We start from the raw sequence: 54231 nt of genomic DNA, 5'->3' as shown, positions 1-54231 counted from the left end.
CACCGCCTGCTGCACATCCACGAGAACGTGCCCGGCGTCATGTCCGAGATCAACCAGGTGTTTTCCGAGAACGGGATCAACGTTTGTGGTCAGTACCTGCAGACCAAGGAAGAGATCGGCTACGTGGTCATCGACGTGGACAAGGACTACGGCGAGCTGGCGCTGGAGAAGCTGCGCAAGGTGAAGGGTACCATTCGCTGTCGCGTACTCTTCTGAGCGACTGCTCTGTCATCAGAAAGGGGTGCCCCGTGGCACCCCTTTTTTGTGGCGAGCGGGCAAGCCCGCCAGATTGCACTTTACGCTGACGCTTACTGCTCCATCGGCACTAGTGTCAGCTCTACGCGACGGTTCTGCTCGCGGCCAGCCGGCGTGTCGTTGCTGGCGACCGGGTAACGCTCGCCGTAGCCGGTGGCACGGGTACGGGCCGGGGCGATGCCCTGGTTCAGCAGGAAGTCACGAACCGAGCTGGCACGGCGCTCTGACAGCAGCTGGTTGTAGCTGTCAGAGCCGGTGCTGTCAGTGTGGCCATCGATCTGGATGACCGTCTTGTCGAATTCCTTCAGTACCAGGCCAACGGATTCCAGAACGCCCGTGAAAGAGGAACGAATGGTGGCCTGGTCGGTATCGAAGGTGATATTACCCGGCATGACCAGCTCGATCTGGTCGCCGTTACGAACCACCCGCACACCGGTACCTTCCAGTTTTTGTCGCAGCTGGGCTTCCTGGCGGTCCATGTAGTAACCGATACCACCACCGACGGCGGCACCACCGGCTGCGCCAATCAGGGCACCCTTGCCGCGGTCACTGCTGCTGGAGGTGGCTGCCCCCACAGCGGCACCACCGATGGCACCAATGATGCTGCCCTTGGTAGCGCTGGAGGTCTTCTCCTCGCCGGTATAAGGGTCATAGGTCATACAGCCGGACAGGCCGAATGCAGCCACGGAAAATGCGATCAGAGTTCTTTTCACGGTCAGCTCTCCTGTTTTGTTAACCGTTTTTTCTGCCGGGCCGCGCTGTGCACCTCCCAGGCGCGGTCAAAGGCATCGATGATGCTGTTGAACACGGCGGCCTGCAAATCCTGGGCTTCGTTTACCAGGTGATGACGACCGTCGCGAAGTTTCAGTTCCTCCACCGAGGCGAATTTGTTTCTGATAATCCGCAGATTGTGCGGCCAGTCGACAGTACGGTCCTTTTCACCCTGAATCACGGTCACCGGGAAGTCCACCGGCCGCGAAGATTCAATATGGGGCACCCATTGCCGCAGCGCGCTCACCCAGTCCACATGGACAGCCCGGGCCTGCAGGGGGTCATGCTCCCGCAGGAACGTCAGAAAGCGCGCATTGGCACTGTTCTCGGAAAATGCCCGCTTCCAGCGTCTCAGAAAGGGCCGTGCCACGGTATGCAGGGCGCGGGCCCCCAACCAGCCAAACGGGCGAACCAGTGGCGCCAGCAACACAACCGCACTGAACGCTGATGTGTGCCGGTCATGGTGATTGGACAGCAGGTAATCGATCAGTATGCCCCCTCCCGTGCTCTGCCCGACGGCATACCATGGCTTGACCGCATAGGGGCGAACCCTTGCCAGCAGATCACTCAGCACCGCCTGATACTCCATAAAACTGCCGATCGCCGCCGGTGTGCCGCTGGACAGGCCATGACCAGGCTGATCCCAGGTGAGCACATCGTAGCCAGCCCCCAGGCAACGCTCGATCAGCTGACTGTACAAACCTACATGGTCGAAATAGCCATGGAGGACAAAGACAGTCCCCCTGGTGCCGGTAGCTTCCGGCTGACGATAGAAGTGCACCGCCACGGAGTGGCCCCCGGCTTCCACCAGCCCCAGCGTATAACGTACCTCCGGGTATTCCACCCAGAGATCCAGCCCGTAGAAGCGACAGTAGGCCCTGGTGTCTTCACTCAGGGTGTGAGCGTCATCGGGTGCGAAGGCCGGCAGTGCATCCCGGACGGCATCACTTTCCCATTCCGGAAGGCCGATCTTGTCGCTTTTCCAGTACACGTGGATCTATGCGCCTGTTGTCAGAGGTCGTCTGGGGCCGGCCAGGCCGACTTTCGATCGTCCCAGAATAACATACTCCTCCCGGGGGACCGCCTTTGTCGCGGAATTTACGGGTTTTTTACCTGCCCGACTGTCTGCCTTACAGTTCAAGTAACCGCTCTCCGGCAATCAATTCATCCTTGTGCCGCCGGGGCCAGCGCTTGACGTGCCATTCAAGTTTCAGCGCCCGGGAACGGTTGCCAACGGACTGGCTGAACACCAACTCCAGCGGCCCCCTGCCCCTCAGACTGCGGGCGCAGCGGGGGCCTCCGCTGCAGTGCTCTGTAAAGCGGCGGTTTACGTCCGTGGTTACGCCCGTGTAGAGCGTATTACCCGCCGTGCGGACCATGTACAGATGCCAGTCAGCCATGGGCCGGCTCCACAGCCTTGCGTGCGCCCAGCTGCTGCAGCCAGAGTCCGGCCACAATCAGTACCAGCCCGGCCCAGGTGGAGACCAGGATCACCTCCCCGACAATGAAGTAGATAAACACCAGCGACAGGAAGGGAGAGATAAAGATCAGGTTACTGACACGGGCGGTATTGGTGGCGAGCTTCATGGCCCGGGACCAGAGCGCAAAGGCAATACCCATCTCGAACACGCCAACGTAGAGGCTGCCCGCAAATCCGCCACTGACAATCGGTGGCAACCCGTCTTGCCACCAGGTCAGCGCTGCGATAAACGGCAGTCCGAACAGGAAGTTCAGGAACAGGCCGGTCACCGGATCCCGCCGGTCGCGGGTCGCCAGAATCCAGTAGCCAGCCCACACCAGGGTGCTGGCGATGGCCAGGGATACGCCAAGGGGATCGGAGAACGACAGTGCCGAGAAATTACCACGGGTGGCAATAACCACCACGCCCCCGTAACAGACCAGCCCGGCCAGGATATCGGTCACCTTCAGCCGGTGCCCCAGAAAGGGTACCGACAGATAGGCCAGCACCAGCGCCCAGGTGTAGTTGATGGGCTGGGCCTCCTGGGCCGGCAGGCGGTCAAACGCTCCGAACAGCAACAGGTAGTACAGGCACGGGTTGATCAGCCCAAGCCCCACCGACTGCAGATAGCGGGCGGGCGGCAGCCGGAACGCATCGGCCAGCTTCCCTCTGGCGGCCAGCAGAACCGCCAGCACCACAATGGAGGCCATGCAGGCCACCAGTAACATTTGCAGGGGCGTGTAAAAGCCCAGGGTCAGCTTGAAGGCCGTAGCCACAGTCGACCATAGCAGTACCGCCCCCAGGCCGGACACCATGGCCTGACGCTGGTCTTTCATGGGGCGTCATCCCGCTGTTCCAGCCACCGGTAGAGGGTACGCCGGTTGATCCCGAGTATCTGCGCCGCACGCCGCTTGTTTCCCTCCACCCTTTCCATCACCTGACGGACGTATTGTTGTTGCAGCGTTTCCAGAGTAGGCCAGCTGGCCGTCGGCTCTCCCTCCACTCCGGCGGGCAACCGGCTCTGCCGGTCCAGCCCGGGAAGGCTGGCCTGACGCTTGCGGATGCGGGCAGGCAGATGTTCCGGCTGCACCACCTCTCCATCACAGAAGGTAACGGCGCGTTCCATGGCACTGGCCAGCTCCCTGACATTGCCCGGAAAGGGGTAGTCGGCGAGCGTGGTAAGGGTTGCTTCCCCGAGGCGGAGAAAGCCCCGTTTGTGCCGGTCCGCGGACTGCCTGAGAAAATGCATGGCCAGAAGCTCCACGTCATCGCCACGCTGACGCAACGGCGGCACCGTCAGCATCAGCGTTTCCAGCCGGTAATAGAGATCCTCCCGGAAGTCCCCCTGGCGCACCGCCTCCATCAGGTCCACGTGGGTAGCGGCGACGATGCGCACATCCACTGGCTCTTCCCGCTCCGCGCCCACCGGTTTGACCCGGCCCTCCTGCAGCACCCTCAGCAGCTTGGCCTGCAGTGCCAGGGGCATCTCCCCGATCTCATCCAGCAGCAGGGTGCCACCGCTGGCTTCCGCGAACAGACCCTTGCGGGTTTGGCGTGCACCGGTAAACGCGCCCGCTGCGTGGCCGAAGAACTCGCTTTCCATCAATTCTGGAGGAATACCGGCGCAATTGACCGGAATAAAGGGACCGTCCCGGCGGTCGCTTTCCCGGTGGATGGCCCGGGCAACCAGTTCCTTGCCGGTGCCACTCTCACCGTTGACCAGCACCGCAGCCTCGCTGCGGGCCACCTGTCGGATTTCCTGGCGCAGCCGGTCCATGGCGGGGCTTTCACCCACCAGTCCCAGGTTTGCGGGCTCACCAGAGGCCGAGCGGTATCGGGCCAGCTCCAGGCTCAGGGCCGCATGGGCCAGCAATCGCCGGACTTTGAGCCGAAGGTGTTCGGTGGACAGCGGCTTGGTGAGAAAGTCATCCGCGCCCGCCTGCAGTGCGTCCACGGCCTGGTCGACAGTACCGAAGGCTGTGATGATGATAAACGGCACCACACGCCCTTCGGCCTGTAACTTGCGCAGTACATCAAGGCCATCGCCGTCGGGCAGGCGCAGGTCTGATATGATCAGGTCGGGCGACTCCGCCAGTGCCATGGCAGCACCCTCGGCACAGTTGGCCGCCGCAAGCATGCGGTAACCGTCCAGTGCCAGCTCCTCCTGTAGCAAGGTACGCAGGCTGGCGTCGTCTTCAATCAGCAGCAGGGTTTCCGATGCATCGTTCATGGGGCTACCTCAGATGTTGTCGCGGAAGGCTCTGCAACTGGCCATGACAGGGTCATGCGGCATCCGCCCAGTTCGCTGTCAGCAACCACCAGGCGCCCCTGGTGTTCCTTGATGACACTCTTCACCATGGCCAGGCCAAGGCCGGTGCCCTCGCCGGCGGGACGCGTACTGTAAAACGGCTCGAATATACGCTCCCGAAGCGCCTCGGAAATGCCCGGGCCATCATCATCAACCTGGACATCCCAGTACCCGCCGGACCTGTTAACGGTCACCACCACCTGGCTGCTGGCCGCTTCACAGGCGTTGCGGATCACATTTAGGCAGGCCAGTTCCAGCCGGGTGGGCTCGGCATTCACCAGAGCGTCACCCTCCGGCAGGTTCAGGGTTACCGGAACGTCTCCGGCCCGGGGGTCGTCCCGTAGGCCGGCCGCCAGTTCCCGGAGCATGGGCACCAGATCCACCGGCCGGCGGGCATCAGGCACATGCCGGAAACAGTCCAGTAACTGTTCGATAATGCGCGTCATCCGCTGCACCTGGTGATTGATGTCATCCAGGTGCCGCTGGCTGTCCGGCCCCAGATCGTGCCGGGCGAGAATGGACGCCCGCCCCTGAATAACGTTTAGGGGTGCCCCCAGCTCATGGGCAACCCCACCGGCCACCCGGCCGATCATGGCGACTTTTTCCTGGTACTCCAGCTGCTCCCCCAGCTCCCGTTCCCGGGCGACCCGCTCGCGGATTTCCTCCTCCGCCCGGGCCATACGGTTACCAAGGTCCCGAAGGCCCTCGTGCAGCTGCCGAATTTCACTGGGGCCTGAGGCCCGGGAGTGGATGGGCCAGTTGGCGGGCCCCATACCCTGCATCGTGGCCACCAGTCGGCTGACGTAACGCCCCACCGCGCCATAGTGCCCAAGCACCACTACCAGGCTGACCACCACCAGTACCGCGCACCAGAGCGCCACCGCCCAGATCCTCGCCGAGGACACCAGCCGGTGGAAATCACTGCGCTTGCGGGTGACCTGTAACAGGCCGTTGATGCGCCCGTCCTCGGAAATCAGCGGAGTAAACTGGGAAAACACCGACACGCCATCGACCCTGCGAAAGGTGCCTCCCCGTTCACCACTCTGGATAACCTGGTTGGCACTGCGACTGGTGCGGATGCTGGTATCGGCCACGCCGAGACTGGCAACCTGGAGCCCGTTTGCATCAAACACCGACGCTCCGTACACACGCCCGATCCGGAAAATGGACTGCAGGGTTTCATCCAGGACGATATCGTTGCCGTCCTCCATGGCCCGCGCCAGCGGTCCGCTGGCGGCCCGGGCTACCAGTTCGAGATCTTCCCGCAAGCGCTCGTCAAGGTTATCTTCAATGGCACTGACCGCAAAAAAAATACCAGCGCCGACCACCAGCATCAGGGGTACCACAATACTCAACAGGAGGGTCAGCCGTACCGAGTGAAACACCTCACCTGCACTGCCCAGAAGGCGCCCCATATGCGAACTCCGTCATGCACAAATGTCACAGCAGGTTGTCACATGTGGCATTTTGCCTCAACAGAGATTAACGCACCGTCACGAACAAAATACCATAAATTACTGATATAAAAGACCTTTAAAGAGCCCCGCAATAATGGCACGATGTTTGATTATTCTGGACTGACCATCCAAATACTGGAATCTCATGGGGCCGCGCCCCGATCGTCGAACAAGGAGATTGAACATGAACAAGTTGTTTACATCCGCAGCTGTATCCATTGCGCTGCTGGTCGCTGCGCCCGCCGCTTTTGCCCAGTCCCAGAGCGAGCCTGCCGAAACTGACCAGAGCACCTACACCAACCCGGCGGCTTCGGGTGAAGCAGAAACCAACTTCGATGATGCGGAACTGCGCAAGTTCGTGGAAGCGCAAAGCGGCATCAACGACATCCGTGATGAATACATGGCGAAGATTGAAGACGCAGACTCACAGGAAGAAGCCCAGGAGCTGCAGATGGAAGCCAACGACGAGATGGTTTCCGTTATCGAGGATGCCGGCCTCGACATCCCGACCTACAACGCCATCGCCACTGCCTATAACAGTGAGCCCAGCGTTCGTAACCGCGTCGATGCACTGATGTAACCAGCAAGCTGGCAATGCAGAAGTTCCTGCCAGATCTTGCCCCGCCCTGAGCGGGGCTTTTTTGGGTCCGGACGCCCGTGAAACCGGAGCTTGCCGCTTCTGCAATTTCCTCCACACAGCCTCCTGGGATAACCTGTACAACACTACCCCGACGATGCTCTGGCGGAGACGTTTACCCGATGAAAGCCGTATCCAACCGGTCACTGACGCTGATTCTGGCCAGCAGCCTGCTTCTGGGTGCCTGCAGTGACAACGACGATGCGCTGACAGGACTGTTCCCGGAAGAAGAGGAACCGGAAACCTGGCGGTTCGCACTGGAGGAAGTCGGCGGCAGTGTCCAGGATGCCTGGGCACAGGAATTCCGCCGCCGGATGCAGGCACTCTCCGATGGCGAGGTTCAGGTGGAAATCTACCCCTACGGCTCGATCGGAAATTCCCCCCATCTGACCCGCCTGGCCCAGGATGGTCGTGTACACCTGGCCTTTGCGTCCCCCGGACATGTTGCCGATGACATCCCCGAAGCCGGCGTTTTCCTGCTGCCCTACCTGTTCCCGGAGAGTGACCAGGCCACCCGCAACATGCTCGCCGACCCCGAATTGGCGACATTACTGGAGGAAGCCTGGGCCGATGCCGGGTTGCACTTGCTGTCACTGGTGCCGGAGGGATGGATGACGTGGACCGCCAACCGGCCATTACTTCATCCGGAAGACTTTTCCGGGCTGCGCATGCGAACCATGACGGCTCCCATACACCAGGCCGTGGTCGAGGCCTGGGGGGCCGAGGCTATCGCCCTGCCCTATGGCGACGTGCATGAAGCACTGCAACTTGGTCAGGTAGACGGCCAGAGCAACCCGGCCTTTGCCGTCACCGAAATGCAGTTCCAGGAGTTCCAGTCCCACATAACGCTGCCCGGGGCAACCCGGTTTGTCGCCAGCCTGGTCAGCAACCGCGAGTGGTATCAGAACCTCGACAGCAAGCACCGGCAGTGGCTTGATGAAGCGCACAAGGGCATGCCGGAATTTATCGACGACGTTCAGCAGGAATACAACCAGCGCAGCCTTCAGCAACTGCGGGAGAACGGGCAGATCGTCGTTCACGAACTGAGCCAGGACCAGAAGGCGGCTTTTCATGCGGCGGCCGGACCGGCAAACGACGCCTACCGGGCGCAGGCCGGAGAGCGGGGGGAGCGGATTCTCGAGCGGATAGAGCTGCTGAGCGACGCTGCGCGAGAGGCTGACCGGTAACCGCTCTACACACCTGCCGCGGCGACGGGACTGTGACACCGCGATTCGTTATCGGAATTATTCGGGAATCAGCCACGCCTGCCGGTGAGCGGCATTCAGTCCCTGCGCATCGGACACCTCGGCCATCATGGCATCGAGGCGCTCACTGAAACCCCAGGGCGGATTAACCACCACCATACCGGAACCGGTCATACCCCGCCCTGGTGGTTGCCTGAGTATCAACTCGCTGTGCCAGACCTTGCGCAGGCCCGAGCCGGCAAGCTGCTCGGGCAGCACCCGGTGCAGCCCGCTGGTCAGCATGGGATACCAGACCAGGAAGACGCCGTGGCGGCATCGAGTCCAGGCTTGCACCAATGTCTTGACCACCCGCTGATAGTCATCCTTGATTTCATAGGACGGGTCAATCAGCACCAGCAGCCGGGGCGCCTTCGGTGGCAGCGCAAGCAGCAACCCGTCAAAGCCATCCCCGGCCACCACGTTAGTGCGCTGCTTCCGTGCCCAGTCCTGCAGCCGCGATGACTCGCCGGAATGCAGCTCGAAGGCTGTGAGCGTATCCTGTTCCCGCTGCAGGCAGCTGAACCACGCCGGCGACCCCGGATAACGGGACAGTCGCCCTTCCCCCGGATTCAGCCTTGCCAGCTCTGCCAACATGGGCGACCAGTCCGGTGCCTGCAGCCGGTCACGCAACTGCCAGACGCGCTGAATGCCGCTGTCCGCCTCACCGGTCTTGCCCGCCCGGTCGCCGGCCAGGTCGTATACCGCACTGCCAGCGTGGGTATCGAAACCGGCAATGGCTGAAGACTTCGCCTGCATCATGGCGAGCGCCAGCATCAATGACGCATGCTTGTGCACATCGGCAAAATTACCGGCGTGGAATTCGTGGAGATAACTGAGCATCGGACACGCTCCGGGATTCGTACCATAGGGCTGGTCATTAGGCCCCAGGCCACCACCGCCAGGCAAGCCCGGGGACCGATACGAAAGTCCCACAGGGGCTGGTACCCTATGTCTCCGTTACTCAACACCCACCAATACGAGAGGTTGCCCTTGAGCAGACAAGCGGACGCCAGCCGCCCCACCGAACAGTTGTACGCGCTGATTGCCAACGAGGAAGACGCCCGTACCTGCACCGACCTGCCCGAGGATGCCTGCCGCGAGGTCCCCCGGAACTTTTTCCTGATCCTGGCCAGCAATGTCCTCACCAAGCTTGGCGACCTGCTTATCAGCCCCAAAACGGTGCTGGCCTGGCTCCTCAATGCTGTGGGGGCTCCGGCGCTGGTGGCCTGGCTGGTTCCGATCCGGGAATCCGGTTCCATGCTGCCCCAGATGCTCATCGGCGCCTGGGTGCGCCGAAAGCCGGTGCGCAAGTGGTTCTGGACCCTGGGTGCCTTTGGACAGGCCGTCAGCGTGATGGCAATGGCCGCCAGCGTCTGGTTCCTGGAAGGTTATGGGGCCGGCGGCGCGGTCGTCGCCGCCCTGGTTGTGTTCTCTCTGGCCCGGGGCTTCTGCTCGGTCTCCATGAAGGACGTGCAGGGCAAATGCATTCCCAAGGGCCGTCGGGGCCGCCTGTCCGGCCTGGCCACGACCCTGGGCGGGACCACCACGGTGATCCTGACGGTGTTGCTGTTCTGGGACCGCGGAGACCCGTCCATGCTGTTCTACAGCCTACTGCTGCTTCTGGCCGGCGTACTCTGGGTGATAGCCGGGCTGCTGTTTGCCAGTGTCGATGAATACGAGGGAGAAACCAGCGGCGGAGGTAACGCCCTCAAGGATGCTGTCAGTAACCTGGGGCTGTTGCGGGATGACCCGCCGTTCCGCCATTTCGTAATTACCCGGGCGCTCCTGCTGTGCTCTGCCCTGGCCTCACCCTACTTTGTATTGCTGGCCCAGAACCAGGCAGACTCTGCCTGGCTGCTCGGGGTTTTCCTGCTGGCCAGCAGCCTGGCCAGTTCCATCAGTGCCAGTGTCTGGGGGTGGATGGCCGATGCCAGCAGCCGGCAGGTGATGATTCGCGGTGCCAGCATTGCCAGCGGAATCTGTCTGCTGGTGGGCGTTACCGCCCTGGTGGCCGGGGATGATGTTGGCGGAATGTGGTTCTACCCGATCGCCTTCTTCGTGCTCAGCATCGCCCATGCCGGCGTGCGCCTGGGCAGGAAAACCTATCTTGTGGACATGGCGGGGGGTAACAAACGGACCGACTATACCTCGGTCAGTAACTCGGTGATCGGGCTGTTGCTGCTCGTCACCGGTGGCCTGACCGCGCTGATCTCCCTGATCTCCGATGTGGCCGTGATTCTGGCCCTGGGCCTGATGGGACTGGCCGGCACCCTAAGTGCCCTGCGCCTGAAAGAGGTCTCAGCGGATTAACCGCGCGGGGCACCGGAACCAGCCATCAGGGCGCCCTGCCATCGTTCAGGGCCAGCGCGCCCCGGACTACCCGATAGATGTACCAGATGGCCAGTCCCACCAGGATAAACCAGCCAATGATCAGGAAAGTGGTGACGGTGCCGATCACCGCCCATAACAGGGCAATCCAGAAAGTACGGATCTGCCAGCGGAAATGAGGCTCCAGAGGGCTGGTGCGTGCCTCGTCCTGCTTCAGGTAGTTGATGATGACACCGGCGACCGCCATCAGGCCGCTGGTGGGTATGGCCAGTGCCTGCAGCAGGTAGACAACCACGACAATCTTCCAGAGCGGGTCGTCAGGGTAAGGCTGCTCGCTACGGCGGGCGGGAATGTACTGGTGACTGCTCTCCTGATCACTCAAGGGCCGATCCTGTCATTGTCCGTGTGCAGCCAGTATAGGGGCTGATGCCGCCGGAGGCCATGGCCCGGACGGGACATCCCTGCAGCCCGGACCAAAAGCCGCTCAATGACCGGCAGGACGATACCCCAGGCGGAAGCCACCCCAGTGGCGGCCGTTAACGAAGATCGGTACCGACAGGTCATGCATGATTTCACCGGTGTCGCGACGGTAGGTCTGCAGCAGCATGGTATCGGTGTGGCTGCCGCATCGGGCGCCGGTGCGATCATTGAACAACCGTTTGCTGCGGCTGCGAACCAGGTCCTGCTGAGGATCGCCGGTTGGCTCATGGGCAAACGCCCGGTTGTGGGTGGGTACATAACCATCCGGTGCGGTGGCGATGGCAAAGACCAGGGCCTCATTGGACGCCGCCACAGGCTCCTGAAAGGCCGGCAGCACCTTGTCCGTAAACGCATCAAAGCCGCTGTGATACTTGGTGGGCGCAGTATTCGGAACCGGTTGACGGTTGCGGTCGAACAACTGGGCTTCAGTCAGCTCGCCCAGCCTCAGTGCTTCCTCGAACCGCTTGCCGATAGCGGCGGCGGCGCTGGAGGCCTGGTCATAGAAGAACCGGTGATAGCTGGCGCTGCTGTTGGCGGCAAAGGCTGCGTTGGCCTGCTCCGCCAGGTCCATCAGGCGGGTGGCCTGGGTAGCCAGGTCCCCCACCCCACGGTCGCTTTCCGCCATTTCATCCCGCAGGGTTTCGACGCCCCTGAGAATCTGCTCCAGGTTGCGCTCGTTTTCCCGGTCTCCCTCGGCGATGCCGTCCACTTCACTTTCCAGCAGGTCAGCCTGCTGCCCGATCTGCTCAAGGTTACCAGACACGGACTGGACCGACTCCAGCCCCCGGTCAACGGTATAGGCCAGCTCTTCCACGCCCGCCAGTATGCGGGCCGTAGACTCCCGGATATCCGCCAGCACACTGGCCACCTCCGTAGTGGCTTCCGTCGTTCGGGCGGCCAGGTGGCGTACCTCATCCGCAACAACCGCAAAGCCCCGGCCCTGTTCACCGGCACGGGCGGCTTCAATGGCTGCGTTCAGGGCAAGCAGATTGGTCTGCTCGGCAATGGCCTCAATCACCGACGTTACTCCCTGAATCCTGTCTGACTTGCCATCCAGGTCACGGATCAGGTTCAAATTCTGCTCGGATTGCTGATAAACCTCGCGAATATCCCCCAGGGCTGAACCCAGGGCCGTACGTCCCTCGCCACTCAGGCGGCTGGCGCCCCGGGCCACCTCCGACGCTTCGCCCGCCTTGCGGGCACTTTCACGGACGGTTTCGGTCACCTGGCTGGCATAGTCGGCCATCTGCCGGATTTCACTGACCTGCCGGTCCAGGCGCTGTTTGAGCTGATCGGCCGCCCAGGAGACCTCGGCCGCGGAAACGGCATTCTGGTCTGCCGAACCTGACAGCGTCTCAGTGAGGGCGCGGCCGGCGGCGGCATTTTCCAGGAGCGTGCGAAAACAGGGATGAAAAGGATGATTGTCAGCCAGCTCCCCCCGGGAGAGTTGCTGTAGTGCCCGCTGACCCGGGGCGGCAAACCAGTGCCACCAGCCCAGCCCCGAGAACAGACCTGCGACCATCGTGACCAGAAACACCAGCCAGGGACTCCCGTCTGCCATCCATACCGTCAGACCTGCTGCGGCGCAGGTGACCAGTAAAAACGCAAGTCCGGCCGGCACTGCAAACCGGTTCGAAACACCCATGGTGACCCCACTATTCTTGTTATGATCATATTATGGTCAGTTCAGCATACGACAAAGTAACCGGGAGGGAATCCGACTTTAGTGAAACGACGCATAAAATTTACATCAATTGACACATATCCCGACGCCCCTGACTCATTACAAGCGGACTGAAGCCCCGGGAACTTTTATGTTCCTGTCATTGGCTGGTCAACGAAATGTCACCAAGTCCCGCCAAGCTTTCTCTGACATAAGACACGTGATGTCTACCAGCCCTGCCCCTTCCGGGTAGCGCTGTCATTAGCGAGAGACCAAGGAGCGCACTATGGGACACCACCCCGTTGAAGACAGTAACAAAAGCCAGAACCCCGGCTTCGACGCCATTGTATCCGCGCGGCTTTCCCGCCGCACCCTGCTGAAGGGCTCTGCTTCAGCCGCCACGCTTGGTGTTGTGAGCGCACTGGGGCTGTCAGCCTGTGGTAGTGACAGCTCTTCATCAGGCACCACGCCCTCCGGAGACACAGGCACAGTCACCCCCGAGAGCCTGGGTTTCGATGCGGTCCCGACGTCCTTGGAAGACCGGGTTATCGTACCGCAGGGCTATCGTGCTGACGTGCTGTTCGCCAAGGGCGACCCGATAGAAGCCGATGTGTCCGAATACCTCAACAACGGCACAGATGTCGATTTTGACCGCCGTTCGGGAGACGAGCATGACGGCATGTGGTTCTTTGGCATTTCCGATGACGGCCGTTACGACCCGGATCGCTCGGACCGGGGGATTCTGTGCATCAACCACGAAAACCTGGAAGACGCCACGCTGCACGAGAACGGGGTCACCAGCGCGGCCGATAATGGCGGCAGCCGTCCTCTGATTGAAGTGGACCGTGAGATGAATGGCCATGGCGTCTCCTGCATTGAAGTCCGCAAGGTCGATGGCCACTGGGAAGTGGTTCGCAACTCCCAATACAACCGTCGGGTAACCATCTTCACCGAGATGGACGTCAAAGGGCCTGCTGCCGGCTCGGACCTCTTGCGCACAAAGAGCTCTCCCGAGGGTTTAAAACGCTGGGGCACCATGAATAACTGCGCCCACGGCTACACGCCGTGGGGCACCTACATCGCTGCAGAAGAGAACTGGTACGCCTACTTTACCCGCACTGATGACACAGCAAACCGCACTGACGCGGAGAATGCCCTGGCAAGCCGCTACGCCATCGGCCTGAACCGCGGCGTAATCGGTCCGGGCTGGAATTATCGCGAGTGGAATACGGCAAGCAGCAATGATGTCTATGCCCGTTTCGATGTGACCGCTACCTCCGGCTCCCCGCTGGATGATTACCGCAACGAGGCCAACCTGCACGGCTTCGCCACTGAAATAGACCCGTTCCGTCCTGCCCAGAAACCCCGTGTGCGTACCGCTTTCGGCCGGTTTTCCCATGAAGGTGTCTGGGCGGCACCGGCCGAGGAAGGCAAGCCCCTCGTTTTCTACTCGGGTGACGACTCCCGGGGCGAATACGTTTACAAGTATGTTTCCAACGCCAGCTGGGATCCTGCAGACGCTGAGCTCGGGTTGGCTGCCGGGGACAAGTACCTGGACGACGGCAAACTCTACGTCGCCGTATTCAGTGAAGACGGCACTGGCGAATGGAAAGAACTGAGCTATGGCGTCAACGGCCTTGACGAGAACAACCCTCTCTACCCGTTCCGCAACCAGGGCGACGTCATGGTGGCCACCCGCCTCGCCGCAGACCACGTGGGCGCCACGAAGATGGACCGCCCCGAATGGGCTGCCGTACACCCCATCAACCGCGAGGTGTACCTGACCCTGACCAACGGCAACCAGAGTAATCGACCAGCCGAAGAAACCGATCCGGCCAACCCGCGCGCCGTGAACTCGAACGGCCATATCATTCGCTGGAAAGAGGGCAGCAAAGACAACACCGCTACCACCTTCGAGTGGGATATTTTCCTGTTCGGTTCTGGAGCGGACAGTGACACCGATTACAACCTGTCCGGTCTGACAGTGGACAATCAGTTCTCGAGCCCGGACGGCCTCTACATCGACCACCGGGGCGTTATCTGGATCCAGACGGATGACGGTGCGCTGACGGACGTGACCAACAACCAGATGCTGGTGGCCATTCCCGGTTCGGTGCGTGATGGCGAACGCAAGACTGTCATGACAACGGACGACGATGGTGTGACTGCCACCGTCGAATCCTGGATTGGGCAAAGCGCAACCGATGTCGAGCTCAAGCGGTTTTTCGTAGGGCCTCGCGGCTGTGAGATTACCGGAATTTTTTTGACACCAGATGCGAAAACCCTGTTCGTCAATGTGCAGCACCCCGGCGAGGGAGGCGATGCGGACCAGTTCAATACGGATGTCAGTACCTGGCCGGCAGCGTCGAGGGATGCGACCGAAGTGGGAGCAGCGGGAAGCCGGCCCAGATCAGCCACTGTCGTGATTACCCGTGAAGATGGTGGCGAAATCGCCGTTTAAAGGGATGAGTTCGGATCGGGGTATGTCAGCCGGGCTATCCCCGGCGTGAATAACTGAAAAGGCAGGCGCCTATCGGTGCCTGCCTTTTCAGTAGCTGGAGATGCAAGAGCGCTTTACTGAACCATTTCGTCCGAACCTTCTTCCATCTCCTCGCCGGCCTCGTCCATGGACTCATCGACCTCTTCACCGGCTTCCTCCATTTCCTCACCCATTTCGTCGGCGGTGTCAGACGCAGACTCGGCGGCGCCCTCTACCGGGCCTTCCTGGGTGCCGGTGGCATCCTCAAAGGTTTCCTCGGTGGAATCGGCGGCGTCTTCTGCCATTTCTCCAGCATTATCGGCTGCCTGGTCAAAGTCGGCACCTTCGTCATTGTCATCGCTGCAGCCCGCCAGCCCCAGTAGTAACATCAGTGTGAAGAAACTCAGCGTCAGCTTTTTCATTGGTCATCCCTTTTGGTTGGTGAGAACACGGCGTCACGACTCCATTTCGAGACGTGGTTCACGAGACCGTGTGTTCACCGACGATACTAGGGCAGGATATGTATATTTTGCATTGCCTCGGAATTAACGCTTATCAATAACCGTTCAGGTTATGACCATCGATGATCAGAATATGGTCGACAGCCAGCAGCACACCCTTGTCCAGCGCCACAAAGTCGCCACCCGGGCGGGTGAAAAGATCCCTTATACGTGAATGTACCACCTGCACCTGCCCGGAGGAGTCCCGGTACACCAGTTCAACAATGTGCTGCTGAAGCATGAAGTGGGTAAGTTTTGCGCGGAGAGAGGTTTCCAGTACCGGTCTCGGATTGGCCATACCCTTGCCTGTTTCCTTAGGTTCACTGTTCGTTGTTAACGCTTTTTGTTTAGAATAGCCGGCTTTCGACAGACTACCACCCGATCGTTCCAACAACAGGATTCACCATGGACTGGCTTCAGGTTGTCATACTCGCCCTGGTACAGGGCGTTTCCGAGTTTCTGCCGGTATCCTCTTCGGCCCACCTGATCCTGGTGCCGGTGCTGACCGACTGGCAGGACCAGGGCCTGGCCTTCGATGTCGCCCTGCACCTCGGCAGTCTGTTGGCGGTGGTGCTTTACTTTCGCCGCGATCTGGCAGTCATGACCGGCAGCTGGTTCCGTTCGCTGAAAACCCGTCAGCCGGATGAAGACGCCAGGCTTGCGTGGGCTGTGCTGTTCGGCACCATTCCGGTGGGACTTGCGGGGCTCGCCTTCAAGGACACCATTGAAACCGTATTGAGGTCACCCCTGTACCTGGCGGCCGGCCTGATTCTGTTCGGCATTGTGCTGGCGTGGGCCGACCTGCGCCACCGGGGCAACCGCACTGAAGCCCAGATCAACTGGAAAGACGTACTGGTCATCGGCTGCGCCCAGGCGCTCGCCCTGTTCCCCGGCACATCCCGGTCCGGCATCACCATTACCGCCGCGCTGTTCATGGGCATGAACCGGGAAGCCGCTTCCCGTTTTTCATTCCTGCTGTCGATACCGGTAATCGTGCTGGCCAGCGGCCTGCAGATCAAATCACTGGTGGAAACGCCGGAGCCCATCCAGTGGGGCGCCATGGCCGCCGGCATCGCCCTGTCTGGCATATCAGCCTATCTGTGCATCCATTACTTCCTGGCGTTCATCAAACGCATCGGCATGATGCCGTTCGTGGCCTACCGCATCATTCTGGGTGTGGTTCTGATCGGCGTCTTTGCCTGATTGAGCCGCCGGCCTCACTGGCAGGGTTCAGTACCAGGCCGCCCGCATATCCAGACAGGTGGTATCCTGATTCTGCAGCAATACCAGGTCCTGGGCCACTTCCGGCAGAGTCCAGTGGAAGAAGTAACGGGCTGCCTGCAGCTTGCCGCGCAGGAAGGCTTCATCTCCCGGTTCTGCCTCCGGTAGCCTGAGGGTGGCGGCATTGGCCTGCCGTAGCCACATCCAGCCCGCGAGCATTTCTCCAAACAGGTGAAGATACCGCCCCGCGTTGGCCAGTACCCGCTGCCGGGAGCCGGCTTGCAGGTCCTTGCCCAGTGACTGCGTCACCTTTACCGCCCTCTGCAGGGTCTCGCTCAGTGACAGCGCCCATTGCCGGGTATCTCCGGTGACGGCGGCTTCAAGGTCTTTCTGCAAGGCTTGCAGGAACAGCTGCAGACCGTGGCTCTGATGGGCCCACACCCGCTGACCCAGAAACTCCCGGGCATTGTGACTCGCGGTGGCCGGGTCCGGCACCATCGCCGGGGCCTCTCCGAGCGATACGGAAGCCTGCCAGGCGGCCTGCAGGGGCCACCAGGCCAGTACCGGTTCCAGAAACGTCAGCAGGCGCTCACTGGTTTCCCTGCGATCGGGGTCCGGATGGCTGAGGGTGTCCTCGGCCAGCGAGGCGCCATAGAGCACCATGCCCAGGCCCGCTTCGCAACGGGTCTTGGCATTGAGCAGTCGACCGCGGAAGTCGGCGGATTCCGGCGCATCCAGTTGCAACGAATCGGTAACAGACAGGCTATGGCGGAAACGCTGCCAGGCGGCGAGAGTCACCGCCATGGGCCCTGCCGCCAGGTCTTCCGAGCGGGTTCTGAACAGCCGGTTCTGCTGACCATCAGCCTGGTACAGCCCATTGCCCAGGGTGAGAATGACTTCAGGGACGACGCCGACGGAGCCGTCGGCCAGAGCTTCCGCCTGGCCGTCGCCGGCACCACTGCGACCCTCGGCCAGACGGGTGAAGGTTGCCACCACCGCCCGCAGGGAGTTGCCGGAATGCTCCTGGTACCGGGGTCTGGCCACCAGGGTGCCGGTATCCAGCACGTCAAACAACTGAAACAGGAATTCCCGTGACTCCGCCGGACCAGCCACCATTAAACGATACTCCTTGAACACTCACGTCTGGGGAAGGGGCAGCCTGAAGGTCGATGCCTGGTTGGCTGTACCGCACAGGCAAAGGTTACCCCGAATCGCGCCACAGACTCGCACAGGGCGGATCACAGTTCCATAGAACAGCGCAAATTCGCAGAATGTGGATGGATTTCCGGTCAGGTTACTCGCGGATAAACCCCCTCGGGTCCCCCCCTGGACAGAACCCACTGCCACAGTTGAAGGTCCCGGGCACGGAAGGCGCCGGCACAGGACAGCAGGTAGAACCGCCACATGCGGAAAAAGCGATCCCCCAGCTCCTCCGCAAAACGGGGCCAGGCCGACTCGAAGTTGCGGTACCAGGCCATCAGGGTGCGGTCATAGTCGGCACCGAAATTGTGCAGGTCTTCCACCACAAACAGATTGTCCACGGCGTCACCGATTTGCCCGATGGAGGGCAGCTCGCCATTGGGGAAGATGTACTTGTCCATCCAGGGATCGGACTGGGGTGCCCGTTCGTTCTTGCCAATGGTATGCAGCAGGAACAGACCGCCCTCTTTCAGGCACTGGTGAGCCACTTCCATATAGGTCCGGTAGTTCTTGTTTCCCACGTGCTCGAACATGCCGATACTGACGATCCGGTCGAAGGTCTCATTGACGTCACGATAGTCCTGCAGCCGGAACTCCAGCGGCAGGTCCGGATACTTCTGGCGGGCCAGGTCTGCCTGTTCCCGGGAGATGGTCACCCCCACGCACTCCACACCATAATGTTCGGCCGCGTAAGACATAAAGCTGCCCCAGCCACACCCGATGTCCAGAACGCGCATGCCGGGCTCCAGCCGAAGTTTGCGACAGATCAGATCGAGCTTGGCTTCCTGCGCCTGCTCCAGCGTAGTGGCCTCTTTCCAGTAGCCGCAGGTGTAGGTCATACGGGAATCCAGCATGGCCCGGTAGAATTCGTTACCCAGATCATAGTGCTGCTCGCCCACCTCTCTGGCACGGGAGATGGTCTGGCGATTCAGTAACCGTGCCTTCAGGTAATGCAGTAACACCCGCATGGGCCTCACCTGCTGGTGCAGCCTTGCCCTGAGCAACCGGTGGATGAATTCATCCAGCGCCTGGACCTCCCAGTCACCATCCATGTAACTTTCCCCGAGGCCGAGACTGCCTTCGGTAAATATCCGTTCCGCCACGCCGGGACTGTTCAGCTGCATGTCCCAGGGCCGGTCACCCCCGACCTGGATATCTGCCTTTGCCAGCAGCTCTTGCAGATACGCCTGCAGCGAGCCGCGCCCGGATAATGACGCCTTGCCAGACTGTTTTGCCAGTTCCATGAATCTGTGCCTCCTGAAACCCGTTTACTCAACGGCGGACCCAACGCCGGCCTTCATCTGTATAAAAATAGACCGACATGGAGGATTTTTTAAATTAGAGGCAATCAATCGTGGGTAAAGGCACTATCTATGACGTCAATAGCGACAGGCTGACCCGGCATCCGCTACCGATAACGTGGCGGCGAGTCCCGGGAAAGCCCTCCTGGTGGCACCTTACTTTTTCCAGATCAGGACGCCACGGTCGCCATCGGCAATACCGAAAAACGAGCCATGACGGTCACGGTCCCGGTAGTGGCGGTGTTTGTTGTACCCGTCATGGTGGCGACGCCTGTCACCCCGGTAACGGTGATCATGGTGACGATCCCGGTGGTGCCATTTAGGTCCCTTCTTGTGGTGGCGACGATGCTTGTGGTGCCCACGTCCCCGGTGGCCCGGATGCTCCCGGTACGTGCCCCTGGAAAGGTGGCCGTCGTGACGGTCATGAGCCTTGAGGAACCCGGACTCGTTGCGGTCAGGGTCGGCCAGCGCCAACGGGCTTGCGCCCAGAAGGCCAATGGTCATCAGGGCAATCAGCAGGCTTTTCATGGTTGATCTCCTTCTCCTGGTCAGGTCGTACCCGGCCTTTACAGCCTTGCCCCCACCTTAGCGCCGGTGATGTAAACCCATGTTTGGCAAGCGGTAAAATTTCCGTAAAGACCCCCTTCTACTGACCAGGCCGACATGACGCCCTGTTTCCGGAAATCCGGGTTGCTCCACCTGCCGGTCTGCGCAGGCCAAATGCAAACTGTGTCTCAACTGCGAATAATTAGTGTTAGACGTGTCTTATTTTTCGAGACATTTACTGGTTTTGTCTTAATAAGGCATTAACATTTCTCAAGTCGTTACCTGACTGACCAACCCTGGCCGGTCCGGAAAACGGCCCCGGAGAAACGCTGTTTTTCCGCAGCAGAGAGAAACAGGGTTTCTCCAATAAAAACAGGATGCACTGGCAGGCACAGCCAGTGGCTCCGAATAAAACCGCGAGGGAGGTGCTTGTGTCTGAAACCAAACCGACGAATTCGTCGATCAGTTCCGGGAGGCGCCAGCTGCTGATCGGATCCGGCGTACTCGGCGCAGCCGCAGCCGTGAATCCGGGCATGGCCTTTGCCCACTGGGGACGCGGCAGAGGAAAAGGCCGTTGGGGCCGCGACCATTCACAGGAAAACGTGGAGCCCGTCGAATGGACCGTCGAGCAGCTGCGAACTGCCCTGGACCGGCTGCGGGATGATACGTTCTTCGCCATGATCGCCTTTGGCGTACCGGGCGATGACCCCTACTCCGAATACCAGGGGGTAAGCACACCCTATCCCGGCGGGATCACCACCCGGGCGGACCTTTATCTGTCAGGTGGTACCGACCTGCTGGTTCCCATGCCCACCGAATACATGCACCAGCTGCTGGCCTCTGTTGCAACCTACCTGGCCATCCAGCCCATGGATATTCCCGGAATGGCCGCAGAAGACGTGGGCGAAAACGGCGAGTACCTCCTCGAGAACCTCAACAGCTCCTTCACCGACTACCTGGAAGGTGAGGCGTCCAACTCGGTACTGGTGGCATTGCTGATCAACCTGGCAGCCACAAGGGTTGCCGGCAGCATCGACGGGCCGTTCCCCTCACCGTTCGCCAACCTGAGCTGGGAGCAGAAGGCAAAGGTGTTCGAAGAGCTGGAAAGTGAATCATCCTGGCTCAAGCGTGCTATCACCTGGAACATCCCGGACCGGGATTACCGGGAAGCCACCCCGGGCGTGCTCTCGTCCATGGTTGCCTTCATGCTGCGTATTGCCGGCTTTGGCAGCTACTGCGAGTTTGCCGTATTCAACCCCGAGACCCGCGAAGTGGCCCAGCGTCCATTGGGCTGGGTGCTCAGCCAGTACGCTCCTGATGCGCCCCCCAGCGGTATCGGCAGCGATGACTTTATCGGTTATTACCAGGGACGGAGGAGTGTCTGATGCGTGATGTAATCATTATTGGCGCCGGTGGCGGTGGCCCTGTAGTCGCAAAGGAACTGGCCGAGCGCGGCCTGGACGTACTGGTACTGGAAGCAGGGGCCCGGCACGCCAACCCGGAGCAGGAATGGTCCGCCCTGGAAAACCACATGAACAGCTCCCTCACCGGCAAGCTGCGTTTCGGCCCGGCCGATCCCGCCAAGCCGGCCTGGTTCCGGGAGCTGGTCACCCCTGGCAGCTTCTCCCAGGTTGCCGGCGTCGGCGGTACCACCCTGCATTATTATGGCAACAGCCCCCGGGCCATGCCGGGCGTGTTCGCTGGCTATCGCGGCCAGGATCGTGGCATGTACGATAATCGCCACAAGTTCCCGTTCAGTTATGACGAAATGCGTCGTTACTATGAATGGACCGAGGCGACCCTGCCGGTACAGACGGCCGCCATGGGCACCAAGGAGCAGGCCTTCTTCCAGGCTGCCGAGGCAGCCGGGCTGAGCCCTATTACCGGCAAGGACATCTCCCACGCCGGCTTCCGCCCCCAGGAGAACGCTATCCTGCAGCCGGGTGGCAACGCAGGGCGCACCAGCGACCCGTCCCAGCTGAACTACCCCGACGCCAGGGGCTGTACCCTGTGTGGTCACTGCTTCCAGGGCTGCATGCTGCCCAAGGGAGCGCCCCGAAACCTGAAGGCCCGCCGCTCCACCGACAACAGTTACATGCCCATGGCCCTGACGGCGGATCTGTGGAAGTCCGGCGGCAAGGCCATCACTCTGATCAGTGATGCCTACGTGACCCGCATCCTTTCCGACCGCCAGTGGGGCCGTCGCCTGCAGAAGGCCACGGGCGTTGAGTGGCGGGACGTCAACACCGGTGAGGTTCATTCGGAAGATGCCAGGGTGGTGGTGATGGCCGGCGGCTGCATCGAGAATCCGAGACTGTGGATGAACAGCGACCTGCCTGACCCCAATGGCTGGGTTGGCCGGGGCCTGACCGACCACGCCCTGGACTGGGTGACCGGCATTTTCGACCACGACGTAGGTGGCGCCAGGGGCACCTCCTGCTCGTCCCGGGCAGACTTCCCGGGTTATGGCGCCATCCAGAACACCGCAAACACTCCGGGGGTACAGGCCAACAACCTGACCAACAGCGACAGCGGCATCCGTGGTGCCTACACCAGTGGCGTCGGCGGCCAGGGTGCGTGGGACGGTGACGCCGGCCGCGTCTATGGCACCGAGCTCAAGGAGATGATGTCTGACATCAACCGCCAGATGAGTATCCTGGTGCTGACCGACGACGACGTGGAATACCGGAACAAGGTAGATGTGTCACGTGTCTTCCGGGACGACCACGGTCCGGTGGCCCGGGTCGATATCGACAAGCGTCGTCGCTCCCGCCGCACCCGGCGTAATCGGGACTACCTGGCCACCCGGGCAGCGGAAATCCTCCGGGCGGCCGGTGCAAAGAAGATTGTCCGCAACGACTGGGCCCCCGTCTTGCTGCACCTGCAGTCTTCCATGCGCATGGGTGACAGCGCCCGCAACTCTGTGCTGGATGAAAACTGCGAGGCACGGGCGGTGCAGGGTCTGTTCATTGCCGACAACTCGGCCCTGCCCAACTCCCTGGGCGGCCCCAACCCAACCCTTAGCACGCAGGCGCTGGCCACCCGTACCGCCGAGAAGATCTTCCAGCAGTACTTCGGCGGCGACCCATGGGTCGACCGGGAGAGCCCGATCTGCTCCATCGATGACGTGGTAACCCAGGCGGTTATTGACCGGGGCCTCTAGGAAAAAAAGCGACCAGGAGCCGGTCGCTCAAGCCGGAACGGAGTCCGGCGACCTTTGGGGGTAACACTCTGCTTGCAGAGTGTCGTCTTGGCCCGGCAGTTTCTGCCGGGCCTTTTTTTGCTTTCAGGCAGGACCCAGTTGTCGGAGGCAGCGCTCCAGGGTTTCTGTAATGCGTGCGTTAAGGCGCAGGTCCAGCATGTCATCAGCCCGGGTTCGCCCAAGGTTCAGCGCAGCCATGGGTTTGCCCCAGTCCCGCCCATAACGGCAGAAGCGCAGGCCGGAATACACCATGAGAGACGAACCCACCACCAGTAGCGCATCCGCGGACCGCAGGTAGTCCATGGCCCGGCTGACCCGCTCCCTGGGCACGAAGTCACCAAAGAAGACCACATCCGGCTTCAGAATACCGCTGCAGTCCGGGCAGTCTGCGATCCGGAATCCACTGAAGTCCACCTCCAGGTCGGCATCACCATCGGGGGCCACGTCCGCGCTGAACCGGAGGAAATCCGGGTTCAGTTGTGCACACCAGTCATGGACCTGATCGCGCTCACAACGGTAGCCACATTCCAGGCAGACCACTTCGTCGGCACGGCCATGGAGGTCCACCACCGCCCTGCTGCCTGCTTTCTGATGCAGGCGGTCCACATTTTGTGTTACCAGCAAGCCCACGTGCCCCCTGCCCTCCAGTTCCGCCAGGTAACCATGGGCAGGATTCGGGGTGGCGTTGCGTATCACCGGCCAGCCCACCAGGCTGCGCCCCCAGTATCGCTGCCGCAATCCTTCATCGGCCAGGAAAGCCTGGTGCTGAACCGGCTGACGGCGCTTCCAGGCGCCGGCGGCATCCCGGTAATCGGGAATGCCCGAGTCGGTACTGATGCCCGCACCGGTAAGTACCATGAGGCGCGGATGGTTGCGAATAAATTCGGCCAACCCGGTGGCCGCCTCCTCCGGAGAAGCCGGCACGGGCTCCGGACCGCTGCGGGGCATGGGCACGGACCTGGTCGAGGGGCGCAAGGGTGTCATCACTCTGTCCTGTCAATTCGTATCGCCGTCGACCTCCGCTGACTACCGGAACAACGGAGACGCCACGGCAGGTAACCATAACCATGTGGCCGTCAGGGCTGTCCTTCAAGTTGCCGTTGCCGGTCCCTGAGTCGCTGCGCGAGGAAATCCATCGCTACCCGCACCCTGGCCATCTTGCGGAGGTCCTGGTGGGCAAGCAACCACAGGTCGATACTCTCACCTTCCAGGGGTGCCGAAAGCCGTTTCAGCTCCGGTGCCGCATCACCCAGGTAACAGGGCAACACACCAAGGCCTCCGCCATTGCGAATCAGGCTGAACATACCATAGAGGCTGTTGCACCTCAGGGTGGAACCGGCCCGGCGCAAGTGACGCCGGTACCAGCGCCCGGTCGCCAGGTGCACAAAACTTTCATCCGGTATAACCCATACGTGGTCACCTGGCAGTTCAGATTCATCGAAAGGGTGCTTGTCGACATAGGCCTGGCTGCCATAGATAGCCGACTCGATACTGCCTACCCGGTGCCCGATCAGGGTTTCCTGGGGTTGGTTGGTGGGGCGCAAGACCAGGTCGGCATCTCTCAGGGTCAGCCCCGCCACATCGGTACTGGTAATGGCTTCGATATCAAGGCCCGGGTAGGTCGCCACCAGCTCGCCCAGAAGGGGCGCCAGCAGTCCACTGAGCAGGCTGTCAGTGGTGGCCAGACGCACCCGCCCCTCCGGATCCGTCTGCTGGCCTGCGAGCCGACGCTCCAGGTTTTCCACATCCACCGCCAGCCGTTCCGCTTCCCGGTAGGTCAGCTCGCCCGCTGGTGTCAGGGCGAGGCCGTCACGGTTACGCTCGAACAACTGCGTGCCCAGGTCTGCCTCCATCTGGTCCAGCCGTCTCAGTACCGTAGTCTGGTGCACACCGAGCAACTCCCCGGCCCGGGCCAGGGTCCCGCCATTGGCGAGGGCATGTACATATCTCAGGTAATCCCAATCCATTGATGGTGTCCTGTCATTGATTTTTGTTACTGCATATTTGCAACGGAACTATGCAGTTTAACGTATTTAAACTGCGCATAAGAAACCGGACAATACCCATGTGCTGACGGACAGGAAGCTACCTTCTCCGCTGCACAGCCCCGATCAGGCAATACACCCATGCAACCAGGAGGTAAGACGTATGCAAGATCGCGCAAGAGTTAACCCCGTCCCCTCCACCGTACTGCATAACGCCGTGGAGCTTCGCCGGGCTTATACCCGGATGGCCGCCAGGAATACTGCAAAGGCGGTGGCCCGCTGGATTCGTCACGCCCAGCAATGGATCATCCTGCACATCGGCCCGAACCGGCCGGCGGCGGGATAAACGGGGCGGACACGCCAGTACCCGCGCTAACGCCTGAGAGCGGTATCGCGAGCGGCAGGAATCTCCGAAAAGACTTGCCAGAAGGGTTTTGGAAGGGCAGCATTCCGGATTCATTCACGGAACAGGCATACTAAACATGACCCAGGCTACTGCCCGCCACATCCTGGTGGAAACCGAAGCAAAATGCGAAGAACTCAAGCAGGCCATCGAGAACGGCCAGGACTTTGCTGACGTTGCCAAAGAGCATTCCCGTTGCCCGTCAGGCCGCAACGGCGGTGATCTTGGATCCTTTGGCCCCGGCCAGATGGTGCCGGAGTTCGACAAGGCTGTTTTCAACAGCGAACTGAACACCGTTATCGGTCCGGTTAAAACCCAGTTCGGCTACCACCTGCTGGAAGTGACCAGCCGCACCTGATTACCGCGCCCTGCGGAAGGTAAGGTTGTAACGTACATGGCCGGTGGCCTCACACCGGCCATCGGTGACCGGCGCGATGCCATGGTATCGGAGCCGGTCCTCCCCACCCCATACCAGTACATCCCCGTGTTCGAGGACAAGCCTCGCCGGTGAACCCCTGCGATGCAGTCCACCCCACAGAAATACCGCGGGCAGCCCAAGGGATACCGACACCACGGGCCAGCGAAAATCCTGTTCATCCCGATCCTGGTGCAGCCCCATTCGTGCGCCCGGCTGATAGCAATTAATCAGACACACATCCGGCTCGAACCCCGGGTAACCAGCCCTGGCAGCTACATCACCTGCCAGCCGGGTTAACAGGGGTGGCATCGCCGGCCAGGGCTGCCCCATCTCAGGGTCCAGCTCACTATAGCGATAGCCCTGACGGTCGGTGACCCAGTTACGGTTGCCACAACCGGTCATAGCAGCCGACATCTGCCGCCCCCCGGGGGTCTTCATGCGCCGGAACGGTGAGTGTTCCGCGACACGGCTAATGGCTCTCAGAAGCTCAGTAGCCACGTCCAGGGCATAACCACGGAACAGCCATGTACCCGGACCCAGGGATTCCGGGTTGTTGTCCAGGTCAGAAAACAGATCCGGCATCGGTTGCCTCCTCTGTGACGCACAGGGTCACTATACACCCATTACCGTCCTTCTGATGCCATCGACGTGATGAGCCGCCGCTAAACCCAGGCCTTAAAACGCCTTAATTTCAGTGAGTTGAAAATTAAGGCTCCATTACCAAAGCGTATTCAGGTTTTAACTTGGATGCTACCGATTTTCATTTACGCTGGATAATGTGATGTCGAGCACACCGACACGCAACGGAAGCACGAATTCAACAGATGGCCCAGGAGGTCTGTGTTATGCGCATCAAATCCAGTGTTGCCTGTTTGACTCTCTTTACCGCTGCAGCAGCTGCCACGCCGGTAGCCATGGCCCAGAGCGCCGGTGAGCGGGACAATTCCGGTTTCTTTATCAGCGGCAGTTATGGTGGCTACAAAGCCCATGGTGGGGAGTTCGACGATGATCGGGATCTTTACGGCGTATCCGCCGGTTACCAGTTCAACCCCTTCTTCGCCCTGGAGGCGGACTATATCGACTTTGGCAAGTTCGGTGATGATGAAGTGCGCTCGGATCTCAAGGGCCTGTCCCTGTCTGCCAAGGGCCGCCTGCCCCTCACCGAGGCCTTTGGCGTCTACGGCAAGGTAGGTGCCTTCGCCTCCGACATGGAGGTCAGCGCCTTTGATGAAGACGAGACCTACGACGAAGTCAGTCCGTTTGTCGGGGCTGGTGTCGACTTCATGATGACCCACTCGCTCACCGCGTTTGCGGAATACAACCGCTACAACGTGGATATCGACGAGGATGACTTCAACGGCCAGGTAACCAACGACGGCCCCGAATTCGATACTGCCCGTGTCGGCCTCCGCTACACGTTCTGACACACCGACCTGCACGGCAGGACGCCAGGTGCAGCATCGCTGCGGCACAATGCAGAGTCACTGAGCAGGGACCTCTTTGCTACTTCCGCTTTCGCTGTCAACGTGCAGCGTGCCGCAGAGCGACTATGATTGACTCAGGTTTTTCGGGCCCGACAGTCTCCGGACGTCGGGCCGTTTTTGTGCGGCCAACCGGGAGAACGACATGGAGTCATCGGAACTGCCATTCCTGGACATGCTGATCCGCTTGTCGGTCGCCACCGGCTTAGGGTTCCTGCTGGGGCTCGAACGGGAACTGAGAGGCAAGCCCGCAGGACTGCGCTCCCATATGCTGGTCGCCATGGGGGCAGCGGCATTCGTCATGGTGGGTATGCATATTCTCTCCGACACCGCGACCGGCGACCCCTCCGCGCGTATAGATCCCACCCGCATCGTAGAGGGGGTGATTGGCGGCATCGGCTTTCTGGGTGCCGGCTGCATTATCCAGGCCCGGGGCAGCGTACAGGGAATTACCACCGGAGCCTCCATCTGGATCGCGGGGGCTGTGGGGGTTGCCAGCGGCATCGGTAACCTGCCGCTGGCGGGACTGTTGTCGGCCTTTGCACTGATCACTATCGCCGTGCTGGGGCATTTCGAGAAAGAAGTACTGGACGACCAGCCTCCCCGCGGGGGGTAACAGACCTCAGTAGAAGGGCCGCACCAGCTCTGTCCCGCCCAACTGCCCCATTTGCCCGCGAATCCAGGCCACCCGCTGCCTGATGTAGCCGGAAGGCGCTGAGGCGTCATAGATGTGGGGATTCGGCAACACCGCCGCCAGCCTGGCAGCCTGCTCGGGGCCCAGCTGCGCCGCCTCCACACCAAAATGGGCCTGACTGGCAGCTTCCACACCGTAGATGCCGGGCCCGAATTCGGCCACGTTCAGGTAGACCTCCATGATGCGCCGCTTGGACCAGAGTCCCTCCAGTCCAAGAGCCAGGCCCGCCTCCAGCCCCTTGCGTATAAAGCTGCGCCCCTTCCAGAGAAACAGATTCTTGGCCGTCTGCTGGGTGATGGTGCTGGCGCCCCGCAGGCCCTCCCCTTCCTGGAAGGCCGTGACCGCCGAGGCGATAGCGTCTATATCCAGTCCCCAATGGGTCAGGAACCGCTGGTCCTCGCTGGCAATTACCGCCAGAGGCATCCAGGGTGATATTTGCTCCAGCGGCACCCAGTCATGTCGTACGCCGGAACGGTTCTCGACCTGCCAGGCCAGCATGAACGCGGTGGTGGGTGGATTCACATAACGGAACAGGAATACCGTCAATACAGCAAGCAGAAGGCCCGCTGCCAGCAGCAAAGCGCCCCACCGGAGAATGGATTTCAGCAGCCTCATTCGCCCCCGGGACCCAGTAGCCGAACCAGCTGTGTGCCCACGGTGGACACCGGCTCCATAATCGCGGCATGGATGGATTCGCTGGCACTGTCAGTGAAAGCCTGCCCTGCCGGCGATTCCAGAAAATCCGTGTAGGTTTCCAGCTCCTGGTCTGAGAACGACCGGTACATATACAGGTACGCCAGGTAGGTCTGTTCGCCGATCTCACGTTCAATCATCGGCCGGCCCGCGCGTACCTGGTCCTGCACCGATTGGGTGGTATCTCCTTCGCTGAGCGCTGCCAGTGCCTCCGCCAGCTGCAGCTGGACGGCGATGGCTGTTTCGACGGCACGCTCATTGGCGCCCACCGCCCGATCATAGCGGTCGTAAAGCTGTTGCCGGCGGCTGCCTTCATATTGTTCGCGCAGCGCTGCCTCCTCTGCGGCCATGGCTTTCCAGGCAGCTGGCAGGGCGGCGTCGGATTCCGACTGCGCCAGTCGCTGCCCGAGACCGGACCCGTACCAGTCCTCCACCGCCTGTAACTCGCCGCCAGTCAGGTCAGCATCCAGGTCGTTGACCAGGCGGGCCCGGATACGCCGGGTGTCGAACGCACTGGCACCGAATCCCGCGATGGTTTCCGCCACCAGCGGATCCACCTGCCCGGTGGCCACGAGGCCGTCACGGATTCCTGCCCGGATCATGGCCCGGGACTGTTCAGCAATGGTGCCAAGGGGGGACAGCCGGACAATGGACTCTGCCTGAGGAGATGCATGGGCAAACGGGACACTGATCGAGGCGATCAGTGCGACCAGGACCAGCACGGCCCGGAATCCCTTTGCTGTATCAGAAGCCACCGTTGATACACCTTTACTTTGCATATGCCTGCCCCGCCAGAGTAGTGAGCCACGTTTATGCCATGGCCCTGCTGTCCGGACAAGGACAGAAACGTCTGTTTCGGTGACAGTTTGGACAGGGTCCGGAAAGGTGCGGGAGCCCGGCTCCGGTCAGCCCTGCCGCGCCCGCACAAACAGGTTCTGCTGGGCCACCCCGATCAACCCCTGTTCGTCGTAAATCTCCGAGCGTGCCAGGCCAATGCCGTTCGGCTCCACAGTCATGCAACTGTCCAGGGCGACCCATTCGCTTCTGGGGTGGCGAGTCAGGTACACCGTCAGATCCGTGTTGACAAAGGTGTACTCCTCGACAGGCAGGATCCAGCTCAGGCCGTTACCGAAATCTGACGCCGCCACAGCCCGCATTGCCGGGGTTACTGACTCGCCGGCCACCACCGGGCACTTCAGGCGGAACCAGGCAGCAGCAGGCCCCGGCCCCACGGTCTGGCCATGAGCCACGCGAATGTCCATGGCGGTGTAGTGGAAAGAGGTCACCTGTTCCATACCAGGCACCAGGAATGGCTCGTGGCAGCGTTCCGGTCCGGCCAGCGGATGGCCGTCCAGCCGCGGCTCGATATCCTGTTGCTCACCCCGCAGGAACAGCGCGACCGCCCGCGCCACCACAACGTCATCATGGCTCAGCGTCAGCTCCACCCGGCGCACGGAACGCCCCTTGCCCGTGGTGGCGGCCACCTTCAGGGGTGCCAGTGGTACAGGACGCACCAACTCCAGGGTCAGCCGGGCCAGCAGCATGTCCGGATCACCCACCATCTGCTCGGCATAGCCTGCCAGCAAAGCCGCAGGTGCCCCGCCATGCAGCGCATCAGGGCTCCAGGGGCCACGGCCCAGTTCGGAGGGAACAAACAGGTCTCCGTCGCGGACGAACACGGAGTCCGCAGCAATCTCACTCATGTTGTCTCACTCAGTCTGTCTGGATCAGTTATCTCTTTATACCACTGCACGGGACGGGGCCCAAACGCAAAGAAGGGGCGCCCGCAGGCGCCCCTTCCTGTTTTCACAGAAAGACAGCTCAAAGACTAGCCAGCGCATCCTCGACAATCTGCAGCCCTTCCTCGAGCACCTCGTCCTCGATGGTCACCGGCATCAGGAAGCGGATGGTGTTGCCGTAGAGGCCGCAGCTGAGCAGGATCAGTCCGTGCTCCTTGGCGTAGGCAGTCACCTTGGCCGCCAGGTCGGCGCGGGGTTCGCAGCTCTGCTTGTCGGTCACCAGCTCGATAGCGGCCATGGCGCCCAGGTTGCGTACGTTGTCCACATGCCCGAACTTCTCCTGCCACTGTGCGAAGCGCTTGCCGAGTTTCTCGCCCAGTGCCTGACTCTTGCCGAGAATGTCCTCTTCCTCGAAGACTTCCATGACTGCCAGGGCAGCGGCGCAGGCGGTGGGGCTGCCGGTGTAGGTGCCGCCCAGGGAGTTGGGGCCGGAGGCATCCATGACCTTGTCGGTCCCGACGATGGCAGAGATGGGCATGCCGTCGGCCATACTCTTGGCCATGGTAATGATGTCCGGCTCGACCCCGCTGTGCTCAATGGCGAACAGCTTGCCGGTCCGACCAAACCCGCTCTGAACTTCGTCCACGATCATCAATATGCCGTGCTCGTCGCAGATCTCGCGGATTTTCTTCAGGAAGCTGGCCGGGGCCGGATAGAACCCCCCCTCACCCAGCACAGGCTCGAGCACAATGGCAGCAGTGTCTTTCGGGTTGGCGTCGGTCTTCAGCGCCATTTTCAGACCGCGGATGGCCTCATCCTCGGATACCCCGTGATAGGGCACCGGGAACGGTGCCCGGAACACCGTGCCGGGCATGGGGCCGAAATCGGTCGCGTAGGGATTCACCTTGCCATTCATGGCCATGGTCATAAAGGTACGACCATGATAACCACCATCAAAACAGATCACGTTGGTCTTGCCAGTTGCCGCCCGGGCCACCTTGACGGCGTTTTCCAGGGCTTCGGCGCCTGAGTTGGCCAGCATGACCTTGGCGTGGCCACGAACCGGTACAACCTGGCTGAGCTTCTCGGCCACACGGACATACCCTTCATAGGGCATGACGGTCTGGCAGGTGTGCATCAGCTTGTCCAGCTGGGCCTTGACCGCTTCCACTACTTTGGGGTGACGATGGCCGATATTGAGGACACCGATACCGCCGGCGAAGTCGATCATCCGCTTGCCATTGGCATCCCAGAGTTCGGCGTTGCGGGCGTGATCCGCAAACTGTTCGTTCGGGCTGGCGGCTCCGGCAGCCACGTACCGTTCTTTCAGCTTTTGCAGTTCTTCGTTAGTCATGCTTCGCCTCGGATCTGTTCAGGGGTTGATGTTACCTCAGTATGGTCGAAGGAAGGCCTTCCTTGCCACCCCGGCCCCCGGAAAACCGCACAGGCCCCGGCTACATAAATATTGCTAATGCCATCCAATCAGAACAATTCAGTTGATTGATTCATGATCCGCTTTCATAGTGGTTCCTACTCAACCAACATCCACTGCCCGGAGGCATCTATGGATTTTCAGTATTCCGACAAGGTCGAGTCCCTGCGCAAGCAGTTAACGGCTTTTATGGATGAGCATATCTATCCCAACGAAGCGCTGTACCAGCAGCAGAAAGAAGAGAACCGCGAGCGGGGCCGGGCCTACGCCAAGGTACCCATCGTCGATGAACTGAAGGAAAAGGCCCGGGCCCAGGGCCTGTGGAACCTGTTCCTGCCGGAAGAAGAATACGGTCCCGGTCTGACCAACCTGGAATACGCTCCGCTGGCAGAGATCATGGGCCGGGTGCTCTGGTCTTCGGAGGTGTTCAACTGTGCCGCACCGGATACCGGCAATATGGAAGTACTGGCCCGTTACGGCAGTGACGAGCAGAAAGCCACCTGGCTGCAGCCGCTGCTCGACGGCAAGATCCGCTCCTCCTTTGCCATGACGGAGCCCGCCGTGGCCTCCAGCGACGCCACCAATATTGAAACCCGTATCCAGCGGGACGGTGACGAGTACGTCGTCAATGGCCGCAAGTGGTTCATCACCGGCGGCTGTGGTGAGGAAACAAAATTCTTTATCGTGATGGGCAAGTCAGACCCGGACAATGCTGACCGCCACAAGCAGCAGTCGATGATTATCGTGCCCAAGGATACCCCCGGGGTAACCATCGTCCGCGACATGCCGGTGTATGGTTACTACCATGCCCCCAAGGGCCACCCGGAGATCCTGTTCGAGAACGTGCGTGTACCGGCCAGCAACCTGATTCTCGGTGAAGGCCGCGGGTTCGAGATTGCCCAGGGGCGCCTGGGGCCAGGCCGGATTCACCACTGCATGCGGGTGATCGGACAGGCCGAACGTGCCTTCGAGACCATGTGTCAGCGGCTGGTGTCCCGGGAGGCCTTCCACAAGCGCCTGTCTGACCAGGGCGTCTGGCGCGAACGCATTGCCGATTGCCGCATCGATATCGACCAGACTCGCCTGATGGTGCTGCAGGCAGCCCAGATGATGGACCTGGTGGGCAACAAGGTGGCGAAGCAGCAGATCGCAATGATCAAGGTGGCGGCGCCGGCCATGGCCCTGCGGGTGATTGACTGGGCCATCCAGGCCCACGGCGCCGGTGGCTATACCGAGGACTTCCCGCTGGCGGACATGTGGGTATATGCCCGTCATTTGCGCACAGCAGATGGCCCTGATGAGGTCCACCGCAACGCCATTGCCAAGGAAGTACTGAAAGCCTACCTGTAAACCTTTCGCCAGCCCCCGGGGCCTGCGGGACCCGGGGGCTGTATCCGCGACACCCGCCCCGGCACTTTCTTTCCGAGCGACCCCGGCCGGGACCCGACTGACGCCCGTCGTCACAAAGCGTTACGCCCCGTTACGGCACCTGCACTGAAGATTAACTACACTCCACTATACTCAGAACAAGCCAGCCTCAATACGGAGGACGCCGGCCATGTCATTCGGCGCCGACCCCATCGCCTGCAATAACCTCAGGGCACTCTTCGACCTGTGCAATGAGCGCTATTTCAATCAGGCATTGCGCCCCGGAGATAACTTTACCGTCCGCTACGGCAACACTGGTCACTCGCTGGCGAGGCTGCGCATCGGCCCCGGAACGCATACGCCCTGCGCAATGGACCTGAGCGCCCGGCTGAAGGATCACCCCCTGGCCCTGCGCAGCATCCTTGTGCGGGAGATGATTCCGATGCTGGGGCGGCAGTGTTATCGGGAAACCGGCGACAACCGGTTTCTAGACCAGGCCCCCCTTTACGGTCACCTGTTTATCGAGCCCGGCATCGGGGCTTTCTTCCTCGCCCAGATGGAGCACCTTAACCTGGCTTTTCCGGAACTTGGCCTTACGGTCAAACCCCGGTTCGGGAGCGGCTCCCTGTTTGACCAGCGTCGCATACCCACCGCCCGGGTGCTGGTGGTTCCGGTGAATGCCCTGGCCAACACGGGTATCATCTATCGCCTGCACGACCGTGCACCAACCGACTGGAAGCGGCTGCGTGAAACCGCCTGGCTGCACCATGGTGCCCACGAGGTGCAGTTACTGAAGGTCGCCGGAGCCCTTGCCGAAACCTGGCCCGTGCTGCGCAAGGACAATCAGCCCAGGGCCAACCAGCGTCCCAGACTGGAAGACAATTTTGACCTGCTGGTTCAGGAGCTGCGGGACCATCGCCTGACTGCGGAACTGAGGGCAACCGATATCGGGACAGAACCAGACACCATCAGCGGGCAGTTTGCCCACTGGCGTCCTGAGGCCTACTCGAGCTACTGATCTCGCCGCTGACCACTCTCAGTCTTCCGGCATTGCAGGAGGCATTGAGTGGCGTTTGCCCAGCCACGTCGCCATCCACTGTCACCGTTTTAAGGTGGCGGGTAATAATGCGACACCAGGGGCTGAGCACTTCGACCACCGTGCCGTTATTTTTCGGTGGCCTGCCCAGAAGGCGGGTCAGTACAAAGGCCATCATGAGATTCGGTATCGACGCAGGCCGGATGGCCATGACAGCCAGTTCTCCGGTGGTAATGCCCGCGCGGGGTATCTCGCTGCCCCCGCCAAAATAGGCACCGTTAGCGACGGCAATCGACAACCACCGCCCTGTGAGCATTGCCTGATCGGTGTGTATGGTGGCGCGGAAGCCCCGCCTGGAAAAGACCCTCCGTATCAGCGACAGGCCGTAGCTGACCTGACCGAGACGCTGCTTGGAGGCCTCGTCGGAGTTGGCGTCCCGTGCCGGCATTGTGCCCAGCCCGACGTGGGCCACATTCAGAAATATGCCATCTTCGTATTCCGCCACATCCACCCACTGGGCATGGTTCCGGGCCACGGCCTCACAGATGGCTTCCGGCGTCTCCTCGATACCCAGGTTGCGGAAGAAGTCATTGGCAGTACCGGAAGGCAGCACCGCCAGGGTCGCACCAGTATCCAGGCAGATTTTTGCAGCGGCGTTGACGGAGCCGTCACCACCGGCGGCGAGCAGGCGGTCTTCGGGGGTCAGGGAAGCCACCCACCCCTGATCCCTGAGATCGCATACTGTGGGGTTGACTATGCCTGCGTCTGCCAGGTGTGCCTTCCAGAACGCCCCGTTTCGTTCGCCGTCTCCGGCGTCGGGGTTCGCCAGCAACCAGTCTGTCATCATGATCCTCCGGAGCCGGATGGCCCGCTACAGGGTGAGTACTCAGGTTAACCCATCCGCCACCCTCCCCGGAGGTGACAATCCGTTAAGGACGGCAGTCAATCAGCGGCCGGGTGTTTTCTCGCTCAGCCAGGTACCAGGGCCGGGGGCGAGTGCCAGCAAACGGCTGTGCCAGGCGGTTTTCGACACTGTTATAGACAAAGAACAGATTGGCCCGGGGCCAGGGCGACATGTTGCGGTTCGATGCGTGCAACGTATTGCACTCGAACAGCAACAGGGAACCAGCCGGCCCTGTGGGTGCCTGGATACCATCGGTACCAGCGAGCTGTTCGATATCCGCCCGCGACGGCAGGCCTACCTGCTGGTGCTTGAGTGAACTGGTCCAGTTCTCATCCGGCGTCCGCCCGACGCAGGGCACAAATTGCTGATGAGATCCGGGAATCAGCATAAGCGGACCGTTGAAGGCGTTGTTCTCGGTGAGCATGATAGAGGCGCTCACCGCTCTCATACCCGGCATGCCATCCTCGCTGTGCCAGGTTTCGAAGTCCGAGTGCCACTCGAACCCGTTGCCACAGAAGCCAGCCTTGCTGTTGATCCGGGACTGGTGAATATAGACCTCGGACCCCAGAATCTGCCGCACCATATCCAGCAGCCGCGGGTCCCGGGTCATGCGGTCAAAGGCCTCAGACAGCTCGTGCATGGCGAACACCGAGCGGATCTCCTTCCGCTCGCTGTCCATCACCACCTGCTCCAGATCGGTGATGTCGGAGCGGCTGGCCATATCCCGCAGCTCTTCCAGGAAAGGCGAGACGGCGGTTTCCGGAAAGAAGCCCTCCATCCACAGAAAGCCGTCTCTCTCGAACCGTTCCAGTTGTTCCCGACCCAGGGGACCGATCTCGCGGGCAGGACCGGTGCTGTGAATGACCGGCTCCTGACGCGGAAACATATCGGGTACGAAATCGTCCCGGGTCGGATAAAAGTCAGTTCTCTGTAACATGATTGCGTTCTCCACATGTCCTGCTGAATGTCAGAAGAACTCCGGTGGACCTGAGCGCCAGCGGAGCCTCCGTCGGAATGTAAAGAAACGTAACACCGGCTTTTTGAGGCAGATATAACACAGGTTATAACTGAGCGGACTGGCGCGCTGACACGGTGCTTGTGACCAAACCTTAACCGGGAGGCAGTGTTCCCGACAGGTCAGGCCGAAGCGATAAGGGAGGAGGATTCAGAACCGGGCGGGCTCGGAAGAGAGGGCACGGCCGACAATGTGGTCCGGTGACTCGGCCACCCGGCGCCGGACGTAGACATCCACCAGCTTCTCGAGCACGAAACGACGGATCGGCTTGTGATAACAGGCCTGCATGCCCGCCTTGAGGCAACGCTCGCGGAACTCGGGGGTGTCATTGGTGGAGATACCGATAATAGGAACGTCCGGCGGCAGGAGTTCGCGCAAGCGGATTTCATGGGCCGTTTCAGGACCATCCAGCCTTGGCATCTGACCGTCCATAAGGATCATGTCCCAGTGCCCTTCCTGCACAGTGCCCAGTGCCTCCATGCCGTCGGCGGCACTGACCGGCTCGATGTTCAGGCGCATTAACTGCTTGCGGAGGATCATCCGGTTGATGGGGTCGTCATCCACCACCAGCACCCGGGGGATGACCGGGGCGCCGGAGGCCTGGTCCCTGTCCTGCTGCCAGGGATCTACAGTGATTTCTCCTGCGGGGGGATTAGCCGCGGTCCGACGCTCACGACGCCGCCGCACCCGTTCATTGCCGAATTGCAGCATCTTGACCCAGAGAATGAGCGCAGCCTCAAGCACCAGAATGCCGCCCACCAGTACAAAGGGGCCATAGACCGGCAATGACGGCTCCGAACCGGCACCACCGGGCGCACTGAGACTGTTCCACACGAGGGCTGGCACGACAGCAGCGGCCACCACCACCAAGTAGCTGACCAGGCGGAATCCACGTGCGTCCTGAAGCCCGGGGATGGCCGTCAGGAAGCGTTTCAGGCCACTCGCCACCGAGAACCAGCGGGCTGAATCAAATACTGTTTTTCTGCGAGCAATTCCCATTGCGTTCCTCCAAGACGGTCATGAGGCATACGGAAGATACCTTTTTCGACCCAAAAAACCGGAGGTGCCTTCTGAACCGGAGACTGAAAGCAGCAGATGTCTGTCGGTCAGGTGAACCGACTGGAACCACGCCACTCTTCTGGCAAGACAACCTGTCCAAACCATGAATTTTGGTCCACTAAAACTAACACCCTGCCACAAGCGACGACATAACATAGGTTATGACAGGTACCAGAGGATGTTCCTTTACCGAATTATGGACCTTTCGTAATAGAGAGTGAAAGACAAAGCCTACAGAATCATGAAGCCGGCACGAAAAAATCCGACCAACAGGAAGTGAGAGGAGTAACCATGACTGCCAGCTGCATCATTCGCCACTTCGAGCACTATGCTGAGCTAGGCGAAAAAGACAGGGAACTGCTCGCTTCCCTGGAAAAAACCCCGAAGGACTACTCCAAGGGCACACTCATCTGGCAGGAGGGCATGGATGCCGACCATTTCTACACCGTGCGCAGCGGCTGGGCCTGCAGCCTCCGGAACATGGAAGACGGCTCCCGTCAGGTGGTGGATCTTTACGTACCAGGGGACGTCGTGGGACTGCGGGATTTTGCCTTTCGCCGGCGTGCTTCCAACCTGCTGACGGTCACCGACGCCAGCTTGTGCCCCTTCCCCAAGCGCCGCCTGACCGACGTGTTCGCCTCATCGCGACTGCTGTGCAACCTGTTCTTCCTGATCGCTGCCCGGGACCAGGCCATCCTGGTGGAGCGTCTGACCAACCTGGGGCGTCGCTCCGCCCGTGACAAGGTCGCCCACTTCCTGCTGGAGATGGCGCACCGGCTGGACAAGGCGTGTGTGGACGTTCATGACTGTAACCACCTGCCACTGACCCAGGTACTGCTGGCCGACGCCCTGGGCCTGAGTACGGTGCACGTCAACCGAACCCTCAACGAGCTCAAGCAGGAATCGCTCACTGCCCTCGGCCCGGATGGCATTTCCCTGCTGGACCGGGACGGCCTCAAGGAAGTCGCCGGTTTTGACCCGGAGTATCTGGACGAAGACGTCGAGAGCCTGCTCAGAAGCATCGGCGCCAGGGCTCCCGGCCAGCAAGCGTGATAGTGTCGGCCGAGGCCAGTGACAGGGAGTGACCCGCAACACTCGGATCATCCAGGGTGATCAACGACTGTACAAATTGTTACCCAGCCCTTACTTTCTGGAACAGACACCGGTGTCATCCGGGTCTAATGTCATAGTATCGGCTGGTTAATGACCAGCCCGGCTATACAAACCAGGCATTACCCATCAACAACAACAAAATCCCGGATAACAACTGATCCGGAATGGGAGTCGTCGATCATGTCAGCACCCGTCGATCATCTTCAGGAACGCCTTCACGATGCCAGTGAATCCATTACTGACATCATGCCCTCCGCCATTACCCTGGCGATGATGCTCCGCCATCGTTCCATGGCCTCCTGGCTGCGTCGCGAATTCGAGGGGTACGCCCCTGAAACCGAGCTGCCCGGCTATCGTCATGACGTCAGCGGACACATCGTTGCCCGCTCGCCCCAATATGGCTGGATTCCGGCACCGGTGGACAAGCACCAGCTGGAGCAGTTCGGGCACCTCGACCTGCGCGAAGGCGTGTCCGAGCTTGAGAAAACCTGTATGCATTGCAAAAAGGGGAATGGTAACCGTATCGCACTGCCGCCCGAACAGCTACGGGACCTGCAGCAGAAGATCAACCTGACCGCCGAACTCGCCATCAACGTCAGCCGCAGCACCTACTGCGACGTTATCGGCACCATTCGCGGCACCCTGTACCTTTGGACTACAGCAATTATCGACTCCGGCCTGGCTGGGGACCACAACTCCTTCAGCCAGAAAGAAAAAGACCAGGTGGCCAGCCTGGACCAGCCGAGCCGCTTCTGGAGGGAAGCCATGGAATCACTGGGACAACTTCCTGTACCCGCGGTACGCGAGGCAGGTTTTCTGGAGCGCATGCTCGGAAGGGCCAGTTAAGCCGGCTCTTCCGTCAGTAAAACTGTGATATCCGCATCAAAAACAGGACCTTTTAACATTTGTTGGCAGCTCGGTAACGGGATCAAACGTATACTGCAGATACATCTTGAGCTGCCGACTGGTCCTGCATGCCGCTGTTTTTCCGCAAGCCGCCAAACCGGAAACGCCTGTCGAAAGTGGTCGCCACCCAGCGACAGGTCGACATCCCCGCCTCACGGGCCCGCATAGGCATGCACGTGGTAGGCCTGGACCGTCCCTGGGAGCAGGTTCCGGTTCTGTTCCAGAGCTTTGTGATTCATAACCCCGAACAGGTGGAGATACTTCGTACCCACTGCCAGTGGATCACTGTGGAGCGAACCGCCTGGACCGAACAGGTCGCCCGGGAGGCCCTGGCACATCTGAAGGCCACCGCGGCAGGCTCCGACTTTGAAGCAAAGCGCCCCCTTGCAGAAGAATTACCCCACGCGATACGCCGTTACCGTGACGCCCAGACCTACATCGACGACCTGTTGGACAGGGTCGCAGACGGCCGGGAGCTGCCTCTGGAACAGGCGCGTACCATTGTGCGCAACTGTATCAACAGCATCAGCAGTAACCCCAACGCCATGTTCTGGCTGACCCGCATACGTCACCGGGACGCCTATACAGCGGAGCACTGTGTAAGGGTGGGAATTCTATCCATTACCTTCGGCCGTTTTATCGGGCTGAGCGAACAGCAACTGGAAACCGTCGGTCTCAGCGGCATGCTCCATGATGTTGGCAAGATGCGGGTGCCCCCCGAAATTCTCAATAAACCGGGAGCACTGAGCCCTGAGGAATGGCAGGTTATGCGCCGCCACGCCGAATACGGGTTTAAACTGCTGACCTCGGACCACCAGGTGGAGCCAGATGTCCAACAGGCAGCCCTGTCTCACCATGAGCGGCTTGACGGCAAGGGGTATCCACAGGCACTTTCCGCGCCTGCCATCAGTCAGTTCACCCGCATGGTGTCGATCGTGGACGCCTATGACGCCATGACCTCGGACCGGACCTACCGTAAAGGTATCCCCACCTCCGAGGCCCTGAGAATCATCTACAAGAACCGGGGCGGCCAGTTCGACGACCTTCTGGTGGAGGCGTTTATCCGCATGATCGGCATCTACCCGCCAGGGTCCCTGGTGGAGCTGCACACCGGAGAGATTGCGGTGGTGCTGGCCACCAGTCCCCGTAACAAGTTACACCCGCTGGTGGAGGTGGTTGTGGACCGTCACGGTCACCCCTGCCGGTCCCGGGTCCTGAACCTGGGCGAGAGCCCGGACGATGACGAGGGTGTGACCTACACTATCCGCCGGGCCTTGCCGGACGGTGTGGCGGGTTTCAGTCTGGCGGAGCACATCCGCCATCAGAGCGATCCTGCCCGGCCCCGGCCCCGGCCCCGGCCCGCTACGAAACCAGAGCCCCGTTGATCATCGCCCGCAGTTCCTCCCGCACCGGGTAGGACGACGACGGAATCAGCTGGGTCATGAACACCATTACCAGCTCTTCCACGGGATCAACGAAGAAGTTGGTGCTGGCCAGGCCACCCCAGCCGTACTCACCCACGGAGCCATTGGTGCGGGACCTGGCCACATCCGTCTTCACGGAGAAGCCGAGACCGAACCCGCTACCTGCGTACGGCGTCTCACTGAATGCCCCGGTGGAGAAGCCCGGCAGGTCCTGATTATCGGGCAGGTGGTTCAGGCGCATGAACTCCAGGGTCTTGCGGCCAATTATACGCTGACCGTCCAGCTCTCCGCCCTGGCACAACGCCTGGGCGAAGCGGAAATAGTCATCTACAGTGGACACCAGCCCCGCCCCTCCCGCCAGGAAGTTCGGCCGCTCGCGATAGCGGGAGGTTTCCGGATCGTCCTGCAGCGTCATCCGGTCCCCTGGCTGATAAAGGTAGCAGGCCGCGAAACGGTCCAGCTGATCGTCCCTTAGCTGGAAGCCGGTATCTTTCATACCCAGCGGCGCAAGGATGTGTTCCCGGAAATAGTCATCCAGTGGCTGGCCGGAGAGCAGTTGCACCAGGTAGCCCAGCACATCCGTGGCCACTGAATAGTTCCACGCTGTTCCCGGATCGAATTCCAGGGGCAGTTCAGCGAGCTGCTCGACCAATCTGTCCAGGGTCAGGTCCCGACTGCCATCCAGCTTCAGGGCCCGATAGGCAGCATCCACGTTACTACGGCACAGAAACCCGTAGGTGAGGCCGGACATATGGGTGAACAGATCCCGGATCGTCATGGTGGTGATGGCCGGCCGGGTGATGAAGTTCGGGTAGATACCGCTGTCGTAGACCCGCAGATGCTTCCAGGAGGGAATGTACTTGTGGACGGGATCATCCAGCAGGAACCGGCCCTGCTCATACAGCTGCATCATGGCAATGGAAGTGACCGGCTTGGTCATGGAATAGATCCGGAACACCGTATCCCGCTGCGCGGCCTTGTTGCGTTCAATGTCCATCAGGCCCTGGGCCTTTACCCAGGCGATCTCGCCACGGCGGGCCACCAGCGTTACCGCTCCGGGGAACCTGCCCGGGCGAATGTAACGTTCATCCAGATGACGGCTGATATTCTCAAGACGGTCCAGGGACAGACCAGCAACAACATTGGATTCTGACATGGGGGTAATCCTGCTGATTGTGGCCGGCTGGCCAGTCCCGGGCACCATACCATTGACCCGCCTTGAACTTTCCGCCACCGGCTTCATTGTTTTTGACAGAAGTCTTCAGATGGGCCAGCTTATGCGATAGCGGCCTGCGGGAGAAGCCCATGCGACTTGTTTTTACACTGGTTCTGATGGTTCTGGCGATCGCTGTCGTCGGTTACGCCCACCGGCAACTGGCGCGCCAGGTTCCCCCCAGCCCCCGCCGGTGGCTGGGTCATGGATTGCTGGCGTTAGTAGCCGTGGCCTTCGGGTGGGCGGTGACCAGCGTCTATATGGGCGCTGAGGAGGGCGGTGGTATCGCCGCCTTCGTAGCGGCCATCGGAGTAGCCCACCTGCCCCCTGCCATCGTTCTGTTCCTCAAGCAGCAGCAGGCTCGCTGACCCGGGTTACGCATACCTCAGGGCATGCTATGATTATCAGTACTGTATATTAAACCAGTATTGGTGATCTCCATGAAAACCCGTGGCACGGCGCTCAACCCACAGAACCGCTTTCAGCCCATTGTGACTGACCGCCAGACGGACGATGGCTGGTACCGAGACCCCGAGGATGAACTCTGCCCGGATTCGCTGGCCACCGAAGTGGTGGACGAAAAGGTGCGCACCATCATAAGCCGAAACCGGTCACCGGATGTGCCCTTTGACCGGTCCATCAACCCCTACCGTGGCTGTGAGCACGCCTGCATCTACTGCTTCGCCCGTCCCACCCACGCCTACTGGGACATGTCACCGGGGCTGGACTTTGAAACCCGGCTTATTGCCAAGCCCAACGCCGCCGACCAGTTACGAAGGGAACTGGACAAGCCGGGCTATGAACCCGCTCCTATCGCCCTGGGTGTCAACACCGACGCCTACCAGCCCATCGAGCGCGTACGGGGTATTACCCGGCAGGTGCTGCAGGTACTGCTTGAATACCAGCACCCGGTATCCATTATTACCAAGGGCGGACTGATCCTGCGGGACCTGGACCTGTTGTCGGAACTGGCCGCCCAGGGGCTATGCTCGGTACGGGTCAGTCTGACCACCCTCGACAACGGCCTGAAACGGATCATGGAACCCCGCACTGCCGCCCCCGCCACCCGCCTGAAAGTCCTGCGGGAACTTTCCGCAGCCGGGATTCCCACCGGGATTATCATGGGGCCGGTCATCCCCTTCGTGAACGACCATGAACTGGAGCGGATTCTGGACGCAGCAGCCGGGGCCGGTGCGACACGGGCGAGCTGGATCATGCTGAGGCTGCCGCTGGAGCTGGACGAGCTCTTTCAGGACTGGCTGCAACGCCATGTTCCCCAGCGGGCGGAACACGTCATGAACCGCATCCGTGACCTGCGGGGTGGCAAGAGCTATCAGGGTACCTTCGGCCAGCGGATGACCGGCTCGGGCCCGTATGCCGACCTGATCCGCCAGCGGTTCAACCGGCAGGCCCGGGCAACAGGACTGAACCAACAGCCGGAACCGGCCCTTCGGACCGACTTGTTCCGGCGCCCCGCCGGAGAGCAGATGGGCCTGTTCTGACCCGATGAAAGCGGCTGTTACAGAAAGGCCTGCACCAGGCCCGCCGCGCTTACCGTGAGCAAGACCACCCCCAGCACCCGGAAAAACACCGGAGTCTCGGCCTGAAGCATCCTCTGGTGTACCTTCAGTCCGATAACATGGCCGACAGCAGCGCAAGGCAACAACCAGAGATGGTGGATCAGCTGCAGGTCCACACCAGCCAGGATAAAGGCCGCCAGTTTGATGAACACCAGGATAAACCAGAGTGCGAACAGGGTATCCCTGAGCTTCTCCTTCGCCACCTGTTGGGCTGCCACAGCGATGATCAGCGGCGCACCGATCAGTGATGTTCCACTGATATAGCCGCCCACCATAAGGAAAATAATGTCCACCACGCGGTTGTTGCTGCGAAATGGCCGGTTGAATATATAGGACAGGGCATAGATCGCCACAATCACGAAGATAATCGCGCTGAGCACCCGGGATGGCAGGGTGATCAGGCCGAATACGCCAATCAGCTTCGGCACGATCATCACCGCCAGCAGGTACCACAGGTAGCGCCAGTCAACGGTGCTTTCACGGCGTTCACCGGCCCTGCGCTCGGCGCCGGTGCGTCGGTTGTTTAGCCAGATGGTCAGCGACGAAAAAACCAGCAGGTGAATGGCGATAATCGGCAGAAACACCAAAGGGCGATCATGTACCAGCAGGAGAAACGGCAGGGACAGGACCGCACCGCCGAAACCCAGACCGGAGCGCACAAACCCGCTCCAGACAAAAATCAGCGCAATAAGGACATATTGGTACGCGACCAGCGACGACATCCGATACAGCTCCCGGGTTATACTCGGCGAAACGGGTGGAAATGATACAGGGATTCTCCTGCGCTGGCAGGGGCCGCCCCCACACATGACGCCAGACAGGATGCCGGCAAATGAGTGAATCGCCCGACAGGAAGCCCGCGAGAACATCCCGTCTTTATCAACTTGGACGTCGTCTCATTCATTCGAAGCATGTGCTCTGGGGGCTGGGGCTTGCGTCGTTCCTTGAATCCATTATCGTCCCGATTCCCCTTGAGACGATCCTCATACCGCTGATGCAGGCGCGCCGCCACCAGCTATTACTGCTGGCGGGTATCGCCCTGCTTGGTTGTCTTCTGGGCGCTACCGTAGGGTATGCTGTGGGTTATTTTGTGTTCGAAGCTGTCGGCCAGCAGCTGGTGGAGTGGGTATCGACACCGGAACAGTTCGAGCAGGTGCGCCAGAGCATGGAAACCCGGGGCTTCTGGTTCGTGCTCAGCGTTGGCGTCATTCCCGTTCCCTTCCAGATCGCCATGCTGGCCGCAGGCGCCACCGGCTTCCCTTTCGCCCTGTTCCTGCTTGCCTCGGCCATCTCACGGGCGATCCGCTACTTTGGACTGGCGCTGTTGGTGTGGATAGCCGGCAACAAGGCCCAGGCGTTGTTCGAGCGGCACAAACTGAAAACCATGGTGGTGATTACCCTGCTGGTGGTGCTCGCCTGGAGCATGTCCATGCTGGGTAACGGATCGCCATAACCACCGATGACGGGAGACACCATGAGCAGTGATAAACCAGCCAGACCAGAGAAACCACAGAATGAACTGGATGAAGACGCCATTGCCTTCGCCCAGGGTATTTTCGAACTCGCCCGCAACGGTGGTACCGGGGTACTGGCCACCCTGCTCGATGCGGGCGTGCCGGTTGATGTTCGCACCAGTGAGGGCGAAAGCCTGCTGATGCTCGCGGTGCGCAACGGCCATACGGATACCGCAAACCTGTTGCTGGAAAGCGGCGCCAACCCGGAACTCAGGGACGCCCGCGGCAATACCGCCGGGGACCTGGCCCGCGCCGGGGGAAATACCGATATGATCCGGTTGTTCAGCCGCCAGCAGGACTGACAGGCAGACCTGCTGGCGGACCATGAAAGTTCACCGTCATTTAACTTGTGCACAATATACTTGCACACACCTTATTTGGCCGTTATGGTGTTTTTTATCTGGCAAGCCACCGGGCACGAGCCAGACAACTTCATATTCCGACACGCAAAAGGATAGGTTCCATGTCTCTGGACAAAGTGCTTTATACCGCTTCCGCTGAAGCCACTGGCGGTCGAGATGGCCGCGCCATTTCCTCTGATGGCGTTCTTGATGTCGCGCTGACCACGCCCCGCGAACTGGGCGGAGCCGGCGGCGAAGGTACCAACCCGGAACAGCTGTTCGCAGCCGGTTACTCGGCATGTTTTATCGGTGCCATGAAAGTGGTTGCCGGCAAGGCGAAGCTCCCCATGCCGCAGGATGCCTCTGTGGAAGGCCAGGTAGGCATCGGGCCCAGCAATGGTGGTTTCGGCATTCAGGTGGAACTGCGGATCTCACTGCCGGGAATGGATAACGACCAGGCAAACCAGCTGATCGAACAGGCCCACCAGGTTTGCCCTTACTCCAATGCCACCAGGGGCAACATCGACGTCACCCTGAGCCGGGTCGACTAACCAGCGGCAAAGCAGGTAGTGCAAAGGGCCACCGCCACCCGGCGTGGCCCTTTTTCTTTTCCGGGCAGGCCCACCGGCAGTCGGTCACCGGGGCGGTGCACCGGCTTCGCCAAATCAGTAAACTGTGCTTTTTACCAAGGAGTTCCCATGCCCTGGATCAAGGCCTTCATCAGCGGTTTTCTCGCGACACTGGTATTCCACCAGGGTCTTTTTACCCTGTTCTGGTTTGCCGGCATGGCTCCGGTTGCCCCCTTTAACCTTTCTCCGGTGCCGCCACTCGGTGTTCCTGCGGTCATATCCCTTGCCTTCTTCGGCGGACTCTGGGGCGTGGCATTGTGGGCCCAGGTGGGGCGGCTGGCCACTCCGGCGTTCTGGGGCCTGATGGTTCTGCTCGGGGCCGCAGGACCCACAGCCGTCGCGATGCTGTTTGTGTTCCCCGTCAAGGAAATCGAGGTTACCGCGCAGAGCTGGGTGGGCGGCCTGATCCTGAACGGCTTCTGGGGGCTCGGCGTCGCTGTTTTCCAGACCCTGCTGGGCGCCCGGCGCGCCACTGAGACCAAAAGGTAAGACACGATGACCCTGACGACCTGGCTTGCGGTGGTGACGATCTGTACGCTCGGTGCCATGTCCCCGGGGCCTTCCCTGGCCCTGGTGCTCAAACAGACCCTGGCCGGGGGCCGGGGCAACGGCATGATCGTGGCCCTGAGTCACGGCATTGGTATTGGCCTCTATGCCTTTTTGAGCATTATCGGCCTGGCCGCCGTGATCACTACCTCGCCCACGCTGTTTGCGGTCCTCCAGTGGAGCGGTGCGGCCTACCTGGCCTGGATCGGTTTCAGGGGCCTGACGGCAAAGCGGGGTGAAACCGGCGACCTGCCAGAAATACCGACGACCGCCAGCGCCGCCCGGGACGGATTCATGCTGGCCTTCCTGAACCCCAAGGTAGCGGTATTCTTTATAGCGCTGTTCAGTCAGGTGGTGGGCCCCGGCACCCCCCTGTTAGCCAAGCTGGCCTATGCAGCCACCGCCATGGTGATCGACATCGGCTGGTATACGATCGTTGCCTGGCTGTTCTCCAGCCCCCGCCTGCTGGCCAGCCTGAAGCGAAACGTGGTGTGGCTGGAGCGGTTTTTTGGCGTACTGCTTATCGCCCTGGCGGGCCGGCTGGTGGCCGGGATTCTGAAAGCCTGAGACCAGGTGGCTCCCGCGGGGCTCTAATCCAGCATGTTCAGATACTGTTTCAGCACCACGGCATTGTTGTGCTCGTCGTCCTTTGCGCTGTACAGCAAGGTGACCGTCTCACGGTTCGCCCGCTCTGCCAGCGGGCGCAGGGTATCCCGGTGGTCTTTCAGCTCCGCCAGGTAACCGCGCCGGAACTCATCCCACGACAACTCCCCGGCATGAAAGTCCTTGCGCAGTTGCGTGGAAGGCGCCACGTCCTTCAGCCACTCGTCGGCTGCCAGGGCTTCCTTCGAGATTCCCCGGGGCCAGACCCTGTCCACAAGCACCCGGTAACCCTTGCTGCCGGACTCGTCGTAAACACGCTCAAGCCTGATTGCCATTACCTGTCCTCCTCTGGCCGTGATGAATCCGGACGCCCTACACGGGCATGACCCGACACACCGTCATGCCTCATGGTTGACCATGAAATCGGTTATTGTCACGGGTGTTTCGGAATTTTAATTACCCCCCGGGGTTTTATTGCTAACCTTCACTACAAGATAGGTAACGTCAGGGACAGCTATCAACGGGCAGGAAGCCAGATGAACCAAATCGTGACAAGGAGCTGACACATGGATCTGATTCGCATTCTGATCGCCATCCTGCTACCCCCGCTGGGTGTTTTTCTGCAGGTGGGCATCGGCAAGCATTTCTGGATCAACATTCTGCTGACACTACTCGGCTACATTCCCGGCATCGTGCACGCGGTGTGGGTCATCGCGAAGAAATAATCCATGAGCCATCTGACTATCGACATTGTGTCTGACATCGCCTGCCCCTGGTGTGCCATCGGCTACGCCCGCCTGAAACAGGCCATGGAAGCCCTGGCCGGCGAGATGACCTTTGACGTTCACTGGCATGCTTTTGAACTGAACCCGGACCCCTCCGCAGACGGCAGGCCGATTCTTGAGGCACTGGCCAGCAAATACGGCCGCAGCCCGGCTGAAATGGAAGCGGCCCAGACAGACATGATGAGGATTGCCTCCGGTCTGGGACTGAACTTCAGCCGTATGCAGGAACGTTACACCCGCAATACATTCGACGGACACCGGCTGGTGAAGTGGGCCGCCGAACATGGCAAGCAAACCGAGATGAAGCTCGCCCTGTTCGACGCCTATTTCGGCCACGCCGAGAATATTGCCGACCCGGATGTGCTTCGCTCACGGGCCGAAAGCATCGGCCTGGACGGCCAGCAAGCCAACGATGTACTGACGTCTGACCGTTACGGCGAGGCAGTCCGCGAGGATGAGGCCTACTGGCAGCAAGCCGGGGTCAGCGCGGTTCCGGCGTTCGTGCTGAACCGTCGCTACATGGTGCCCGGCGCCCAGGAGCCGGACACGCTGGTCCAGTATCTTCGCAAGGCTGCCTCGGCCAGCGGCGAAAACTGATCCGGCTTCTCCCGACATCTATGAAACCAGTTGCACACTTGCCGGACCACTGGTAATTTTGTGCAACTGGTTGCATTAGGGCGCACCCATCCGGGTGAACGCCTTCAGCCACCTGTACCCCTTATTCAAGTTACCGCCGGAGAACCATGCGTGACCCTCGCCGGCGATTTCAGTCAGGAGCTGTTATGTCGTTACCCGATATTCTCAAGGGCCTGTCGCTACCGGCCGTTGCCTCCCCCCTGTTTATTATTTCCAACCCGGACCTGGTTATTGCTCAGTGCAAGGCGGGTATTGTGGGGTCTTTCCCCTCGCTCAATGCCCGCCCGGCCCATGTGCTGGAAGAGTGGCTTGACCGGATCACCACCGAGCTGGCGGACTACAATGCCAGGAACCCAGACAAGCCAGCGGCTCCCTTTGCCGTCAACCAGATTGTTCACCGTTCCAATGACCGGCTCGAACACGACCTGGACCTCTGCGCCAAGTACAAGGTGCCCATCATCATCACCTCCCTGGGTGCCCGTGAGGACCTGAACCAGAAGGTCCACGCATGGGGCGGCATTACCCTCCACGACGTCATCAACGACCGGTTTGCCCGCAAGGCCATCGAGAAGGGTGCCGACGGGCTGATCGCAGTAGCTGCGGGTGCGGGTGGCCACGCCGGCACCCAGTCTCCCTTCGCCCTGGTTCAGGAAATCCGCGAATGGTTTGACGGCCCTCTGCTGCTCTCCGGATCCATTGCCAACGGCAACGCGGTACTGGCCGCCCAGGCAGCCGGTGCCGATCTGGCCTATATCGGTTCCGCCTTCATCGCCACCGAGGAGGCCAATGCAGACCAGGCCTACAAGCAGATGATCGTGGACAGCACGGCGGAGGACATCGTCTACTCCAACCTGTTTACCGGCGTACACGGCAACTACCTGAAAAAGAGCATCGAGAATGCCGGGCTGGACCCCGCCGCCCTGCCGGAATCAGATCCTTCAAAGATGAATTTCGGCTCCGGCAGCGAGTCCAAGAGCAAGGCGTGGCGTGATATCTGGGGTGCCGGCCAGGGCGTTGGTGCCGTCAAGACTGTCGGCAACGTCGATGCCCTGGTGAGCCGCCTGATCGGCGAATACCGTGACGCGCGGCAGCGGCTCGGCCTGACGGAAACTGCCCGCCAACCGGTAACCGAACCCGCCTGATAGCCCATTCGGGGGCCCTGGCCCCCGACCGGTTGCGCACGGCACCGGCCACAGATCCCCGGTTCAGTATCCGCATCCGCCAAGATACCGGACAACGGGGGTCTCACCTCACGGGGAGCTCAGAGGACGCCCAGGGTTTCCCGGGCCCAGTTCAGCCAGTCCTCTTCGGCGGATATGCCCTTGCGCAGAACCTGGTGCTGCAGGCGCTGCCCCCTGGTCGGGTTGTCTGTTGCAAAGTCCCTGGCCTCAATAGCCTGGTAGGTCGCCAGCCGATCCTCGTGCCAGCGAATCAGCCGTTCCAGTTCCTGGCGGACACCGATCGGCCCCAGGACGGCTTCAGCCCTCAGCTTGACCATCAATGCCTCGTTGCTCTCGCCGGAACTGCCTGGTTCCGCAACCCAGCGCTGTAACTCCTCCCGACCGGCAGCCAGGACATGGTAGACCTTGCGTTTGCGGCTGCCATCGTCGCCCTTCTCCTCAACCTCTACCCAGCCGGAATCGGCCATACGGCGCAGCTCCCGGTAGATCTGCTGATGGGTTGCCTGCCAGAAATGACCGATCGAGCGGTCAAAGCGACGGGCAAGCTGATATCCGGTTGACGGTTTCTCGAGAAGCGAGGTGAGCAGGGCATGTTGAATGGACATGGCGGGATTCTATCCGCAAAGCACTCCCACGCCAATGGTCCGGGGCAAGGCACCGTCACCGTGATGGCAACCACGCCAGAAAAGGTAACGCGACACGCCAAATGAGGTGATGAATCGCATGTCGCTATCTTTGCATCCGGGCACCACTGTGATCCAGTTACACCTGAGTGCCAGATCGTGAAAGCCGGTTCAGCGGTGGTGGTCTAGAGTCCGGTTACAGCGGTCAAGTGGCAATCCAGAAGGCGTCCGTCGGCACAGGAACACCATGACCAACAAGAGTAACCCAGCCAGTCCCTGCCGGAGAGCGCCCCGAATGCTGCTCGGCGCCCGGGAGGTGATCTTCCTCGGCACCTGCTGCAGTCGCCAGGAGGTCTATCGCACCACCCAGGAGCAGATGCTGGTGTGCCTTCAGGGCACCATGACTGTCCAGCCACGGGAAGGCAGCCCGGTTATCACCAGAAGCTGCCTGATTCCGCCGGGGGTTCTGCTGGACCGGCACCGGATCGACATGCGCAACGCCGTCATGGGTATCTGTTTTCTGCCGCCCTTCTCCCAGACCTACCCGGCACTGGCCAGCCTCATGACCTCCCTGGGCGAAGGTATGTACTGCCACCACCCGGAAGAAACCAGGGTGATCGAGACCATGAAGGATGCCCGTAACCGGGCAGACATTACCGCCGGGACCGCAAGCACAATGATCCATAACAGCCTCATACCGGAGAGGCTTCAAGGGCTTGTTTTCCGGGAATTCGATCCGCGGGTCCTGGCGGTGGCGCGTCGTATCCGGACCTCGCTCCCTGATACCCCCACCCTGGCTGACCTGGCCCGGGAGGTGCAGCTCTCAGAATCCCGGCTGGAGAAGCTTTTCAAGGAACAGGCCGGACTACCCATCACCCAGTACCGGGTCCGTTACCGGGTCTTTATCAGTACCATCATCATGGCACTGGGGTATTCGGTCACAGAGGCCGCCCTGCTGGCAGGGTTCGCGAACTCGGCCCATCTGTCACGGTGTTATCGCCAGGTGAACGGCCTGTCCCCTTCGTCCACGTTCCTCCATCCACCCTGCCTGGACCCGTTACTGAGTGAATCGGCCACGGACCTGGTCGCCCCACTGCTGGAAGGTCAAGCAGTCACCTGAGGGCATAAGCGGCGCTCTACAGATCCTGGCTGAGCCTGCTATTCTGAGGTTGCGGTTTAAGGAGAGGGAGGAACGGTGCCAAATCCCACGGAAAACTGGAGCGAACTCAGTCCACGTCAGGCCATCGAGTTACAGAAGCAGATGGCCAGCCAGGTGATCCTGCAGGACGACCTGCCGGAAGTAACGACGGTAGCAGGGGTGGATGTGGGCTTCGAAAACCGGGATACGGCACGAGCTGCCATCGTGGTGCTCCGCCTGACGGACCTGGAGCCACTGGACTACGCCATCGCCCGACTACCCGTCACCATGCCCTATATTCCCGGCCTGCTGTCGTTCCGTGAGTGCCCGGTAATCCTGGAGGCCCTCGCCGAACTCAGGGTGCAGCCGGACCTGTTACTGTGCGACGGTCAGGGCATCGCCCACCCGCGCCGGCTTGGCGTGGCATCCCATACCGGCATCCTCACCGGCTTACCGACCATCGGGGTCGGGAAAAGCCGCCTGACCGGAAACCACGGCCCGGTACCGGAAGAAAAGGGCGCCTGGGTGCCGCTGAAAGACCAGGAGGAAGTGATTGGCGCGGTACTGCGGACCCGGGTTGGTGTAAAACCCCTTTACATCTCCCCGGGCCACCGGATCAGCCTGCCAACGGCTATTCGCTACGTCATGGCCTGTGTGACCCGTTACCGCCTGCCCGAAACCACCCGCTGGGCTGACGGTGTTGCTTCGGCGCGAGGCCAGCGCTGGCTGGAACAGCTCCGGTATCTACCCGGGCGCTGAGCCCGGGATGCGACCTGAGTCTCCCACGACTTGGGAGTCTGATTACAATTTCTACACCCGCCCCGGAAATACGATACCTGACCTGTCTCTCTGAGCGATTTTTCGAAGCTCAGACAAGCCCCGGGGATCGATTCGTGACCCGGTTCCGTTGAGGTGCCAATTTGTGAAAGCCCCCTCCACCCCTGCGGACTACTGTGACCGGGGGAGTAAGCAGTACCCGACAACAATTCACAAAAAAGCACTGCAACAGGAAATAACAATATGTCAGATCAATTTGCCAACAACCCATTGCGGTCTCTGCTGGCCGCAGCGTCATTGCTTCTCTCCGCTTCAGTGTTCGCCGCTGGCGGAGGCGGTTCCGACGGAGGGGATGACGGCTGTACCAGCGACTGTGGTTACGAACGCGGCCCGGATCCCACCGAGTCATTCCTCGAAGCCTCCCGCGGGCCCTTTAGCGTCCGCACCGAGAGGGTCTCAAGCTTCGTGGGCGGCTTCGGAGGCGGCACCATCCATTATCCCACCGGCACCAGCGGTACCATGGCCGCGGTCGTGGTCATCCCGGGGTTTGTCTCCGCGGAATCTTCCATAGAGTGGTGGGGACCGAAGCTGGCTTCCCATGGTTTCGTGGTCATGACCATCGATACCAACAGCGGCTTTGACCAGCCCCCCAGCAGGGCAACCCAGATCAACAATGCCCTGGACTACCTGATCGAACAGAATGGCAGCAGTTCAAGTCCGGTTTCCGGCATGATCGATACCAACCGTCTTGGCGTGATCGGCTGGTCCATGGGGGGTGGCGGCACTCTTCGCGTCGCGTCCGAGGGCCGCATCCAGGCCGCCATACCGCTTGCTCCCTGGGACACGTCCAGCTTCCGGTTCCGGGATATCGAGACGCCTACGCTGATCATCGCCTGCGAGTCCGACATCATCGCCCCGGTGCGTAGCCATGCTGACCCCTTCTATGACGCCATCCCCTCGTCCACTGACAAGGCGTTTGTGGAGATTAACAATGGCAGCCACTACTGTGGCAATGGAGGCAACAGCTATAACGACGTTCTGAGCCGTTTCGGGGTATCCTGGATGAAGCTGCACCTGGACAATGACCAGCGCTACAACCAGTTCCTGTGTGGCCCCAATCACGAACGCGACTGGGACATCTCGGAATACCGGGGCACCTGTCCCTACTGAGACCCGCACTTGTCAGAGACGAGCCGGTACCTGAACCGGCCTTCCTCCGGGGCCATGGTACGCCATGGCCCTTTTCATTCCCTTCCGTTATCAGGCCCGGCCCAGGAATCGGCGCTCTTCCACATTGATGCGGATACGGTCGCCAGTGGAAATATGCTCCGGCACCTGCACCACCAGGCCTGTGGTCAGCCTTGCCGGCTTGGTTCGGGCCGTCGCGGAGCCGCCCTTGACGGACGGGTCCGTTTCCTCGATAGGCAGATCCACCGTCGGCGGCAGGTCCAGCGCCACCGGGGCTTCATTGAGCAGGATCACCATGACACCCTGGGTATCCTCGGTGATAAACAGCAACTCGTCAGCAATGGCTTCGCGGTTCAGGCTGTACTGGGTGTAGTCCTCGGAATCCATGAAGACAAATTCGTCACCATCAGAGTAGGAAAAGGTCGCAGGCCGACGTACCAGGTCTGCCAGGTTGAGCATGTCGGAATCCCTGAAGGTCTCATCCAGCTTGGCCCCGGTCACCACGTCGTACATCCGCATGCGGTAAAGGCTTCCGCCGGCCCGGCCCTGGGGCACAGAACGCTCGATATCCTTTACGAAATAGACACTTCCGTCGTACTCGATGGCCTGGTTCTTTTTGATCTCGCTCGCTTTTGGCATGTAATCCTCTCAATACCGGATGGTTTCAGGTCGTCTATATACCACGACCGGCGGCAAACCCACAGCCCGGCACCCGCCTTCACTCTGTCGCGGATATAACCACGACTTTGCCTTATA

At 60.9% G+C, this 54231-nt stretch carries 59 protein-coding genes (1 of these 59 only partly in view); 30 read left to right on the top strand and 29 right to left on the bottom strand.

Annotation, left to right across the window (positions count from 1 at the left end; all coding sequences use genetic code 11):
• A protein-coding gene (serA, locus tag ACESMZ_RS13940; protein ID WP_372956705.1) for a phosphoglycerate dehydrogenase crosses the window boundary here: on the top strand, nt 1-216 show its end. The gene continues 1014 nt to the left of window position 1, outside the view; the window shows 216 of its 1230 coding nt (coding positions 1015-1230); its start codon lies beyond the left edge, outside the window; it ends in the stop codon at nt 214-216.
• Between the two features lie 92 nt (nt 217-308).
• Here serA and ACESMZ_RS13935 read toward each other — a convergent pair whose 3' ends face one another.
• The 6 genes from ACESMZ_RS13935 to ACESMZ_RS13910 all read right to left on the bottom strand — a co-directional run bounded on the left by ACESMZ_RS13935 (nt 309) and on the right by ACESMZ_RS13910 (nt 6208).
• Nucleotides 309-914 (bottom strand): OmpA family protein, encoded by a 606-nt coding sequence (locus ACESMZ_RS13935; protein ID WP_372956758.1) that lies wholly within the window; start codon nt 912-914, stop codon nt 309-311.
• A gap of 56 nt (nt 915-970) precedes the next feature.
• Nucleotides 971-2017, bottom strand: coding sequence for an alpha/beta hydrolase (locus ACESMZ_RS13930; protein WP_372956704.1), 1047 nt, complete (start codon nt 2015-2017; stop codon nt 971-973).
• A 139-nt stretch (nt 2018-2156) separates the two neighbouring features.
• Entirely contained in the window at nt 2157-2426 is a 270-nt protein-coding gene (locus ACESMZ_RS13925; protein ID WP_372956703.1) for a GIY-YIG nuclease family protein, read from the bottom strand.
• Nucleotides 2419-3321, bottom strand: coding sequence for a DMT family transporter (locus ACESMZ_RS13920; RefSeq protein ID WP_372956702.1), 903 nt, complete (start codon nt 3319-3321; stop codon nt 2419-2421). The genes ACESMZ_RS13925 and ACESMZ_RS13920 overlap by 8 nt, the downstream gene beginning before the upstream one ends.
• A complete protein-coding gene (locus ACESMZ_RS13915) occupies nt 3318-4715 on the bottom strand; it encodes a sigma-54-dependent transcriptional regulator (protein ID WP_372972788.1) in 1398 nt (465 codons plus the stop codon). Before ACESMZ_RS13915 ends, ACESMZ_RS13920 begins: the two co-directional genes overlap by 4 nt.
• Nucleotides 4712-6208 carry an ATP-binding protein gene (locus ACESMZ_RS13910; RefSeq protein WP_372956700.1) on the bottom strand — a complete coding sequence of 499 codons (1497 nt, stop codon included), beginning with the start codon at nt 6206-6208 and terminating at the stop codon, nt 4712-4714. The genes ACESMZ_RS13915 and ACESMZ_RS13910 overlap by 4 nt, the downstream gene beginning before the upstream one ends.
• Before the next feature lie 226 nt (nt 6209-6434).
• Between ACESMZ_RS13910 and ACESMZ_RS13905 the strand changes: the two genes are divergently transcribed.
• The gene (locus ACESMZ_RS13905; RefSeq protein WP_372956699.1) at nt 6435-6830 is read left to right on the top strand and encodes a DUF4168 domain-containing protein; all 396 of its coding nucleotides are present in this window, start codon (nt 6435-6437) and stop codon (nt 6828-6830) included.
• A 179-nt stretch (nt 6831-7009) separates the two neighbouring features.
• A complete protein-coding gene (gene dctP / locus ACESMZ_RS13900) occupies nt 7010-8074 on the top strand; it encodes a TRAP transporter substrate-binding protein DctP (protein WP_372956698.1) in 1065 nt (354 codons plus the stop codon).
• 57 nt (nt 8075-8131) lie between these two features.
• Here the strand turns inward: dctP and ACESMZ_RS13895 are convergent, their stop codons facing one another.
• Entirely contained in the window at nt 8132-8971 is an 840-nt protein-coding gene (locus ACESMZ_RS13895) for a 23S rRNA (adenine(2030)-N(6))-methyltransferase RlmJ (RefSeq protein WP_372956697.1), read from the bottom strand.
• 150 nt (nt 8972-9121) lie between these two features.
• On the opposite strand from ACESMZ_RS13895, the gene ACESMZ_RS13890 reads away from it, so the two are divergent.
• Nucleotides 9122-10441, top strand: a complete 1320-nt coding sequence (locus tag ACESMZ_RS13890) for an MFS transporter (protein WP_372956696.1) — start codon at nt 9122-9124, stop codon at nt 10439-10441.
• A gap of 25 nt (nt 10442-10466) precedes the next feature.
• Here ACESMZ_RS13890 and ACESMZ_RS13885 read toward each other — a convergent pair whose 3' ends face one another.
• Complete coding sequence (locus ACESMZ_RS13885) at nt 10467-10841, bottom strand: DUF4870 family protein (protein ID WP_372956695.1); 375 nt, start codon at nt 10839-10841, stop codon at nt 10467-10469.
• 102 nt (nt 10842-10943) lie between these two features.
• The gene (locus ACESMZ_RS13880) at nt 10944-12584 is read right to left on the bottom strand and encodes a methyl-accepting chemotaxis protein (protein WP_411289426.1); all 1641 of its coding nucleotides are present in this window, start codon (nt 12582-12584) and stop codon (nt 10944-10946) included.
• Between the two features lie 304 nt (nt 12585-12888).
• On the opposite strand from ACESMZ_RS13880, the gene ACESMZ_RS13875 reads away from it, so the two are divergent.
• Nucleotides 12889-15063, top strand: a complete 2175-nt coding sequence (locus tag ACESMZ_RS13875) for a PhoX family protein (protein ID WP_372956693.1) — start codon at nt 12889-12891, stop codon at nt 15061-15063.
• A gap of 113 nt (nt 15064-15176) precedes the next feature.
• On the opposite strand, the gene ACESMZ_RS13870 is transcribed toward ACESMZ_RS13875, so the two are convergent.
• Both ACESMZ_RS13870 and ACESMZ_RS13865 read right to left on the bottom strand, forming a co-directional pair.
• Complete coding sequence (locus ACESMZ_RS13870; RefSeq protein ID WP_372956692.1) at nt 15177-15503, bottom strand: hypothetical protein; 327 nt, start codon at nt 15501-15503, stop codon at nt 15177-15179.
• Nucleotides 15504-15636: 133 nt separating this feature from the next.
• Complete coding sequence (locus tag ACESMZ_RS13865) at nt 15637-15879, bottom strand: hypothetical protein (RefSeq protein ID WP_372956691.1); 243 nt, start codon at nt 15877-15879, stop codon at nt 15637-15639.
• Nucleotides 15880-15986: 107 nt separating this feature from the next.
• Between ACESMZ_RS13865 and ACESMZ_RS13860 the strand changes: the two genes are divergently transcribed.
• Nucleotides 15987-16784, top strand: coding sequence for an undecaprenyl-diphosphate phosphatase (locus ACESMZ_RS13860; protein WP_372956690.1), 798 nt, complete (start codon nt 15987-15989; stop codon nt 16782-16784).
• Nucleotides 16785-16811: 27 nt separating this feature from the next.
• Here the strand turns inward: ACESMZ_RS13860 and ACESMZ_RS13855 are convergent, their stop codons facing one another.
• From ACESMZ_RS13855 to ACESMZ_RS13845, 3 genes are all read right to left on the bottom strand, one after another.
• Nucleotides 16812-17918, bottom strand: a complete 1107-nt coding sequence (locus ACESMZ_RS13855) for an acyl-CoA dehydrogenase C-terminal domain-containing protein (protein ID WP_372956689.1) — start codon at nt 17916-17918, stop codon at nt 16812-16814.
• Between the two features lie 173 nt (nt 17919-18091).
• Entirely contained in the window at nt 18092-19246 is a 1155-nt protein-coding gene (cfa, locus tag ACESMZ_RS13850; RefSeq protein WP_372956688.1) for a cyclopropane fatty acyl phospholipid synthase, read from the bottom strand.
• A gap of 213 nt (nt 19247-19459) precedes the next feature.
• Nucleotides 19460-19831 carry a hypothetical protein gene (locus tag ACESMZ_RS13845; RefSeq protein WP_372956687.1) on the bottom strand — a complete coding sequence of 124 codons (372 nt, stop codon included), beginning with the start codon at nt 19829-19831 and terminating at the stop codon, nt 19460-19462.
• A 449-nt stretch (nt 19832-20280) separates the two neighbouring features.
• On the opposite strand from ACESMZ_RS13845, the gene ACESMZ_RS13840 reads away from it, so the two are divergent.
• Nucleotides 20281-21234, top strand: coding sequence for a hypothetical protein (locus tag ACESMZ_RS13840; protein WP_372956686.1), 954 nt, complete (start codon nt 20281-20283; stop codon nt 21232-21234).
• The gene (locus ACESMZ_RS13835) at nt 21234-23012 is read left to right on the top strand and encodes a GMC family oxidoreductase N-terminal domain-containing protein (RefSeq protein ID WP_372956685.1); all 1779 of its coding nucleotides are present in this window, start codon (nt 21234-21236) and stop codon (nt 23010-23012) included. Before ACESMZ_RS13840 ends, ACESMZ_RS13835 begins: the two co-directional genes overlap by 1 nt.
• A gap of 123 nt (nt 23013-23135) precedes the next feature.
• Here the strand turns inward: ACESMZ_RS13835 and ACESMZ_RS13830 are convergent, their stop codons facing one another.
• Together ACESMZ_RS13830 and ACESMZ_RS13825 are read right to left on the bottom strand one after the other, a co-directional pair.
• Nucleotides 23136-24035, bottom strand: a complete 900-nt coding sequence (locus ACESMZ_RS13830) for an NAD-dependent protein deacetylase (RefSeq protein WP_372972787.1) — start codon at nt 24033-24035, stop codon at nt 23136-23138.
• Nucleotides 24036-24127: 92 nt separating this feature from the next.
• Complete coding sequence (locus tag ACESMZ_RS13825) at nt 24128-25018, bottom strand: LysR family transcriptional regulator (protein WP_372956683.1); 891 nt, start codon at nt 25016-25018, stop codon at nt 24128-24130.
• Between the two features lie 181 nt (nt 25019-25199).
• Here ACESMZ_RS13825 and ACESMZ_RS13820 point away from each other — a divergent pair, with 181 nt between their 5' ends.
• A complete protein-coding gene (locus ACESMZ_RS13820; RefSeq protein WP_372956682.1) occupies nt 25200-25382 on the top strand; it encodes a hypothetical protein in 183 nt (60 codons plus the stop codon).
• 136 nt (nt 25383-25518) lie between these two features.
• Nucleotides 25519-25797 (top strand): peptidylprolyl isomerase, encoded by a 279-nt coding sequence (locus ACESMZ_RS13815; protein WP_372956681.1) that lies wholly within the window; start codon nt 25519-25521, stop codon nt 25795-25797.
• Here the strand turns inward: ACESMZ_RS13815 and alkB are convergent, their stop codons facing one another.
• Nucleotides 25798-26439: a DNA oxidative demethylase AlkB gene (gene alkB, locus ACESMZ_RS13810; RefSeq protein WP_372972786.1), complete on the bottom strand. Its 642-nt coding sequence runs from the start codon at nt 26437-26439 to the stop codon at nt 25798-25800.
• 263 nt (nt 26440-26702) lie between these two features.
• Between alkB and ACESMZ_RS13805 the strand changes: the two genes are divergently transcribed.
• Entirely contained in the window at nt 26703-27281 is a 579-nt protein-coding gene (locus ACESMZ_RS13805; RefSeq protein WP_372956679.1) for an outer membrane beta-barrel protein, read from the top strand.
• A 202-nt stretch (nt 27282-27483) separates the two neighbouring features.
• Nucleotides 27484-27954, top strand: coding sequence for an MgtC/SapB family protein (locus ACESMZ_RS13800; protein WP_372956678.1), 471 nt, complete (start codon nt 27484-27486; stop codon nt 27952-27954).
• 6 nt (nt 27955-27960) lie between these two features.
• On the opposite strand, the gene mtgA is transcribed toward ACESMZ_RS13800, so the two are convergent.
• The 4 genes from mtgA to gabT all read right to left on the bottom strand — a co-directional run bounded on the left by mtgA (nt 27961) and on the right by gabT (nt 31818).
• Nucleotides 27961-28647 carry a monofunctional biosynthetic peptidoglycan transglycosylase gene (gene mtgA, locus ACESMZ_RS13795; RefSeq protein WP_372956677.1) on the bottom strand — a complete coding sequence of 229 codons (687 nt, stop codon included), beginning with the start codon at nt 28645-28647 and terminating at the stop codon, nt 27961-27963.
• Nucleotides 28644-29480 (bottom strand): DUF2059 domain-containing protein, encoded by an 837-nt coding sequence (locus tag ACESMZ_RS13790; protein WP_372956676.1) that lies wholly within the window; start codon nt 29478-29480, stop codon nt 28644-28646. The genes mtgA and ACESMZ_RS13790 overlap by 4 nt, the downstream gene beginning before the upstream one ends.
• A gap of 150 nt (nt 29481-29630) precedes the next feature.
• Nucleotides 29631-30428 (bottom strand): thioesterase family protein, encoded by a 798-nt coding sequence (locus ACESMZ_RS13785; protein ID WP_372956675.1) that lies wholly within the window; start codon nt 30426-30428, stop codon nt 29631-29633.
• A 118-nt stretch (nt 30429-30546) separates the two neighbouring features.
• Nucleotides 30547-31818, bottom strand: coding sequence for a 4-aminobutyrate--2-oxoglutarate transaminase (gabT, locus tag ACESMZ_RS13780; RefSeq protein ID WP_372956674.1), 1272 nt, complete (start codon nt 31816-31818; stop codon nt 30547-30549).
• A 210-nt stretch (nt 31819-32028) separates the two neighbouring features.
• Here gabT and ACESMZ_RS13775 point away from each other — a divergent pair, with 210 nt between their 5' ends.
• Together ACESMZ_RS13775 and ACESMZ_RS13770 are read left to right on the top strand one after the other, a co-directional pair.
• Nucleotides 32029-33246 carry an acyl-CoA dehydrogenase family protein gene (locus tag ACESMZ_RS13775; RefSeq protein WP_372956673.1) on the top strand — a complete coding sequence of 406 codons (1218 nt, stop codon included), beginning with the start codon at nt 32029-32031 and terminating at the stop codon, nt 33244-33246.
• Nucleotides 33247-33454: 208 nt separating this feature from the next.
• Nucleotides 33455-34282, top strand: coding sequence for a hypothetical protein (locus ACESMZ_RS13770; RefSeq protein ID WP_372956672.1), 828 nt, complete (start codon nt 33455-33457; stop codon nt 34280-34282).
• Here the strand turns inward: ACESMZ_RS13770 and ACESMZ_RS13765 are convergent.
• The 3 genes from ACESMZ_RS13765 to ACESMZ_RS13755 all read right to left on the bottom strand — a co-directional run bounded on the left by ACESMZ_RS13765 (nt 34233) and on the right by ACESMZ_RS13755 (nt 37218).
• On the bottom strand, nt 34233-35147 hold the full coding sequence (locus ACESMZ_RS13765) for a diacylglycerol/lipid kinase family protein (RefSeq protein WP_372956671.1): 915 nt from the start codon (nt 35145-35147) through the stop codon (nt 34233-34235). The two genes, ACESMZ_RS13770 and ACESMZ_RS13765, sit on opposite strands and share 50 nt — an antisense overlap.
• A gap of 82 nt (nt 35148-35229) precedes the next feature.
• Nucleotides 35230-36141, bottom strand: coding sequence for an ectoine hydroxylase (gene thpD / locus ACESMZ_RS13760; RefSeq protein ID WP_372972785.1), 912 nt, complete (start codon nt 36139-36141; stop codon nt 35230-35232).
• Between the two features lie 228 nt (nt 36142-36369).
• Nucleotides 36370-37218 carry a response regulator gene (locus tag ACESMZ_RS13755; RefSeq protein WP_372972784.1) on the bottom strand — a complete coding sequence of 283 codons (849 nt, stop codon included), beginning with the start codon at nt 37216-37218 and terminating at the stop codon, nt 36370-36372.
• Between the two features lie 351 nt (nt 37219-37569).
• Here ACESMZ_RS13755 and ACESMZ_RS13750 point away from each other — a divergent pair, with 351 nt between their 5' ends.
• From ACESMZ_RS13750 to ACESMZ_RS13740, 3 genes are all read left to right on the top strand, one after another.
• A complete protein-coding gene (locus ACESMZ_RS13750) occupies nt 37570-38331 on the top strand; it encodes a Crp/Fnr family transcriptional regulator (protein WP_372972783.1) in 762 nt (253 codons plus the stop codon).
• A gap of 240 nt (nt 38332-38571) precedes the next feature.
• Entirely contained in the window at nt 38572-39237 is a 666-nt protein-coding gene (locus ACESMZ_RS13745; protein ID WP_372972782.1) for a hypothetical protein, read from the top strand.
• A 128-nt stretch (nt 39238-39365) separates the two neighbouring features.
• Nucleotides 39366-40682 (top strand): HD-GYP domain-containing protein, encoded by a 1317-nt coding sequence (locus ACESMZ_RS13740; protein ID WP_372972781.1) that lies wholly within the window; start codon nt 39366-39368, stop codon nt 40680-40682.
• On the opposite strand, the gene ACESMZ_RS13735 is transcribed toward ACESMZ_RS13740, so the two are convergent.
• Nucleotides 40660-41877, bottom strand: coding sequence for a serine hydrolase domain-containing protein (locus tag ACESMZ_RS13735; RefSeq protein WP_372956665.1), 1218 nt, complete (start codon nt 41875-41877; stop codon nt 40660-40662). The two genes, ACESMZ_RS13740 and ACESMZ_RS13735, sit on opposite strands and share 23 nt — an antisense overlap.
• Nucleotides 41878-42026: 149 nt before the next feature.
• Here ACESMZ_RS13735 and ACESMZ_RS13730 point away from each other — a divergent pair, with 149 nt between their 5' ends.
• Both ACESMZ_RS13730 and ACESMZ_RS13725 read left to right on the top strand, forming a co-directional pair.
• Nucleotides 42027-42302: a hypothetical protein gene (locus ACESMZ_RS13730; protein WP_372956664.1), complete on the top strand. Its 276-nt coding sequence runs from the start codon at nt 42027-42029 to the stop codon at nt 42300-42302.
• Nucleotides 42303-42374: 72 nt separating this feature from the next.
• Nucleotides 42375-43436, top strand: a complete 1062-nt coding sequence (locus ACESMZ_RS13725) for a PA0069 family radical SAM protein (protein WP_372956663.1) — start codon at nt 42375-42377, stop codon at nt 43434-43436.
• A gap of 17 nt (nt 43437-43453) precedes the next feature.
• Here ACESMZ_RS13725 and ACESMZ_RS13720 read toward each other — a convergent pair whose 3' ends face one another.
• The gene (locus tag ACESMZ_RS13720) at nt 43454-44236 is read right to left on the bottom strand and encodes a TSUP family transporter (protein WP_372956662.1); all 783 of its coding nucleotides are present in this window, start codon (nt 44234-44236) and stop codon (nt 43454-43456) included.
• A gap of 110 nt (nt 44237-44346) precedes the next feature.
• Here ACESMZ_RS13720 and ACESMZ_RS13715 point away from each other — a divergent pair, with 110 nt between their 5' ends.
• The 5 genes from ACESMZ_RS13715 (at nt 44347) to ACESMZ_RS13695 (ending at nt 47111) form a co-directional block, all read left to right on the top strand.
• Nucleotides 44347-44967 carry a YqaA family protein gene (locus tag ACESMZ_RS13715; RefSeq protein ID WP_372972780.1) on the top strand — a complete coding sequence of 207 codons (621 nt, stop codon included), beginning with the start codon at nt 44347-44349 and terminating at the stop codon, nt 44965-44967.
• 21 nt (nt 44968-44988) lie between these two features.
• A complete protein-coding gene (locus tag ACESMZ_RS13710) occupies nt 44989-45330 on the top strand; it encodes an ankyrin repeat domain-containing protein (protein WP_372956660.1) in 342 nt (113 codons plus the stop codon).
• 161 nt (nt 45331-45491) lie between these two features.
• Nucleotides 45492-45920, top strand: coding sequence for an organic hydroperoxide resistance protein (locus ACESMZ_RS13705; RefSeq protein WP_372956659.1), 429 nt, complete (start codon nt 45492-45494; stop codon nt 45918-45920).
• Between the two features lie 147 nt (nt 45921-46067).
• Entirely contained in the window at nt 46068-46487 is a 420-nt protein-coding gene (locus ACESMZ_RS13700; protein WP_372972779.1) for a hypothetical protein, read from the top strand.
• Between the two features lie 6 nt (nt 46488-46493).
• A complete protein-coding gene (locus ACESMZ_RS13695) occupies nt 46494-47111 on the top strand; it encodes a LysE family translocator (RefSeq protein WP_372956657.1) in 618 nt (205 codons plus the stop codon).
• A gap of 23 nt (nt 47112-47134) precedes the next feature.
• Here ACESMZ_RS13695 and ACESMZ_RS13690 read toward each other — a convergent pair whose 3' ends face one another.
• Nucleotides 47135-47482, bottom strand: coding sequence for a DUF488 domain-containing protein (locus ACESMZ_RS13690; RefSeq protein ID WP_372956656.1), 348 nt, complete (start codon nt 47480-47482; stop codon nt 47135-47137).
• Nucleotides 47483-47713: 231 nt separating this feature from the next.
• On the opposite strand from ACESMZ_RS13690, the gene ACESMZ_RS13685 reads away from it, so the two are divergent.
• The 3 genes from ACESMZ_RS13685 (at nt 47714) to ACESMZ_RS13675 (ending at nt 49710) form a co-directional block, all read left to right on the top strand.
• Nucleotides 47714-47872: a YqaE/Pmp3 family membrane protein gene (locus tag ACESMZ_RS13685; RefSeq protein WP_091849886.1), complete on the top strand. Its 159-nt coding sequence runs from the start codon at nt 47714-47716 to the stop codon at nt 47870-47872.
• A gap of 3 nt (nt 47873-47875) precedes the next feature.
• Nucleotides 47876-48529 (top strand): DsbA family oxidoreductase, encoded by a 654-nt coding sequence (locus ACESMZ_RS13680; RefSeq protein WP_372956655.1) that lies wholly within the window; start codon nt 47876-47878, stop codon nt 48527-48529.
• Between the two features lie 185 nt (nt 48530-48714).
• Nucleotides 48715-49710: an NAD(P)H-dependent flavin oxidoreductase gene (locus tag ACESMZ_RS13675; RefSeq protein ID WP_372956654.1), complete on the top strand. Its 996-nt coding sequence runs from the start codon at nt 48715-48717 to the stop codon at nt 49708-49710.
• A 119-nt stretch (nt 49711-49829) separates the two neighbouring features.
• Here ACESMZ_RS13675 and ACESMZ_RS13670 read toward each other — a convergent pair whose 3' ends face one another.
• Nucleotides 49830-50354 carry a PadR family transcriptional regulator gene (locus ACESMZ_RS13670; protein ID WP_372956653.1) on the bottom strand — a complete coding sequence of 175 codons (525 nt, stop codon included), beginning with the start codon at nt 50352-50354 and terminating at the stop codon, nt 49830-49832.
• Between the two features lie 313 nt (nt 50355-50667).
• Here ACESMZ_RS13670 and ACESMZ_RS13665 point away from each other — a divergent pair, with 313 nt between their 5' ends.
• From ACESMZ_RS13665 to ACESMZ_RS13655, 3 genes are all read left to right on the top strand, one after another.
• The gene (locus ACESMZ_RS13665; protein WP_372956652.1) at nt 50668-51492 is read left to right on the top strand and encodes a helix-turn-helix domain-containing protein; all 825 of its coding nucleotides are present in this window, start codon (nt 50668-50670) and stop codon (nt 51490-51492) included.
• 75 nt (nt 51493-51567) lie between these two features.
• Nucleotides 51568-52269, top strand: coding sequence for a deoxyribonuclease V (nfi, locus tag ACESMZ_RS13660; protein WP_372956651.1), 702 nt, complete (start codon nt 51568-51570; stop codon nt 52267-52269).
• A 261-nt stretch (nt 52270-52530) separates the two neighbouring features.
• On the top strand, nt 52531-53457 hold the full coding sequence (locus ACESMZ_RS13655) for an alpha/beta hydrolase family protein (protein ID WP_372956650.1): 927 nt from the start codon (nt 52531-52533) through the stop codon (nt 53455-53457).
• Nucleotides 53458-53547: 90 nt separating this feature from the next.
• Here ACESMZ_RS13655 and yeiP read toward each other — a convergent pair whose 3' ends face one another.
• Nucleotides 53548-54114 carry an elongation factor P-like protein YeiP gene (gene yeiP, locus ACESMZ_RS13650; protein WP_372956649.1) on the bottom strand — a complete coding sequence of 189 codons (567 nt, stop codon included), beginning with the start codon at nt 54112-54114 and terminating at the stop codon, nt 53548-53550.
• Between the last annotated feature and the right edge of the window lie 117 nt (nt 54115-54231).

The sequence above is a fragment of the Marinobacter sp. genome (assembly GCF_041690615.1).
Taxonomy (GTDB): domain Bacteria; phylum Pseudomonadota; class Gammaproteobacteria; order Pseudomonadales; family Oleiphilaceae; genus Marinobacter.
The sequence above is the reverse complement of the archived record's forward strand: the minus strand, read 5'-3'. Positions and strand labels throughout refer to the sequence as shown.

What these genes read in the sequence shown, in the direction of transcription:
- ACESMZ_RS13935 (WP_372956758.1), bottom strand. Translation starts at nt 914, where the DNA reads ATGACCTATGACCCTTATACCGGCGAGGAGAAGACCTCCAGCGCTACC.
- ACESMZ_RS13925 (WP_372956703.1), bottom strand. Translation starts at nt 2,426, where the DNA reads ATGGCTGACTGGCATCTGTACATGGTCCGCACGGCGGGTAATACGCTC.
- ACESMZ_RS13920 (WP_372956702.1), bottom strand. Translation starts at nt 3,321, where the DNA reads ATGAAAGACCAGCGTCAGGCCATGGTGTCCGGCCTGGGGGCGGTACTG.
- ACESMZ_RS13915 (WP_372972788.1), bottom strand. Translation starts at nt 4,715, where the DNA reads ATGAACGATGCATCGGAAACCCTGCTGCTGATTGAAGACGACGCCAGC.
- ACESMZ_RS13910 (WP_372956700.1), bottom strand. Translation starts at nt 6,208, where the DNA reads ATGGGGCGCCTTCTGGGCAGTGCAGGTGAGGTGTTTCACTCGGTACGG.
- ACESMZ_RS13905 (WP_372956699.1), top strand. Translation starts at nt 6,435, where the DNA reads ATGAACAAGTTGTTTACATCCGCAGCTGTATCCATTGCGCTGCTGGTC.
- dctP (WP_372956698.1), top strand. Translation starts at nt 7,010, where the DNA reads ATGAAAGCCGTATCCAACCGGTCACTGACGCTGATTCTGGCCAGCAGC.
- ACESMZ_RS13895 (WP_372956697.1), bottom strand. Translation starts at nt 8,971, where the DNA reads ATGCTCAGTTATCTCCACGAATTCCACGCCGGTAATTTTGCCGATGTG.
- ACESMZ_RS13880 (WP_411289426.1), bottom strand. Translation starts at nt 12,584, where the DNA reads ATGGGTGTTTCGAACCGGTTTGCAGTGCCGGCCGGACTTGCGTTTTTA.
- ACESMZ_RS13875 (WP_372956693.1), top strand. Translation starts at nt 12,889, where the DNA reads ATGGGACACCACCCCGTTGAAGACAGTAACAAAAGCCAGAACCCCGGC.
- ACESMZ_RS13870 (WP_372956692.1), bottom strand. Translation starts at nt 15,503, where the DNA reads ATGAAAAAGCTGACGCTGAGTTTCTTCACACTGATGTTACTACTGGGG.
- ACESMZ_RS13865 (WP_372956691.1), bottom strand. Translation starts at nt 15,879, where the DNA reads ATGGCCAATCCGAGACCGGTACTGGAAACCTCTCTCCGCGCAAAACTT.
- ACESMZ_RS13860 (WP_372956690.1), top strand. Translation starts at nt 15,987, where the DNA reads ATGGACTGGCTTCAGGTTGTCATACTCGCCCTGGTACAGGGCGTTTCC.
- ACESMZ_RS13855 (WP_372956689.1), bottom strand. Translation starts at nt 17,918, where the DNA reads ATGGTGGCTGGTCCGGCGGAGTCACGGGAATTCCTGTTTCAGTTGTTT.
- cfa (WP_372956688.1), bottom strand. Translation starts at nt 19,246, where the DNA reads ATGGAACTGGCAAAACAGTCTGGCAAGGCGTCATTATCCGGGCGCGGC.
- ACESMZ_RS13845 (WP_372956687.1), bottom strand. Translation starts at nt 19,831, where the DNA reads ATGAAAAGCCTGCTGATTGCCCTGATGACCATTGGCCTTCTGGGCGCA.
- ACESMZ_RS13835 (WP_372956685.1), top strand. Translation starts at nt 21,234, where the DNA reads ATGCGTGATGTAATCATTATTGGCGCCGGTGGCGGTGGCCCTGTAGTC.
- ACESMZ_RS13830 (WP_372972787.1), bottom strand. Translation starts at nt 24,035, where the DNA reads ATGACACCCTTGCGCCCCTCGACCAGGTCCGTGCCCATGCCCCGCAGC.
- ACESMZ_RS13825 (WP_372956683.1), bottom strand. Translation starts at nt 25,018, where the DNA reads ATGGATTGGGATTACCTGAGATATGTACATGCCCTCGCCAATGGCGGG.
- ACESMZ_RS13820 (WP_372956682.1), top strand. Translation starts at nt 25,200, where the DNA reads ATGCAAGATCGCGCAAGAGTTAACCCCGTCCCCTCCACCGTACTGCAT.
- ACESMZ_RS13815 (WP_372956681.1), top strand. Translation starts at nt 25,519, where the DNA reads ATGACCCAGGCTACTGCCCGCCACATCCTGGTGGAAACCGAAGCAAAA.
- alkB (WP_372972786.1), bottom strand. Translation starts at nt 26,439, where the DNA reads ATGCCGGATCTGTTTTCTGACCTGGACAACAACCCGGAATCCCTGGGT.
- ACESMZ_RS13805 (WP_372956679.1), top strand. Translation starts at nt 26,703, where the DNA reads ATGCGCATCAAATCCAGTGTTGCCTGTTTGACTCTCTTTACCGCTGCA.
- ACESMZ_RS13800 (WP_372956678.1), top strand. Translation starts at nt 27,484, where the DNA reads ATGGAGTCATCGGAACTGCCATTCCTGGACATGCTGATCCGCTTGTCG.
- mtgA (WP_372956677.1), bottom strand. Translation starts at nt 28,647, where the DNA reads ATGAGGCTGCTGAAATCCATTCTCCGGTGGGGCGCTTTGCTGCTGGCA.
- ACESMZ_RS13785 (WP_372956675.1), bottom strand. Translation starts at nt 30,428, where the DNA reads ATGAGTGAGATTGCTGCGGACTCCGTGTTCGTCCGCGACGGAGACCTG.
- gabT (WP_372956674.1), bottom strand. Translation starts at nt 31,818, where the DNA reads ATGACTAACGAAGAACTGCAAAAGCTGAAAGAACGGTACGTGGCTGCC.
- ACESMZ_RS13775 (WP_372956673.1), top strand. Translation starts at nt 32,029, where the DNA reads ATGGATTTTCAGTATTCCGACAAGGTCGAGTCCCTGCGCAAGCAGTTA.
- ACESMZ_RS13770 (WP_372956672.1), top strand. Translation starts at nt 33,455, where the DNA reads ATGTCATTCGGCGCCGACCCCATCGCCTGCAATAACCTCAGGGCACTC.
- ACESMZ_RS13765 (WP_372956671.1), bottom strand. Translation starts at nt 35,147, where the DNA reads ATGATGACAGACTGGTTGCTGGCGAACCCCGACGCCGGAGACGGCGAA.
- thpD (WP_372972785.1), bottom strand. Translation starts at nt 36,141, where the DNA reads ATGTTACAGAGAACTGACTTTTATCCGACCCGGGACGATTTCGTACCC.
- ACESMZ_RS13755 (WP_372972784.1), bottom strand. Translation starts at nt 37,218, where the DNA reads ATGGGAATTGCTCGCAGAAAAACAGTATTTGATTCAGCCCGCTGGTTC.
- ACESMZ_RS13750 (WP_372972783.1), top strand. Translation starts at nt 37,570, where the DNA reads ATGACTGCCAGCTGCATCATTCGCCACTTCGAGCACTATGCTGAGCTA.
- ACESMZ_RS13745 (WP_372972782.1), top strand. Translation starts at nt 38,572, where the DNA reads ATGTCAGCACCCGTCGATCATCTTCAGGAACGCCTTCACGATGCCAGT.
- ACESMZ_RS13740 (WP_372972781.1), top strand. Translation starts at nt 39,366, where the DNA reads ATGCCGCTGTTTTTCCGCAAGCCGCCAAACCGGAAACGCCTGTCGAAA.
- ACESMZ_RS13735 (WP_372956665.1), bottom strand. Translation starts at nt 41,877, where the DNA reads ATGTCAGAATCCAATGTTGTTGCTGGTCTGTCCCTGGACCGTCTTGAG.
- ACESMZ_RS13730 (WP_372956664.1), top strand. Translation starts at nt 42,027, where the DNA reads ATGCGACTTGTTTTTACACTGGTTCTGATGGTTCTGGCGATCGCTGTC.
- ACESMZ_RS13725 (WP_372956663.1), top strand. Translation starts at nt 42,375, where the DNA reads ATGAAAACCCGTGGCACGGCGCTCAACCCACAGAACCGCTTTCAGCCC.
- ACESMZ_RS13720 (WP_372956662.1), bottom strand. Translation starts at nt 44,236, where the DNA reads ATGTCGTCGCTGGTCGCGTACCAATATGTCCTTATTGCGCTGATTTTT.
- ACESMZ_RS13715 (WP_372972780.1), top strand. Translation starts at nt 44,347, where the DNA reads ATGAGTGAATCGCCCGACAGGAAGCCCGCGAGAACATCCCGTCTTTAT.
- ACESMZ_RS13710 (WP_372956660.1), top strand. Translation starts at nt 44,989, where the DNA reads ATGAGCAGTGATAAACCAGCCAGACCAGAGAAACCACAGAATGAACTG.
- ACESMZ_RS13705 (WP_372956659.1), top strand. Translation starts at nt 45,492, where the DNA reads ATGTCTCTGGACAAAGTGCTTTATACCGCTTCCGCTGAAGCCACTGGC.
- ACESMZ_RS13700 (WP_372972779.1), top strand. Translation starts at nt 46,068, where the DNA reads ATGCCCTGGATCAAGGCCTTCATCAGCGGTTTTCTCGCGACACTGGTA.
- ACESMZ_RS13695 (WP_372956657.1), top strand. Translation starts at nt 46,494, where the DNA reads ATGACCCTGACGACCTGGCTTGCGGTGGTGACGATCTGTACGCTCGGT.
- ACESMZ_RS13690 (WP_372956656.1), bottom strand. Translation starts at nt 47,482, where the DNA reads ATGGCAATCAGGCTTGAGCGTGTTTACGACGAGTCCGGCAGCAAGGGT.
- ACESMZ_RS13685 (WP_091849886.1), top strand. Translation starts at nt 47,714, where the DNA reads ATGGATCTGATTCGCATTCTGATCGCCATCCTGCTACCCCCGCTGGGT.
- ACESMZ_RS13680 (WP_372956655.1), top strand. Translation starts at nt 47,876, where the DNA reads ATGAGCCATCTGACTATCGACATTGTGTCTGACATCGCCTGCCCCTGG.
- ACESMZ_RS13675 (WP_372956654.1), top strand. Translation starts at nt 48,715, where the DNA reads ATGTCGTTACCCGATATTCTCAAGGGCCTGTCGCTACCGGCCGTTGCC.
- ACESMZ_RS13670 (WP_372956653.1), bottom strand. Translation starts at nt 50,354, where the DNA reads ATGTCCATTCAACATGCCCTGCTCACCTCGCTTCTCGAGAAACCGTCA.
- ACESMZ_RS13665 (WP_372956652.1), top strand. Translation starts at nt 50,668, where the DNA reads ATGCTGCTCGGCGCCCGGGAGGTGATCTTCCTCGGCACCTGCTGCAGT.
- ACESMZ_RS13655 (WP_372956650.1), top strand. Translation starts at nt 52,531, where the DNA reads ATGTCAGATCAATTTGCCAACAACCCATTGCGGTCTCTGCTGGCCGCA.
- yeiP (WP_372956649.1), bottom strand. Translation starts at nt 54,114, where the DNA reads ATGCCAAAAGCGAGCGAGATCAAAAAGAACCAGGCCATCGAGTACGAC.